56 protein-coding genes and 4 pseudogenes (2 of these 60 running past the window's edge) are annotated in these 55,302 nt (G+C 71.1%); 40 read left to right on the top strand and 20 right to left on the bottom strand.

Features of this window, described 5'->3' with window-relative positions:
• The 5 genes from AC6F7H_RS33485 to AC6F7H_RS33465 form a co-directional block, all read left to right on the top strand.
• Positions 1-1,125, top strand: partial view of a phenylacetate--CoA ligase family protein gene (locus AC6F7H_RS33485; protein WP_500762390.1) — the 3' portion only. It extends 285 nt beyond the left edge of the window; 1,125 of the gene's 1,410 nt are visible here — the last part of the coding sequence; its start codon lies beyond the left edge, outside the window; the stop codon is at positions 1,123-1,125.
• 16 nt (positions 1,126-1,141) lie between these two features.
• Positions 1,142-2,647, top strand: a complete 1,506-nt coding sequence (locus AC6F7H_RS33480) for an anthranilate synthase component I family protein (RefSeq protein ID WP_500762388.1) — start codon at positions 1,142-1,144, stop codon at positions 2,645-2,647.
• Between the two features lie 5 nt (positions 2,648-2,652).
• On the top strand, positions 2,653-3,288 hold the full coding sequence (locus tag AC6F7H_RS33475) for an anthranilate synthase component II (RefSeq protein ID WP_500762558.1): 636 nt from the start codon (positions 2,653-2,655) through the stop codon (positions 3,286-3,288).
• A 101-nt stretch (positions 3,289-3,389) separates the two neighbouring features.
• Entirely contained in the window at positions 3,390-4,700 is a 1,311-nt protein-coding gene (locus AC6F7H_RS33470; protein ID WP_500762386.1) for a phenylacetate--CoA ligase family protein, read from the top strand.
• On the top strand, positions 4,669-4,878 hold the full coding sequence (locus AC6F7H_RS33465; RefSeq protein ID WP_500762384.1) for a DUF6052 family protein: 210 nt from the start codon (positions 4,669-4,671) through the stop codon (positions 4,876-4,878). The genes AC6F7H_RS33470 and AC6F7H_RS33465 overlap by 32 nt, the downstream gene beginning before the upstream one ends.
• A gap of 54 nt (positions 4,879-4,932) precedes the next feature.
• Here the strand turns inward: AC6F7H_RS33465 and AC6F7H_RS33460 are convergent, their stop codons facing one another.
• Positions 4,933-6,336, bottom strand: a complete 1,404-nt coding sequence (locus tag AC6F7H_RS33460) for an extracellular solute-binding protein (protein ID WP_500762382.1) — start codon at positions 6,334-6,336, stop codon at positions 4,933-4,935.
• A 34-nt stretch (positions 6,337-6,370) separates the two neighbouring features.
• A complete protein-coding gene (locus tag AC6F7H_RS33455) occupies positions 6,371-7,546 on the bottom strand; it encodes an epoxide hydrolase family protein (RefSeq protein ID WP_500762380.1) in 1,176 nt (391 codons plus the stop codon).
• Between the two features lie 325 nt (positions 7,547-7,871).
• Between AC6F7H_RS33455 and AC6F7H_RS33450 the strand changes: the two genes are divergently transcribed.
• The 3 genes from AC6F7H_RS33450 to AC6F7H_RS33440 all read left to right on the top strand — a co-directional run bounded on the left by AC6F7H_RS33450 (position 7,872) and on the right by AC6F7H_RS33440 (position 12,413).
• Positions 7,872-9,404, top strand: coding sequence for a methyltransferase domain-containing protein (locus tag AC6F7H_RS33450; protein ID WP_500762378.1), 1,533 nt, complete (start codon positions 7,872-7,874; stop codon positions 9,402-9,404).
• Between the two features lie 36 nt (positions 9,405-9,440).
• Positions 9,441-10,841 carry an FAD-binding protein gene (locus AC6F7H_RS33445; RefSeq protein ID WP_500762376.1) on the top strand — a complete coding sequence of 467 codons (1,401 nt, stop codon included), beginning with the start codon at positions 9,441-9,443 and terminating at the stop codon, positions 10,839-10,841.
• Between the two features lie 645 nt (positions 10,842-11,486).
• On the top strand, positions 11,487-12,413 hold the full coding sequence (locus AC6F7H_RS33440; RefSeq protein WP_500762374.1) for a GNAT family N-acetyltransferase: 927 nt from the start codon (positions 11,487-11,489) through the stop codon (positions 12,411-12,413).
• A gap of 75 nt (positions 12,414-12,488) precedes the next feature.
• Here the strand turns inward: AC6F7H_RS33440 and AC6F7H_RS33435 are convergent, their stop codons facing one another.
• Complete coding sequence (locus AC6F7H_RS33435; RefSeq protein ID WP_500762372.1) at positions 12,489-13,796, bottom strand: MFS transporter; 1,308 nt, start codon at positions 13,794-13,796, stop codon at positions 12,489-12,491.
• A 290-nt stretch (positions 13,797-14,086) separates the two neighbouring features.
• Between AC6F7H_RS33435 and AC6F7H_RS33430 the strand changes: the two genes are divergently transcribed.
• The 3 genes from AC6F7H_RS33430 to AC6F7H_RS33420 are packed head-to-tail and all read left to right on the top strand — an operon-like array spanning position 14,087 to position 15,920.
• Positions 14,087-14,629, top strand: a complete 543-nt coding sequence (locus AC6F7H_RS33430) for a carboxymuconolactone decarboxylase family protein (protein WP_500762370.1) — start codon at positions 14,087-14,089, stop codon at positions 14,627-14,629.
• Between the two features lie 38 nt (positions 14,630-14,667).
• On the top strand, positions 14,668-15,618 hold the full coding sequence (locus AC6F7H_RS33425; protein WP_500762368.1) for an oxidoreductase: 951 nt from the start codon (positions 14,668-14,670) through the stop codon (positions 15,616-15,618).
• Positions 15,615-15,920 carry a hypothetical protein gene (locus AC6F7H_RS33420; protein WP_500762366.1) on the top strand — a complete coding sequence of 102 codons (306 nt, stop codon included), beginning with the start codon at positions 15,615-15,617 and terminating at the stop codon, positions 15,918-15,920. The genes AC6F7H_RS33425 and AC6F7H_RS33420 overlap by 4 nt, the downstream gene beginning before the upstream one ends.
• A gap of 239 nt (positions 15,921-16,159) precedes the next feature.
• Here the strand turns inward: AC6F7H_RS33420 and AC6F7H_RS33415 are convergent, their stop codons facing one another.
• The gene (locus AC6F7H_RS33415) at positions 16,160-16,285 is read right to left on the bottom strand and encodes a hypothetical protein (protein ID WP_500762364.1); all 126 of its coding nucleotides are present in this window, start codon (positions 16,283-16,285) and stop codon (positions 16,160-16,162) included.
• A 301-nt stretch (positions 16,286-16,586) separates the two neighbouring features.
• On the opposite strand from AC6F7H_RS33415, the gene AC6F7H_RS33410 reads away from it, so the two are divergent.
• Positions 16,587-18,203 (top strand): MFS transporter, encoded by a 1,617-nt coding sequence (locus AC6F7H_RS33410; RefSeq protein WP_500762362.1) that lies wholly within the window; start codon positions 16,587-16,589, stop codon positions 18,201-18,203.
• An 83-nt stretch (positions 18,204-18,286) separates the two neighbouring features.
• Here AC6F7H_RS33410 and AC6F7H_RS33405 read toward each other — a convergent pair whose 3' ends face one another.
• From AC6F7H_RS33405 to AC6F7H_RS33385, 5 genes are all read right to left on the bottom strand, one after another.
• Positions 18,287-19,276 carry a hypothetical protein gene (locus tag AC6F7H_RS33405; RefSeq protein WP_500762360.1) on the bottom strand — a complete coding sequence of 330 codons (990 nt, stop codon included), beginning with the start codon at positions 19,274-19,276 and terminating at the stop codon, positions 18,287-18,289.
• A gap of 137 nt (positions 19,277-19,413) precedes the next feature.
• A complete protein-coding gene (gene cmdF / locus AC6F7H_RS33400) occupies positions 19,414-21,024 on the bottom strand; it encodes a tyrosine 2,3-aminomutase (protein WP_500762358.1) in 1,611 nt (536 codons plus the stop codon).
• A gap of 74 nt (positions 21,025-21,098) precedes the next feature.
• Positions 21,099-22,652, bottom strand: coding sequence for a class I adenylate-forming enzyme family protein (locus tag AC6F7H_RS33395; RefSeq protein ID WP_500762356.1), 1,554 nt, complete (start codon positions 22,650-22,652; stop codon positions 21,099-21,101).
• Positions 22,649-23,674 carry an FkbO/Hyg5 family chorismatase gene (locus tag AC6F7H_RS33390; protein WP_500762354.1) on the bottom strand — a complete coding sequence of 342 codons (1,026 nt, stop codon included), beginning with the start codon at positions 23,672-23,674 and terminating at the stop codon, positions 22,649-22,651. Before AC6F7H_RS33390 ends, AC6F7H_RS33395 begins: the two co-directional genes overlap by 4 nt.
• A 47-nt stretch (positions 23,675-23,721) precedes the next feature.
• Entirely contained in the window at positions 23,722-24,969 is a 1,248-nt protein-coding gene (locus tag AC6F7H_RS33385) for a cytochrome P450 (RefSeq protein ID WP_500762352.1), read from the bottom strand.
• Positions 24,970-25,404: 435 nt separating this feature from the next.
• Between AC6F7H_RS33385 and AC6F7H_RS33380 the strand changes: the two genes are divergently transcribed.
• The 3 genes from AC6F7H_RS33380 to AC6F7H_RS33370 all read left to right on the top strand — a co-directional run bounded on the left by AC6F7H_RS33380 (position 25,405) and on the right by AC6F7H_RS33370 (position 28,881).
• Entirely contained in the window at positions 25,405-27,381 is a 1,977-nt protein-coding gene (locus AC6F7H_RS33380) for an acetoacetate--CoA ligase (RefSeq protein WP_500759279.1), read from the top strand.
• Between the two features lie 231 nt (positions 27,382-27,612).
• Positions 27,613-27,861: a transposase domain-containing protein gene (locus AC6F7H_RS33375; protein ID WP_500762350.1), complete on the top strand. Its 249-nt coding sequence runs from the start codon at positions 27,613-27,615 to the stop codon at positions 27,859-27,861.
• 306 nt (positions 27,862-28,167) lie between these two features.
• A complete protein-coding gene (locus AC6F7H_RS33370) occupies positions 28,168-28,881 on the top strand; it encodes a transposase (protein WP_500762348.1) in 714 nt (237 codons plus the stop codon).
• A gap of 480 nt (positions 28,882-29,361) precedes the next feature.
• Here AC6F7H_RS33370 and AC6F7H_RS33365 read toward each other — a convergent pair whose 3' ends face one another.
• Positions 29,362-29,508, bottom strand: a complete 147-nt coding sequence (locus tag AC6F7H_RS33365) for a hypothetical protein (protein WP_500762345.1) — start codon at positions 29,506-29,508, stop codon at positions 29,362-29,364.
• A gap of 275 nt (positions 29,509-29,783) precedes the next feature.
• Here AC6F7H_RS33365 and AC6F7H_RS33360 point away from each other — a divergent pair, with 275 nt between their 5' ends.
• The 4 genes from AC6F7H_RS33360 to AC6F7H_RS33345 all read left to right on the top strand — a co-directional run bounded on the left by AC6F7H_RS33360 (position 29,784) and on the right by AC6F7H_RS33345 (position 32,342).
• Positions 29,784-30,923 carry a type IV secretory system conjugative DNA transfer family protein gene (locus tag AC6F7H_RS33360; protein ID WP_500762343.1) on the top strand — a complete coding sequence of 380 codons (1,140 nt, stop codon included), beginning with the start codon at positions 29,784-29,786 and terminating at the stop codon, positions 30,921-30,923.
• Positions 30,923-31,471, top strand: coding sequence for a hypothetical protein (locus AC6F7H_RS33355; RefSeq protein WP_500762341.1), 549 nt, complete (start codon positions 30,923-30,925; stop codon positions 31,469-31,471). The genes AC6F7H_RS33360 and AC6F7H_RS33355 overlap by 1 nt, the downstream gene beginning before the upstream one ends.
• 111 nt (positions 31,472-31,582) lie before the next feature.
• A complete protein-coding gene (locus AC6F7H_RS33350; RefSeq protein ID WP_500762339.1) occupies positions 31,583-31,771 on the top strand; it encodes a hypothetical protein in 189 nt (62 codons plus the stop codon).
• A 13-nt stretch (positions 31,772-31,784) separates the two neighbouring features.
• Positions 31,785-32,342 carry a DUF6197 family protein gene (locus AC6F7H_RS33345; protein WP_500762337.1) on the top strand — a complete coding sequence of 186 codons (558 nt, stop codon included), beginning with the start codon at positions 31,785-31,787 and terminating at the stop codon, positions 32,340-32,342.
• Positions 32,343-32,354: 12 nt separating this feature from the next.
• Here the strand turns inward: AC6F7H_RS33345 and AC6F7H_RS33340 are convergent, their stop codons facing one another.
• Positions 32,355-32,543, bottom strand: coding sequence for a hypothetical protein (locus AC6F7H_RS33340; RefSeq protein ID WP_500762335.1), 189 nt, complete (start codon positions 32,541-32,543; stop codon positions 32,355-32,357).
• Positions 32,544-33,004: 461 nt separating this feature from the next.
• A complete protein-coding gene (locus tag AC6F7H_RS33335; RefSeq protein ID WP_500762334.1) occupies positions 33,005-33,487 on the bottom strand; it encodes a hypothetical protein in 483 nt (160 codons plus the stop codon).
• A gap of 33 nt (positions 33,488-33,520) precedes the next feature.
• Between AC6F7H_RS33335 and AC6F7H_RS33330 the strand changes: the two genes are divergently transcribed.
• The 7 genes from AC6F7H_RS33330 (at position 33,521) to AC6F7H_RS33300 (ending at position 39,268) form a co-directional block, all read left to right on the top strand.
• Complete coding sequence (locus AC6F7H_RS33330) at positions 33,521-33,985, top strand: RRQRL motif-containing zinc-binding protein (protein WP_500762332.1); 465 nt, start codon at positions 33,521-33,523, stop codon at positions 33,983-33,985.
• Positions 33,986-34,005: 20 nt separating this feature from the next.
• Positions 34,006-34,449 (top strand): ASCH domain-containing protein, encoded by a 444-nt coding sequence (locus AC6F7H_RS33325; RefSeq protein ID WP_500762330.1) that lies wholly within the window; start codon positions 34,006-34,008, stop codon positions 34,447-34,449.
• A complete protein-coding gene (locus AC6F7H_RS33320; protein ID WP_500762328.1) occupies positions 34,446-34,703 on the top strand; it encodes a hypothetical protein in 258 nt (85 codons plus the stop codon). The genes AC6F7H_RS33325 and AC6F7H_RS33320 overlap by 4 nt, the downstream gene beginning before the upstream one ends.
• 25 nt (positions 34,704-34,728) lie before the next feature.
• On the top strand, positions 34,729-35,052 hold the full coding sequence (locus tag AC6F7H_RS33315; RefSeq protein ID WP_500762326.1) for a DUF8839 family protein: 324 nt from the start codon (positions 34,729-34,731) through the stop codon (positions 35,050-35,052).
• Between the two features lie 186 nt (positions 35,053-35,238).
• Positions 35,239-35,499: a RapZ C-terminal domain-containing protein gene (locus AC6F7H_RS33310; RefSeq protein ID WP_500762556.1), complete on the top strand. Its 261-nt coding sequence runs from the start codon at positions 35,239-35,241 to the stop codon at positions 35,497-35,499.
• A gap of 44 nt (positions 35,500-35,543) precedes the next feature.
• Positions 35,544-36,785, top strand: a complete 1,242-nt coding sequence (locus AC6F7H_RS33305; protein WP_500762324.1) for a tyrosine-type recombinase/integrase — start codon at positions 35,544-35,546, stop codon at positions 36,783-36,785.
• Complete coding sequence (locus AC6F7H_RS33300; RefSeq protein ID WP_500762322.1) at positions 36,782-39,268, top strand: tyrosine-type recombinase/integrase; 2,487 nt, start codon at positions 36,782-36,784, stop codon at positions 39,266-39,268. The genes AC6F7H_RS33305 and AC6F7H_RS33300 overlap by 4 nt, the downstream gene beginning before the upstream one ends.
• Before the next feature lie 111 nt (positions 39,269-39,379).
• Here the strand turns inward: AC6F7H_RS33300 and AC6F7H_RS33295 are convergent, their stop codons facing one another.
• The gene (locus AC6F7H_RS33295) at positions 39,380-39,943 is read right to left on the bottom strand and encodes a DinB family protein (protein ID WP_500762320.1); all 564 of its coding nucleotides are present in this window, start codon (positions 39,941-39,943) and stop codon (positions 39,380-39,382) included.
• A 285-nt stretch (positions 39,944-40,228) separates the two neighbouring features.
• Here AC6F7H_RS33295 and AC6F7H_RS33290 point away from each other — a divergent pair, with 285 nt between their 5' ends.
• The 6 genes and pseudogenes from AC6F7H_RS33290 to AC6F7H_RS33265 form a co-directional block, all read left to right on the top strand.
• Positions 40,229-40,915, top strand: a complete 687-nt coding sequence (locus AC6F7H_RS33290; protein ID WP_500762318.1) for a hypothetical protein — start codon at positions 40,229-40,231, stop codon at positions 40,913-40,915.
• A gap of 102 nt (positions 40,916-41,017) precedes the next feature.
• The gene (locus AC6F7H_RS33285) at positions 41,018-42,280 is read left to right on the top strand and encodes a ParA family protein (protein ID WP_500762316.1); all 1,263 of its coding nucleotides are present in this window, start codon (positions 41,018-41,020) and stop codon (positions 42,278-42,280) included.
• Positions 42,277-43,413 (top strand): ParB/RepB/Spo0J family partition protein, encoded by a 1,137-nt coding sequence (locus AC6F7H_RS33280; RefSeq protein ID WP_500762314.1) that lies wholly within the window; start codon positions 42,277-42,279, stop codon positions 43,411-43,413. The genes AC6F7H_RS33285 and AC6F7H_RS33280 overlap by 4 nt, the downstream gene beginning before the upstream one ends.
• A 396-nt stretch (positions 43,414-43,809) precedes the next feature.
• Complete coding sequence (locus AC6F7H_RS33275; protein WP_500762312.1) at positions 43,810-44,259, top strand: hypothetical protein; 450 nt, start codon at positions 43,810-43,812, stop codon at positions 44,257-44,259.
• A gap of 155 nt (positions 44,260-44,414) precedes the next feature.
• Positions 44,415-45,104 (top strand): hypothetical protein, encoded by a 690-nt coding sequence (locus AC6F7H_RS33270; RefSeq protein WP_500762568.1) that lies wholly within the window; start codon positions 44,415-44,417, stop codon positions 45,102-45,104.
• Positions 45,105-45,332: 228 nt separating this feature from the next.
• A pseudogene (locus AC6F7H_RS33265) lies at positions 45,333-45,650 on the top strand (HNH endonuclease family protein); the annotation flags it as partial.
• A 578-nt stretch (positions 45,651-46,228) separates the two neighbouring features.
• Here the strand turns inward: AC6F7H_RS33265 and AC6F7H_RS33260 are convergent.
• Positions 46,229-46,693, bottom strand: a complete 465-nt coding sequence (locus AC6F7H_RS33260) for a pyridoxamine 5'-phosphate oxidase family protein (RefSeq protein ID WP_500762310.1) — start codon at positions 46,691-46,693, stop codon at positions 46,229-46,231.
• Between the two features lie 119 nt (positions 46,694-46,812).
• Between AC6F7H_RS33260 and AC6F7H_RS33255 the strand changes: the two are divergent.
• The 4 genes and pseudogenes from AC6F7H_RS33255 to AC6F7H_RS33240 form a co-directional block, all read left to right on the top strand.
• Positions 46,813-46,887 (top strand): annotated as a pseudogene (locus tag AC6F7H_RS33255) (IS1096 element passenger TnpR family protein); the annotation flags it as partial.
• Positions 46,888-47,008: 121 nt separating this feature from the next.
• Positions 47,009-47,727 (top strand): annotated as a pseudogene (locus AC6F7H_RS33250) (IS6 family transposase).
• A gap of 162 nt (positions 47,728-47,889) precedes the next feature.
• Positions 47,890-48,249 carry a DUF6247 family protein gene (locus AC6F7H_RS33245; protein ID WP_500762308.1) on the top strand — a complete coding sequence of 120 codons (360 nt, stop codon included), beginning with the start codon at positions 47,890-47,892 and terminating at the stop codon, positions 48,247-48,249.
• Entirely contained in the window at positions 48,246-48,506 is a 261-nt protein-coding gene (locus AC6F7H_RS33240; protein WP_109379813.1) for a hypothetical protein, read from the top strand. Before AC6F7H_RS33245 ends, AC6F7H_RS33240 begins: the two co-directional genes overlap by 4 nt.
• Positions 48,507-48,786: 280 nt before the next feature.
• Here AC6F7H_RS33240 and AC6F7H_RS33235 read toward each other — a convergent pair whose 3' ends face one another.
• On the bottom strand, positions 48,787-49,452 hold the full coding sequence (locus AC6F7H_RS33235) for a DNA-binding response regulator (RefSeq protein WP_500762306.1): 666 nt from the start codon (positions 49,450-49,452) through the stop codon (positions 48,787-48,789).
• Between the two features lie 67 nt (positions 49,453-49,519).
• Here AC6F7H_RS33235 and AC6F7H_RS33230 point away from each other — a divergent pair, with 67 nt between their 5' ends.
• Positions 49,520-50,362: an oxidoreductase gene (locus AC6F7H_RS33230; RefSeq protein ID WP_500762304.1), complete on the top strand. Its 843-nt coding sequence runs from the start codon at positions 49,520-49,522 to the stop codon at positions 50,360-50,362.
• Between the two features lie 144 nt (positions 50,363-50,506).
• Positions 50,507-50,638 carry a helix-turn-helix domain-containing protein gene (locus AC6F7H_RS33225; RefSeq protein ID WP_500762302.1) on the top strand — a complete coding sequence of 44 codons (132 nt, stop codon included), beginning with the start codon at positions 50,507-50,509 and terminating at the stop codon, positions 50,636-50,638.
• A gap of 155 nt (positions 50,639-50,793) precedes the next feature.
• Here AC6F7H_RS33225 and AC6F7H_RS33220 read toward each other — a convergent pair.
• The 5 genes and pseudogenes from AC6F7H_RS33220 to AC6F7H_RS33200 all read right to left on the bottom strand — a co-directional run.
• A pseudogene (locus tag AC6F7H_RS33220) lies at positions 50,794-50,970 on the bottom strand (winged helix-turn-helix domain-containing protein); the annotation flags it as partial.
• A 15-nt stretch (positions 50,971-50,985) separates the two neighbouring features.
• Positions 50,986-51,273 carry a helix-turn-helix domain-containing protein gene (locus AC6F7H_RS33215; RefSeq protein ID WP_500762300.1) on the bottom strand — a complete coding sequence of 96 codons (288 nt, stop codon included), beginning with the start codon at positions 51,271-51,273 and terminating at the stop codon, positions 50,986-50,988.
• A 66-nt stretch (positions 51,274-51,339) separates the two neighbouring features.
• Entirely contained in the window at positions 51,340-52,041 is a 702-nt protein-coding gene (locus AC6F7H_RS33210; RefSeq protein ID WP_500762298.1) for a restriction endonuclease, read from the bottom strand.
• On the bottom strand, positions 52,038-52,241 hold the full coding sequence (locus AC6F7H_RS33205) for a hypothetical protein (protein WP_500762296.1): 204 nt from the start codon (positions 52,239-52,241) through the stop codon (positions 52,038-52,040). The genes AC6F7H_RS33210 and AC6F7H_RS33205 overlap by 4 nt, the downstream gene beginning before the upstream one ends.
• 374 nt (positions 52,242-52,615) lie before the next feature.
• On the bottom strand, positions 52,616-53,833 hold the full coding sequence (locus AC6F7H_RS33200; RefSeq protein WP_500762294.1) for an IS110 family RNA-guided transposase: 1,218 nt from the start codon (positions 53,831-53,833) through the stop codon (positions 52,616-52,618).
• Between the two features lie 366 nt (positions 53,834-54,199).
• Between AC6F7H_RS33200 and AC6F7H_RS33195 the strand changes: the two genes are divergently transcribed.
• Positions 54,200-55,030: an IS5 family transposase gene (locus AC6F7H_RS33195; protein ID WP_500754654.1), complete on the top strand. Its 831-nt coding sequence runs from the start codon at positions 54,200-54,202 to the stop codon at positions 55,028-55,030.
• Positions 55,027-55,302: the 5' portion of a hypothetical protein gene (locus AC6F7H_RS33190; RefSeq protein WP_500754652.1), read on the top strand. The gene runs 147 nt beyond the window's last position; the window shows 276 of its 423 coding nt (coding positions 1-276); the start codon lies at positions 55,027-55,029; the stop codon falls past the right edge of the window. Before AC6F7H_RS33195 ends, AC6F7H_RS33190 begins: the two co-directional genes overlap by 4 nt.

Raw genomic sequence — 55,302 nt, 5'->3', positions numbered from 1 at the left:
CGGATCTACTACGAGACCAACGGCACCACCGGGGCCGCCACCCCCTGCCCGCGCGACGCCCGCGACATCGCCGCCTCCAACACCGCCGTGGAGCAGTCCTGGCGCCACCTGCTGCGCACCCGCTTCGGCGACCGCAAACCCGTCGTCGGCCTCATGGGGCCGTCCGAACTGTACGCGTTCGGCGACGTGTTCACCGACGTGGCCGCCACCCTCGACCTCTGCCACGTCAAGATCTGGCCCGAGTCGCCGCGCGTCGGCTTCAAGAAGGCGCTGCGCCTCATCGAGGAACTCGGCGTCGAGGTCATCGTGTGCGCGCCCGCGCTGTGCCTGAGCCTGGCCAAGGCCGCCCTGCACCACGGCTACGACCCGGCCGCGCTGCCGGTGAAGCTGTTCCTCGTCCTCGGCGAGATCTGCACCCCGCAGTTCGCGGCGAACGTCTCCACCGTCTGGCCGCAGGCCGTCGTACGGCCCGCCCTGTACGGCTCCCAGGAGGCCCTGTGCATCGCCTCCGGCGCCGACAGCGGAGTCCTGCACCTGTCCTCGCCCAACTACCTGGCCGAACTGGTCGACCCGGACACCGGCGCCCCGCTCAGCCCGTACGGCACCGGCGAACTGGTGCTGACCATGCTGGTCGACGGCATCAAACCGCTGATCCGCTACCGCACCGGGGACCTGGTCCGGCTCACCCCCGCCCCGCCCGGCTCCGCCCTGCCCGGCCCGGTCGTCGAGGTCGTCGGACGCGCCGGCGACCGCATCCCGCTCGGCGACGGCCTGCTGTGGCCGGCCGAACTGGAGGCGGCGGTGCTCACCGACGTCCGCGGCTGCCTGGGCTACCAGGTCGTCGTCGACAGCGCGCCGGACGGCGGCGACCGGGTCACCGTCCGCATGGACCTCCTCCCCGGCACCGCACGGCCCGACCGGGTCGCCGCGGCCGTCACCGCCCGGCTGCGCGAACGCACCGGCGCGCACAGCACCGTCGTGGTCGACACCGACATCGACCCCGTGACCCACACCGGTTCGTTCGTCAGCTGGAAGGCGGCCCGGGTCCTGGACCGCCGCTCCGGGCCCGACGGCGCGGCGCGCACCGCCCGACAGGTCGCGCACCGCTACGCGATCACCACGTGAACCGTAAGGACCTGCCATGACCGATCCGCACCCGGCGGCACCCGCCCCGGTCCGCGTGACGACACACGCGCGGGCCATGCCCCAGCCGGCGATGCTCCCCGCCTACCGTGCCCTCGCCGAACGCTTCGGGCCCGACCAGGTGTACCTCCTGGAGTCCGCCGCCGGCCCGCTGCGCGACCGCCGCTACCAGTTCGCCGGCTTCGGCACCCTCCTGTCGCTGTCCGTCACCGACGGGACGGTGCGCGTCACGGGCCGCCCCGGCCTCGTCCGGCTGCTGCTGGAACGCGCCCGGCCGCTGCTCGCGCACGACGGGGCGCAGGAGGGCGGCGGCGCGGGGCACGCCACCGTGCGGCTGCGCTCCTTCGAGGACCTGTGGGCGCTGCTGCGCACCGCCCAGCGGATGTTCGACGCCGAGGGCTCGGCCACCCGTTTCCGCTTCGGCTTCCTCGCCTACTTCGGCTACGACGCCGTCCGCTACATCGAGGACCTCCCCCACCTCATCGAGGAGCGCCCCGAGCTGCCCGACGTCCACCTCGTCCTGCACCAGGGCTGCGTCGTCGCCGACCTCGAGGGCGGTGAGGCCGAACTGCTGCTGCACGAGTCGGCGCACTGGGACCCCCTCGACCAGGACGGCGTCCTGGACCTGCTCACCCGGGCCCGGGACACCCATCCCGAGCCCGCCGCCGACACCTTCCCCGAAGCCGTCGTCACCGACGACAGCGAGCCCGGCCGGTTCGCCGCCGACGTCGAACGCTGCCTGAAGCACATCGCGGTCGGCGACATCTACCAGGTGCAGATCGGGCACGAGTTGACCATGCGCTCCCCGGCCCGCCCGGCCGACGTCTACCAGCGGCTGCGCCGGCGCAACGCCTCGCCCTACATGTACCTCGCGAGCCTGGCGGGACAGTGCGTCATCGGCGCGAGCCCCGAACTGTTCGTGCGGATCGAGGACGGCACCGTCACCATGCGTCCCATCGCCGGCACCCTGCCGCGCACCGGGGACGACGAGGCCGGCGCCCGGCGGCTGTCCTCGGACCCCAAGGAGATCGCCGAGCACACCATGCTCGTCGACCTGTGCCGCAACGACATCGGCCGGATCTGCCGCGCCGACACCCTCCAGGTCCCCGACCGGCTCGCCGTCGAGCGCTACTCGCACGTACTGCACCTGGTGTCCACCGTGCTGGGCCGGGCCGAGGACGACAAGGACGCCTTCGACACGATCGCCGCCCTGTTCCCGGCCGGCACCATGACCGGCACCCCCCGGATCCGGGCCATGGAGATCATCGAGTCCGTCGAGCGCAGCCGCCGCGGCCTGTACGCGGGCGCCCTCGGCGTCCTCGACGTCGGCGGCTACACCAACCTCGCCCTGTGCATCCGCACCCTGTTCCACCGCGACGGCGTGTACCGCACCCGCGCCTCGGCGGGCATCGTCGCCGACTCCGACCCCCGCGCCGAATGGCGCGAGACGCTGGCCAAGATGAGCGCCGCCCACTGGGCGGTCACCGGAAAGGAATTGCTGTGACCCGGATGTTCCCCCTCCGGCCCGCCTTCGCCCCGCGGATCCTGGTGGTCGACGCGTTCGACAGCTTCGTCGACATCCTGCGCCAGTACCTGATGTCGGCGGGTGCCGTCCCCCTCATGGTGCGCTCCAACGCGCTCTCCCCGGCCGACGTGCCCACCATGGGGCTCAACGGCATCCTCCTCGGCCCCGGGCCCGGGCACCCGGACGATTCGGGGCACGTGGAGCTCGTACGGGCCTTCGCAGGGCGCCTGCCGCTGCTCGGGGTGTGCCTGGGGCACCAGGCCATCGGCCGCGCCTACGGCGCGAGCGTGGTGCCCGCCGAGCACCTCATGCACGGCAAGACCAGCCGGATCCACCACGACGGACGCGGTCTGTTCACCGACCTGCCCGACCGGTTCGAGGCGACCCGCTACCACTCGCTCATCGTGCCCGAGGAAACCGTTCCCGACTGTCTGGAGGTCACCGCCCGGTCGGCGGACGACGGCTACGTGATGGGGCTGCGTCACCGCACCCTGCCCGTGGAGTCGGTCCAGTTCCACCCCGAGAGCTTCCGCACCGACCACGGTATGGACGTCATGACCAACTACCTGCGCGTCGTGCGGGACTTCGCCACCTGGGCGATCCCCGTCCCCGCCGCCTGAGGCCGCCAGCCGCGGACCGCACGCGCAAAGATGCGCCGCCGGGCCGGCGAGCGCCAGGATTCCCGGTGCCACCAGTTGCCGGGCGTACATCGGAGACACACGTGGACTACTGGAACAGCACAGCGGAGACCATGCCGCGCGAACGGCTGGAGTCCTGGCGGTGGCAGCGCCTCAGCCGCGCCCTCGACCACGCCCGGCGTTCCTCACCGTTCTGGAACGCCCGCATACCCGAGGGCATCACCTCGCTCGCCGACTACACCGCCCGGATGCCGCTGCTGTACAAGGCGGACCTGCTCGCCGCCGAGGAGCAGGCACCGCCGTACGGCACCTGGCCCTCGCTCGACCCTTCGCTGGGCGTGCGCCACCACCAGACGAGCGGCACCAGCGGCAACCCGCCGGTGCGCACCTTCGACACCGAGCGGGACTGGGTGTGGTGCGTGGACACCTTCTGCACCGCGCTGCACGCCAACGGGGTGCGCCCGCACCACAAGGGCATGGTGTGCTTCGGCTACGGCCTGCTCGCCGGCTTCTGGGGGATGCACTACGCGCTGGAGCGCATGGGCTGCACCGTCTTCCCCTCCGGCGGCCTGGACTCCCGCACCCGTGTCCGTCTGCTGGTGGAGCAGCGCATCGAGGTCCTCGGCCTGACCCCCAGCTACGCCATGCGGCTGATCGAGACGGCCCGCGAGATGGGCGTCGACCTCGCCCGCGAGGCGAACGTACGGATCATCCTCGCCGGGGCCGAGCCGCGCTCCGACTTCACCACCCGCACCATCGAGGAGGCCTTCGGCGCCCGCGTCTTCAACGCGGCCGGCACCACCGAGTTCGGCGGCGTCTTCATGTTCGAGTGCCCCTCGCGGCGCAACGCCTGCCACATCAACGAACAGTCCTGCTACGACGAGGTGCTCCACCCCGAGACGAAGCAGCCCGTCGGCTACGGCGAGGAGGGCGTCCGCGTCACCACGGGACTCTCCCGCGAGGGCGTCCAGCTCTTCCGCCACTGGACCGAGGACATCGTCGTCAGGCGCCCGCACACCGAGTGCGGCTGCGGCCGCACCTGGGACTTCTACGACGGCGGCATCCTGCGGCGCGTCGACGACATGCGCAAGATCCGCGGAGTGTCCGTCACCCCGGTGATGATCGAGGACGTCGTCCGCTCCTTCGACGAGGTCAACGAGTTCCAGTCGTCCCTCCGCACCGTACGCGGGCTCGACACCGTCCACGTCAGGGTCGACGCGGGCGAACTCGCCGGCCGGGCCGCCGACGCGCTGTGCGGCCGTATCGCGGAGGAGTTCAAGCGCGAGATCGGCATCCGACCCGTGGTGGAGCTCGCCCCCGCCGGCAGCCTGCCCCGATCACAATGGAAGGCGGCACGACTCCATGACGAACGCGTCCTCATCCCTCACCGCTGAGCAGGAGCTCCACCTCATCGAGAGCTACCGCACCCTGACCCACCTCGCGGACACCGTCCAGGTGCCCGCGGTACTCGCCTCGCTACGGACCTGCCTGGCCGAACTGCGCCTGGCCCTCGACGGCCAGGCCGTCGAATTCGACTACTACCGCGAGCCCGCCCGCACCCTGGTGGCCTGACGGCACACGGAAGGGGCGCCCCCACCCGGGGCGCCCCTTCAAGCGTGTCCGGCGTCAGCCGTTGCTGCCGCGCACCGCGTTCTCCAGCTGCGCGCCCGTGTAGGCCTCGGCGCCGGTGAAGTACTCCACCCGCAGGCTCTCGGGGCTGCGCACGCCGTTGTCGGCGCGGTCGCGCTCATAGGCGTCGAGCAGCTCCTGGGCCTCCGCGGTCGCCTCGGCGAACCGGGACGCCGGGTCCGCGCCCTGCAGCAGGACGTCGCCCATTGCGCGGGTCATCACGTCCTGCGCGCCGGCGAAGTCGCCGAACAGCGCGCCCCGGCACGGCGGCACGCCCTCACCCTCGGTGTAGCTGCCGAGCTGGGCGCTGGCCAGCCGGTGGAAGGGGTTCGCCTCGAACCAGCCCTCGTCCTCCAGCAGCCGGTAGGAGGAGCGGGTCACCGGCACGAAGCTGCTCGCGATGTGGCGGTCGGCCGCGTTGCGCGGGTTGTTCAGGAACTGCATGAACGCCAGCGCGCCGTCCTGCGTCACCTCGTCGAGACCGGCGGTCAGCCACAGCGAGGTACCGGCGATGATGTTCCCGCCGTACGGCTCGCCCGCCCGGCCGGGGAAGCGGCCGACCGTCATGCCGAACCCGGCGTGCTCGGCCGCCTGGGCCATGTAGTTGAGGTCGTTGGACGAGGTGATGCGCAGTGCCACGTCCTGGTCGGCGAAGGCCTTGAGGTTGCCCTCCCAGTCCGGGATCTTGCCGGTGTACAGGTAGTGGCCCTCCTGGTGCAGCCGCTGCCAGTACTCGACGAAGGTGAGCATCTCCTTGGACGACAGGTCCAGGCGGGAGGCCCGGCCCGAGCGGCCGTTGTCGTGGTCGGCCAGGTGCCCGCCCTGGACGGCGAGCGCCTGCTGGAAGAACAGGCCGTGGTTGGCCCAGGTCACCGCGTGGCTCGGGCCGTCCGGGAGCGCCGCGACCGCCTCGCAGGCCGCCTCCAGCTCCTCCCAGGTGGTGGGCAGGTGTTCGACACCGGCGGCGCGCAGCAGGTCCTGGTTGCCGTAGATCAGCATCGCCGTCACCACGGCGGGCATCGAGACCAGGTCGCCGTCGCGGGAGTAGTGCTCGCGCACGGCCGGCAGCAGGTCGTCGACGACGACCGGCTCGCCGAGGATCTCGGTGCGGCCGGCGATCGCCTGCTGCACCGACGTGAACAGCGGTGCGCCGTCACGGGTGCGCATGTCGTACGCGGCCTGGGTGACGGCGAAGTAGAACTCGCCGATCGCCGGCGGACGGCCCGCGTCGGCCGCCTCCGCTATCTCCCGGGACAGGTTGCGGAAGTCCCGGCCCTCGATGTTGATCCGGTACTCCGGGTGGGCCTTCTCGAACTCGGCGCCCAGCCGGTGCAGCCGGTCCATGTAGCCGGGGAAGGTCAGGTCGCCCAGCCAGACGTCGATCACGGTCGGGGTGGTCATCTACGGCCTCATCTCTGTCTGAACGGGTGCCGTCTCAGGCGGCGGTGGCGGTGGCGGACGTGAGGGAGCGGGCGAAGGCGCGGATGTCGCCGGTCAGGGCGGCCGGCTGTTCCATCGCGGCGAAGTGCCCACCGTGTTCGAATTCGGTCCAGTGCGTGAGGTTGGGCAGGTCGCGCTCGGCGAGGCTCCGGATGGGCACGAAGATGTCGTCGGGGAAGACGGCGACGCCCACCGGCACCGTCAGCGGCGGCGGGACCGCGCCGGCGGCGGCGGCCCGTACCCCCTCGGCGCCCTCGAAGTAGAACTGGGCCGACGAACCGGCCGTGGCGGTCAGCCAGTAGATCGACACGACGGTCAGCAGCAGGTCGCGGTCGACCGCCTCCTCGGGCCGCTGCTCGGCCGAGGTCCAGTCCAGGAACCTCTCCACGATCCAGGCGAGCTGGCCCACCGGCGAGTCGGTCAGCGCGTAGGCCAGTGTCTGCGGGCGGGTCTGCTGGACCTTCATGTAGCCCGACAGCTCCGCGTCGAAGCGGGCCAGCTTGCCCAGGCGGAGCTGGTCGGCCGGACCGAGCCCGGCGAGCTCGGCCGGATCGCCCGAGGGGAAGGTCATCAGCATGTTCACGTGAACGCCGATGACGTGCTCGGGGTCGATCCGCCCGAGCTCCAGGGAGATCACCGCGCCGGCGTCACCGCCCTGCGCCAGGTACCGGTCGTACCCCAGACGCTCCATCAGCGTGGCCCAGGCGCGGGCGATACGGCCCGTGTCCCAGCCCTTCTCCGGCAGCGGACGGGAGAACCCGTAGCCCGGGATCGACGGGATGACCAGGTGGAACGCCTGCGCCGGGTCGCCGCCGTGGGACCTCGGGTCGGACAGCGGACCGATCACGTCGAGGAACTCGGCGACCGAACCCGGCCAGCCGTGCGTGAGCAGCAGCGGCGTCGCGTCCGGCTCGGGCGAGATGACGTGCAGGAAGTGCACCGGCGCGCCGTCGATCTCGGTGACGAACTGCGGGTGCGCGTTCAGGCGCGCCTCGGCCGCGCGCCAGTCGAACGACGTGCGCCAGTACTCGGCGAGTTCCTTCAGGTAACCGAGCGGCACTCCGCGGCTCCAGCCCACGCCGGGCAGCTCGTCGGGCCAGCGGGTCGCCTCCAGCCGCCGGCCCAGGTCGTCCAGCTGGTCCTGCGGGATGTCGATACGGAAGGGATGCATGAAGCGCTCCGAGGAGAGTCGGTCCGCGCGTGAAGGCCGCGGCTCGCTGAAGGAGGTCACAGGGCTCGCCCGGCGGGATCGGTCCCGAAACACGTGCGTCGAGCCGTATCGTGCGCCGCTGTCCGACGGCCCCGCATCTTGCGGATTGCTCCGTGCCCACCGGCCCGGCACCGGACCGAAGGAGGGCAGCCCAGAAGATGCACCGGCCGGGGCGGCAGTGACAGCATCCCCCACGACCGGCCCCTTCGCCGCAGGTCAGCGCGCCGGTCGCGCAGGGCGCCGGGTGACGCCGGGTGACGCCGCACCTCAGCAGGAAGGACGCCCCATGAACGCTGCCACCGCCCACGCCACCGACACCCTGGTCGACGCCTTCGTGGACGCCGCGCCGGAGCGGGCCGCGCACCACTACCGCCTGCTGGTGGAGACGGTGTGGGACGACGGCGAGCCCACCGCGTCGGCACTCGACGCCGTGCCCGCCCTGGTCGCGGCGCTCGAGAGGGCCGGCCGGGAGCGCCGCGGGCACCTGGTGATCCTGCTCGGCCTGCTCGCGGAGTCCGAGCATCCCACCGCGGCCGGGCCGGTGACCCGGGCGGTCCGCGCCCACCTGGACCGCTACCTGCGGCTGCTGCGCACCGACGGCATCGGCGTCCCGCTGACGCTCGCCCTGTTCTACCTGCTGTCGCACTTCCCGGCCGACCGGGACGAGATCCTCGCCGCCGCGTCCGGCCGGGAACCGGACCCGGCCGACCTCTCCCGCCTCGACCGCGCCCTGAGCGAACTCGACCCCGGCCGGCCCGGGCTGGGCCGGGTGTGGCCCTCCCCGTCCGCGTGGACCCTCGACGAGGACGAACGCGCCTTCGACGAGAGCTGGGTGAAGGCCCTGAGCCCGCAGCAGCTCCTGACCGCCTGGGACAACGACACCCGCACGGTGCTCGGCTGCACCGGAGCCCGCGCCTACTGGGCGGTGTGCCACGGCGACCCGTCCGACGCCCCGGCCGCCGCCGTCCCCGACCGGGCCCACGCGACCGCCCCCGCGGCCGGCTCCGAGCTCTTCGCCGCGCACACCGACGCCCTGCGCTGCCCCCTGTGCCACAAGGAGCTCGAGCCCGGCGACGGGCGCTTCACCTGCACCGGCTGCGCCTGCGACTACCCGGTCGCGGGCGGCATCCTCGACCTGACCGCCCCGGCCGGCGAGGAAACGGGGGTGGACGACTTCCTGGAGAAGCTCTCCCAAGTGCCCAGCATGGGGCTGTTCTACGAGGCCGTCGCCCGCCCCTCGTTCCTGCGCGTCGCCGGCGCGAACTGGGGCGGCACCGTCACCCCCGCGGACGAGGACCGCTACATCGCCGAACAGGTCGCTCCCGTCGACGGACCCGTCGTCGACCTCGCCGCCGGCGCCGGCCGGTGGACCGCCGTCGTCGCCGGGGCCGTCGGTGCCGACCGCCTCGTCGCGGTCGACAGCTCGCTGCCCATGCTCAACGTGCTGCGCGGCCGGCTGCCCGACGTGCCCGCGGTGCTGGCCGGCGCCGCCGACCTGCCCTTCGCCGACGCCTCCGTCGGCGCGGTCGTGTGCTGGAACGCCCTGCAGGCCTTCTACGACGAGGCGCCGGCCGCCATCGCCGAGGTGGGCCGGATCCTGCGCCCCGGCGGCACCTTCACCGCGATGACGTTCCGCCGCTCCGAGGACCCCGTCTACCGCTACTTCCAGGCGGCCCACCGCTTCCCGCAGCACGAGGGCGGACTGCGGCTGTTCGAACCGCAGGACCTCGGGCGCTGGCTCACCGAGGCGGGCCTGACGGTCCGCGAGGAGAGCGGCCCGGGCACCTTCGTGTTCCTCACCGCCGTCAAGGACGCCTGACGGCCCGCCGGCCGCCGCCACGGAAGGAGCCCGTTCATGTCCCTCTCCGACGTCCGGGAGACGGCCCTCGCCCGGCCCGGGAGCCCCGAGTACGAGCGGGCGACTGCCGCGTTCAACCTCGCCGCCCCGCCCCGCCCGGCGGCCGCCGTCACCGCCCGCACCGCCGCTCAGGTCCGGGCCGCCGTGCGCACCGCGGTCCGGGCGGGGCTGCCGGTGCGCGTGCACACCACCGGGCACGCCTCCGGCGCCGTACGTCCCGCCGACGGCGCCCTGCTCATCCGCACCGAGCCGGCCGGCGGCGTCGAGATCGACCCCGTCCGCCGCACCGCCCGCGTCCCGGCCGGCACCACCTGGGGCGAGGTCGTCAGGGCCGCGGCCCCGCACGGGCTCGCCGCCGCCCACGGCTCGGCCGCGGGCGTCGGCGTCGTCGGCTACCTGCTGGGCGGCGGCGTCAGCTTCTACGGCCGCAGCACCGGCCTCGCCGCCAACACCGTCCGCGCGATCGAACTGGTCACCGCCGACGGGGAGTCGGTGCGCGCCGACGCCGACCACGAACCCGAGCTGTTCTGGGCGCTGCGCGGCGGGGGCGGCGGGTTCGGCGTCGTCACCGGTGTGGAGATCGGCCTGTTCCCCGTCGCGAAGGTCGTCACCGGCGCGAGCTACTGGTCCGCCGCCCACGCCCGCCCGCTGCTGGACCGCTGGCGGGCCTGGACCCGGCACGCTCCGCGCGAGGCGACCACCTCCTTGCGCCTCATGAACCTGCCGCCGGTGCCCGGCGTCCCGCCGCAGCTCGCCGCCGGGCCGGTGCTCTGCGTCGACGGTGCCGTCCTCGCGCGCCGGGAGGAGGACACCGCGGCGGCCCGCGAGACGGCCGCCGGGCTCCTCGGCCCGCTGCGCGAGATCGCCGAGCCGCTGCTGGACACCTGGGCCGAGACCGGGCCCGCCGGGGTGCTGGACGCCCACATGGACCCCGCCGACCCGGTCCCCTTCATCGGCGACCACCTGCTGCTGCGCGAACTGGACGACGCCGGCGCCGCGGCCTTCCTGGGTGCCGTCGGCGAAGGCTCGGGCTCACCGCTGGCCGTGGCCACGCTGCGCCAGCTCGGCGGGGCGTTCGCCGAGGCCCACCCGGAGGGCGGCGCGTTGTCGGAGGTGGACGCGGCCTACGCGTACATGGGGTCGGGTCCGCCGTTCGGACCGGTCACCGCCTCGGCCCTGCACGACCACTGCGCCACAGTGCGGGAGGCGCTCGCCCCCTGGGACACGGGGTACACCCTGCCGTCCCTGGTCGAGGGACACGAGCGTCCGCAGCGGCACCTCGACGAGGAGCGCGCGGCGGCCGTCGGCCGGGTGCGTGCCCGCGTCGACCCGCGGGGCGTGTTCGCCGGGGACGTCGCCCCCGGCGCGCTCGGGCCGGTCCGGCGTGAACCGCGGTAGACGGGCCCGCGGCCCGGTGCCCGTGAAAGCACCGAAGCACATCGTTTCGCCGGGGGACGGATTCCCCCGGCGCGACGGACACGGCACCCTCCACCGGCGCCCGGCCGGCGGGCGGTGCCGCTTTCCGCACGTCACGACGGCGGAGAGCAATTTGGAAGAACACCCGGCCCCACTTGGCCAAGTAGCATCCGACTACGCCGAGGGATCTTGGCCGGAGCGAAGGGCGGTGAGGGGGCGTGGTGTGCGACGGACGCCGCTTCGGCGCCCCCTGCCGCACGGCGGCGGACTCCGGGCGCCCGGGCGAACGGCCCCCGCGGCTCCGGCCGTCCCCCGCGGGCCGGACCCGCGCCGCGCGGTGCCCGTACACCGGCCCCCGTCCGTTACTGTGCCGGCCGCCCGCCGGGCTCCGGCCCTCCGGCGGATCGGCCCACACCCGCACCCACACCGGCCGCCGCAGACGCTGACGGTGCCCGTGCGGCTCGCGGCACGTCCGGCGAACGCCCGCTGCCCGCCCCGCTGCCCGCCCCGAGGCCGGGACCGCTGCCGCCGCCCCGGCCGTGGCGCCGTCCCTTCCTCGGTCGGCCGCCCCGGGTGCCGACCCGCCGACCCACGACCGATCCCCCAGGAAAGGGGGCACGAACTTCCATGACCCTGCCCGGAGAATTCGTCCTCAGACGCTCCGCCGACGTCCCCGTGGACACACTGGTGCGCCTGGTCAGGGCGTACGAGGAGGGCAGCACGGGCACGGCCGCCTGCACCCGCGAGGACATCCTGCTGACGATCTCGCACCCTCACTACGAGGACCACAGCTGGTGCCTGACCGGGCCCGGCCACGAACTGCTGGCATGGGCCTCGCTGGCCCTGGGCGGAGGCACCGACGCCGACGCGGCGCTCACCGTCCGGCCCGGCCCGCGCAGCGCCGCGGCCGCCCGGTTCATGATCCTGCACCTGCTGGACCGCACCGACGCGCTCGCGCTGGCGCGCGGCACCGCGTTCGGCCTCGATGTCGGCGGGGTCCTCGGCGGCGACACCGTGCTCCCCCAGGTCCTGGAGGAGACCGGGTTCGAACGCGGTGCCACGATCACCCAGTACGACGTCGACCTGTCGCGCGGGATGCCGCCGACGGCCCTGCCCCGGGACGGGCACATCCGGCCGGCCGTGCCGGCCGAGGACGCCGACGTGCTGCACGACCTGCACCTGCGCAGCCGCGCCAGGGGCCCCAAGACGCACGATCCGGCCCTGTTCCGCGCCCGGATCCGGCGGCTGAGCGAGCTCTCGGGTTTCGCACTGCTCATGGAGATCGCCGGGCACCCCGTCGGCCATGTCCTGGCGCAGGCGGCGAGTGGCCAGGGCCGCATCCTGGAAGCCGCCGTCGCCCCCGCCTCGCGCGGACTCGGCGTCGGCCTCTCCCTGATGGCCGCCGCACTCGCGGAACTGCGCCGGCGGCAGTGCGCACAGGCCCTCATCGCCGTCGACACGGCCCAACTCCTCGACCCCGAGGCCCTGCACCGGGCCCTCGGCGTCCGGGGCGAACGGACGGTGACGTACTTCCACCGGGAACCGGAACTGTGATCCTCTCCCGCCGCCGCGCCCCGGCACGCACGGGGTTCCGGGCCGGGACGTCCCCGACGTCCCGGCCCGGACCCGTCACTTGGTGAGCGTCAGCCCGGTCTGTTCCAGCACGGGGCGCACGGCCCGCGGACGACGGGAGAGCACCGCCGCCGGCAGCGACAGCAGGACGGCCGCCATCACCGCGGCGATGAACCAGCCGGAGGCGTCCCGCTCGGCGGCGAAGGCGGCCGACACCGGCATCACCGCGCCGAGCACGGCACTGGTCACGGCGTTGGGCAGCCCGATGCCCAGGGCACGCACCTGCGGGGGGAAGATCTCCGTCAGGAGCTTGGGCAGGACCGTGGTCGCGCACGTCAGGTAGAGCACGCCGGAACCGTAGGCGAGCAGCAGGCTGGCGAAGGTGCCCCGCATCGTCAGGTACGACCAGGAGCCCGCCACGGCGAAGACCACGCTCGCCACGACCAGGAAGCGGGCGGCCCCGATCCGGTCGGCGAGCAGACCGAGCGGGACGTTGACCACCATGAGGAACGCGGTGGCGGTCACGGCGACCCACATCACCGTGCCGGGTTCGGCCAGCCGCCCGCCCAGGGCGGGGACGACCGCGGTCCAGGTGCCGCCGACGGTGCCCGTGCCGGCCACGAACAGGACGGCGAGCAGCACCTGGTGCCGGTACGTGCCCAGGACCCGGCGCACCGATCCGCGGCCCGCCCGGCTGCTCACCTCGCGCCGGAACACGTCGGTCTCGGTCAGCCGGGTGCGCAGCGCCAGCAGCACCAGGCCGAGGACACCCCCGACCAGGAACGGCACCCGCCACCCCCACGCCGCCATGGCCTCGGAGCCGACCGCGGCGGTCAGCCCGCCGCCCAGCAGGGAGGCGGTGAACGCGCCGGCGCAGGTGGTCACCGAGAACAGACTGCCGTACGTGCACTTGCGCCGTTCCGGCGCGACCTCCATCAGATAGGTGGCCGCGGCCGGCCACTCGCCGCCGTGCGAGATGCCCTGGGCCATCCGCGCGAGGAGCAGCACGAGCGGGGCGAGCAGCCCGATGTGCTCGTACGTCGGCGTGACCCCGATGAGGAACGAGCCGCCCGCCATGAGGGAGACGGCCAGCATCAGCGCCGGCCGCCGGCCGCGCCGGTCGGCGAACCGGCCCAGCAGGAGGCCGCCGAGCGGCCGCATGAGGACACCGACACCGAGGACCGCGAACGCCCCCAGCACGGAGGTCAGGGTGTTGTCGGAGGGGAAGAACCGGGCGGCGAACAGCGGCGCGAACAGTCCGTACGCCAGCCAGTCGAAGGACTCGACGAAATTACCGACGACCGTCGCGGCGACCGAGCGCCGGTGGGCCTTCTCACGCGCGGGCGCGGACACGGACACGGGCATGGGACTCCTTCGGACCGCGTCGGCGCGGCCGCGGGACGTGACCCGCCGGCCGGCCTCGTCGTGCGGGCCGGGGCGGACGGTGGACGGGGGAGGGCCGGCCGCCGCTGTCGCGGGCGGCCGGTCGGTGCCCATCGTGGGAAGCGGCAGGGGCTCCGGCCAACTCCCGGCGTGCTCACCTGTCGACCGCACGCCGCGTCCCCGCGCGGGTGCGCACGCTCGGAGTTGGCCGCCCCGCACCCCGCTGCCGACGATGGGCACCGACCGAGCCCGCCCGAGCGAAGGGTGCCGCGATGACGCACATCGCGATCGACAACGACCTGCCCGGCATCAGCGGCCTGATGGCCCAGCGTCCCGACACCGGTGCCCCCCTGAACCGGCTCGCGGAGACGCTGCTGCGCAGCGGCGACTCGCCGCTGACCCGCGGAGAGCGCGAGCTGATCGCCGCCTACGTCTCGCACCTCAACAGCACGCCGTTCTGCGCCCGTTCCCACAGTGCGTTCGCCGCCGCCCAGTTGGAGGGCGGTGCCGATGTGGTGGGGGCGGTCCTCGCCGACCCGGCGGGTGCTCCTGTGTCCGCACTGCTGAAGAGCCTGCTGCGGATCGCCGCCGAGGTGCAGGCCCAGGCGCGTCCCGTCTCCGACGAGGCGGTCCGCGCCGCACGCGCCGAGGGCGCCACCGACGGCCACCTCCACGACACGGTGCTGATCGCGGCGGCCTTCTGCATGTACAACCGCTATGTCAGCGGCCTGGCCACCGACGCGCCCTCCGACCCGGCCTACTACGCGGTCGCGGCGGACGCCATCGTCCGTCACGGCTACGGAGCCGCGCTCTGACACTTCCGTGGCGCGCACCACCACCGAGGAGGACTCACGTGGACTGGTCCCCGGCCGGGGTCCCCGGCCAGAACGGCAGGACGGCCCTGGTCACCGGCGGCAGCGGCGGCCTGGGACTGGAGGTCGCCCGGGTGCTCGCCGAGCGCGGCGCGCACGTCGTTCTGGCCTGCCGCAGCACCGCACGGGGCCGGACGGCCGCCGCCCGCATCGGCGGGCGCACCGAGGTCGTCCACCTCGACCTCGCCTCGCTGGACTCGGTGCGCCGGGCCGCGGACGAGGTACGGCGCCGGCACGGACGGCTCGACGTGCTGGTGAACAACGCGGGGGTGATGTTCCCCTCCCGTGCGAGCACCGAGGACGGCTTCGAGCCCCACTTCGGCGTCAACCACCTGGGGCACTTCGCCCTGACCGGGCTGTTGCTGGACCTGATGGGCCGGGTCCCGGGGTCCCGCGTGGTGACGGTGTCCAGCCTCGCCCACCGGGCCGGCCGGGGTGCGACGGACGAAGCGGGAGCCCGGAGCACGACTGGGCACCGCTCGTTGACCGCCTACGGGCGGTCGAAGCTGGCGAACCTGATGTTCGCCCGGGAGCTGCAGCGGCGGCTGGCGGGCAGCGGTGCCGTGACCCTCTCCGTCACCGCGCATCCGGGCCTGTCGGCGACCGCCCTGTGGCAGGGGGAGGCGCCGGGGTGGCTGCGTCCGGTGAGCCGGGTCGCGCTGCGGCTGCTGGCGCAGCCGCCCGAGCGGGCGGCCTGGCCGGTGCTGCGGGCCGCCACCGATCCTCTGCTGCCGGGAGGTGTGTACCTCGGACCGGGTGAACGGTTCGAGAGCCGGGGCACGCCGGCCCCCGCGGCCTCCAGCCGTGCGTCGCGCGACGCCCTGGCGCAGGTCCGCCTGTGGGAGCTGTCGGAGGCGCTGACCGGTGTCCGCTACGGTCCTCCGGCGTCCCGCACCGGAACCGACGGCCCGCCGGCGAAGGCCGGAGGATGACCGTGCCGCCCGTCGCCCGTCCCGACGACGGCCCCGACGGACCCTTCCTGCGGGCCGCGGCCTGGGCCTGGGTCTGGCGCAGTTTCGACATCGGCCTGCCGGACGCCCAGGAGCCCCCGGAGGCCACTGTTCCCGCGCCGCCCGCCGGGCCCGGCACGCCCCCGCTCCCCGCCGGGCCCGGCACGCCCGTGCCGCCCGCACCCCTGCCCGCCGAGGCGGTCCGGCCCTGCCCCGTACGGGGCAGGCCCCGTCCCGCACGGCGCCGGCGCGGCTGTCGTCCCGGTACCGAACCGCGCGGATGAAGCGGCCCTCCGCCCCTCCCCGCCCCGGCCCGGAGGGGATGGGCGGCGCGGAGAGGAACGCAGAGCGGGGCGACGGTGGTGAACCGACCGGGCCGCAGAGGGTGGTCGTGCGTCAGGAGAAGGTGATCGCCTGGCCGCCGTCGACGAAGGCGCACTGCCCACGGGACAGAGGGTCCCCGGCGTCAGCCCCGTGGCTCTGAGGGCGACCGTGGCACTGTCGGCGAGGTCCGTGGCCGACGTCACCGTGACGACCGGGGCCGCGGCCGTGGCCGACGTGCTCGGGACGACGGGGCGCCCAGCCCGACCGCGAGGACCGCGGTGGCGCCGACACGGGTGATGAGGCCGAGCTTGTTCTCGACGGTCATGTCCTGACTCCCTGCGGGTCATGAAGTGAGCCGGGCGTTCCGGCTGCTGTGTCCATGGCGTTACGGCCCCCGCTTCGGCCTGGGCACCTTCCAAGTCGCTCGGTGGAACCCGCGGATTCCGCATGCGATTCGGCACGCAGGGAGATGCGGGCGCGCCAGGCTCCGGGGGACGGTGGCGGGTGGGCCCGACGGCAGGCATGCGCACGGGCACGCGCAGGGGCGGGCGCACACCCGTGCCTCCCGCACCGGCACCACCACACCCACCCGCGCACGACCCACGACGAGGGGAAGTAACAGGCACATGACTGCAGGCGGGGCTCCCAAAGCCGGGCGGAAGGAATGGATCGGGCTGGGCGTCCTCGCCCTGCCCACCCTCCTCGTGGCCCTCGACGTCTTCGTACTCCTCCTGGCGCTGCCGCACCTGAGCAGGGATCTCGGCGCCGACTCCACCCAACAGCTGTGGATCATGGACATCTACGGCTTCATGGTCGCCGGTTTCCTGGTCACCATGGGCACCCTCGGCGACCGCATCGGCCGCCGCAAGCTGCTGCTGATCGGCTCGGCCGCGTTCGGCGCCGCCTCCCTGATGGCCGCCTTCGCCACCAGCCCGGGCATGCTCATCACCGCCCGCGTGCTTCTGGGCATCGCCGGCGCCGCCCTGACGCCGTCCACCCTGGCGCTCATCACCACCATGTTCCAGGACGCCAAGCAGCGCACGGTCGCCATCAGCCTGTGGGCCAGCTGCTTCACCATCGGCGCGATCATCGGCCCGCTGCTCGGCGGTGTGATGCTGGAGTACTTCTGGTGGGGTTCGCTGTTCCTGATCGGCGTCCCGGTCATGGCGCTCATCCTGATCGTCGGCCCGCGCGTCCTGCCCGAGTTCAAGAACCCCGGGGCCGACCGCCTCGACCCGGCGAGCGTCCTGCTGAGCCTGGGCAGCACGGTCCCGGTCATCTACGGCATCAAGGAGATCGCCCGCAACGGTCTCGAGGCCCTGCCCGTCACCGTGCTGATCACGGGCCTCGTCGTGGGCGTGCTGTTCGTGCAGCGCCAGCGCCGTCTGAGCAGCCCGCTCCTCGACGTCACGCTGTTCACCCACGGCCGGTTCACCGCCGCGCTGCTCAGCCTGCTCGCGTACAGCCTCATCGGCGGTGTGGTCATGCTCTTCATGACCCAGTACTTCCAGGCCGCACAGGGCATGACCCCGTTCGAGACGGGACTGGGGATGCTGCCCGGCATGGCCGCGGCGACCGTCTCCTTCGCGGTGTGCCCGATCATCGCCCGCAAGATCCGTCCCGCGTACGTCATCGGCGTCGGCATCGCGGGCGTGACCGCCGTCCTGCTCACCTTCACCCAGCTCGAACCCGGTTCCGGCACGGCCGTACTGATCGCCGGGTTCGCCGTCTTCTCCTTCTGTGGCGCCCCGATCGTGGCGCTGGGCACGAACATGGTCGTGGGAACCGTTCCCGCGGAGAAGGCCGGTTCGGCCGGGGCCCTGTCCCAGATGAGCAACGAGTTCGGTGCCGCCTTCGGTGTGGCGACCCTGGGCACCCTGGGCCTGGCCGTCTACCGGGACGACATCGCCGGCACCCTTCCGGCGGGTGTGCCCGAGAGCGCCGCCGACGCCGCCCGCGACAGCGTCGCCGGTGCCGCGGCCGCCGCCGACACGCTGCCCGCACCGCTCGCCGAGACGCTGCTGGAGCCCGTGCGGGTGGCCTTCACCGGCGGCCTGCACACGGTGGCCGCGGTCAGCGCGGTCCTCATCGCCGTCGTCGGCGCCTTCTTCGTCGTCCTGATGCGGCACGTCCCGCCGGTCGGCCAGGAGGAGACCGCGGCCGACGCCGAGGCCGAGGGCGAGGACGTGTCCGAGACCGGGAGCGCGGCCGAAGCCGAGCCGGCGCAGAAGGCCGGGGTCTGACCCGAAGCCCGCGAACCGTCTCCGGTACACGCGTCGGCCGGGTGCGCACCACGCGCACCCGGCCGACGAGTGTCCCGTATGCCTCAGTGGACCCAGGGGGCCATGGGGTACCAGATCAGGTCGCGGTAGGCCAGGAGGCGCACGTCCCAGTACAGGATCATGAAGACGCCAGCGGCGATGAACGCCGCCGCCATCAGCGCCGACGCGCGGCTCGGCCGGGCCGTCAGCCAGCGGTGCAGCCGGTCTCCGAAGACGACGGTCACCAGCAGGAACAGCACCGCCACGACGACGAGGTTGCCGAGCGTCTGCAGCACGAACGCCGTCGCCCCGTAGAGCGGGTTGCCGCTCTCGGCCGCGTCCCGGAACAGCTGCCGGAACAACGGGAACGGGCGCCCGATGAGGAACGCCCCGATCAGGGCGCCCATGAACAGCATCGGCGCGCCGGGAAAGCGCCGCGACAGCCGCGCCAGCGGGTCCTTCACCACGCCCAGCGAGGACAGCCCGAGAACCAGCATGACCAGGCCGATGAGCCCGTACACCACCATCGCCTGGACCAGCCGGCCGGACAGCCCGCTGCCCGGCGCGCTCTCGTCGAACTGCGGCATACCGGCGCCGACCAGCGCCACGACCGCCCCGTACAGCGCCGACACGGTGACGGCACCCGCGGCGAGCCTGCTCAGCGGCTGGAGGGCGGCGGTCAGCCGCCGCAGCGGGGAGGACGGCCCGCCCGTCAGCGGGGCCAGCGCGCTGAACACGGCGACGTTGCACGCCGTGAACGTGCCCGCGACCCCGGTCGCCACGGCGAACGCCAGACCGGCCAGGACACCGGCGATGGGGGTGTCCTTGGCGTGGTGGCCGAGCAGGGTGTCCGCGACGTTGTCGCCGATGGTCCGGTCGACGAACTCCGCCGACCACACCACCGTCAGGGCGAAGCCGAACAGGGCGCTGACCACGGCGACCAGCATCCGCCGCCGCGGAGCGTGGCCGTTGAAGAAGAACGAGGGCTCACGCGAGGTGCGCGTGCGCCGCGGGTCCGAGGCGTCCAGGGGAGGACGCTGCGTCAGTTGTGTCATGAGCATGCCTTTCCTTGAGGAGTGAGTGCGGAAGGAAGACGTGCGGTGTCTCCGGGACCGGGAAGAGGCCCCGAACGCGGTGTGGGGGGCGGTGCACCGGTCCGTGCACCGCCCCCCACACGCCTCGTCGCGCCGGGTCAGCGCAGAGCGATTCCCTCCCGGAGCAGGGACCGCAGGAACTCGCCCCGCGACAGCGCCGCGGCGATCAGCTCGATGTCGTCGGCCATGTAACGGTCCACGCCCAGGGCGGGCACCAGGGACCGCACCGCGTCGTACGTGGCCCGGCTCGCCGGGCTCAGGTCCTCGTACCGCCGCGACACGTCCACGGCCTGCGCCGCGGCGAGGAACTCCACCGCGAGGATGCGGTTGTTGTTCTGCAACACCCGGCGGGCGTTGCGAGCCGCGATCAGGCCCATGCTGACGACGTCCTGGTTGTCGCCGTTGGACGGCACGCTCTGCGTGCTGGCGGGTCCGATGGTCCGGTTCTCCGCCACCAGGGCCGTCGCCGGGTAGTTCGCGCCGGCGAAACCGCAGTGCAGGCCCGGGTCGGCGGCGACGAGGAACTCCGGCAGACCGTAGCTGAGATGCCGGTTGAGCAGCCGGTTGACCTGCCGTTCGGCCAGCACCCCGAGCTGCGTGAGCGCAATCGTGGTGAAGTCCATGACGAACGCGATCGGCTGGCCGTGGAAGTTCGCTCCGTGGAAGATCTCCTCGCCCTCGAAGAACAGCGGATTGTCGTTCGCGGAGTTGAGCTCGATCTCCAGCCGCTCCCGCGCGTGCCCGAGCGTGTCCCGGACCGCCCCGAGGATCTGCGGCACGGCACGCAGCGTGTACGCCTTCTGGAGATACACGTCGGTGCGCTGGACGTCACCGCCGCCCTCCCTGGCCTTCTCCAGTTCACGGCGCAGGTCCGCGTGGTCCAGGGCCAGGCGGCTGCCCGCGAGCAGGGTCCGCATGTTGGCCGCCGAGTCGATCTGCCCCCGGTGCGGCCGGGCGATGTTGTGGCCCTCGGCCAGGAACGGGCTCCTGGACCCGCGCAGTACGTCGTTGAGCAGGCCCGAGACCACCTCCGCCTGGCGAACCTGAGTGAACGCCCGCTCCACCACAAGCGAGCCCAAACCCGTCATGGCGGAGGTCCCGTTGATCAGCGCCAGGCCCTCCTTGAAGCGCAGCTGAAGCGGGGCGATCCCCAGCTCGCCGAGCACCTTGCCCGTCTCACGGCGCTTGCCGTCGCGCAGCACCTGGCCCTCGCCGATGAGCGTGCCGGCGAGGTGGGAGAGCGGAACGAGGTCACCGCTGGCGCCGAGGGAGCCGATCTCCGGTATCGCCGGTGTGATGCCCTCGTTCAGATACAGCGCCAAGCGGTCCAGGATCTCAGGCCGGACCGCGGAGTACCCTTTGGCAAGCGTGTTCAGACGCGCCGCCACGATGGCCCGGGCCTCGTCTTCGGCGAACAGCGGACCCACGCCGGCGCTGTGGCTGCGCACCAGGTTCGTTTGCAGTTCGATCTCTTTCGACTTGTCGATCTGCATGTAGATCATCTCGCCGTAGCCCGTGGTCACGCCGTAGATGGGGATGTTCTGTTCCGCCAGGTCCTCGAGCATCGCGCGGCTCTTGAGTGCCTTGGCCACGGCATCCGGGCACACCCCCACCGGCGTTCCTGGTTCCGCGACACGGCTCACCGCGTCGGTGGTGAGGCTCTCGCCGTCGAAGACGACCGTGGCGGTGCCGGTGTCAGCTGTTGTCAACGCTCTCACTCCAGGTGGACGAAGCCGGACTCGACGAGGAAGCCGGCGGACAGGTCGGGGCAGGGCGGCAGGTGTCAGGGCTGGAACGAACCGCTGGCCGCCCGCGCACGGACCGTGCGGCGCAGCAGCTTGCCGGTGTGATTGCGGGGCAGGGACGCGACGAAGACGACATCCTCGGGGACCTTGTACCAGGTCAGCGTTGTGCGAGCGGTGGTGAGCAGCGCCTGCCGTACTCCCTGTGCGGCGGCGTCGACGCCCGCCCGCAGGACGACGAAGGCACGCAGCACCGAGACCCCGTTGTCGTGCCGCACCGCGCACACCGCCGCCTCCTTCACGGCCGGGTGCTCCATGAGGCGGTCCTCGATCTCGGCGGGATGCACGTTGATGCCCCCGACGATCTCCACGTCGTCCAGACGCCCGTGCACGGTGACGAACCCGTCGGAGTCGACCGTCGCGGCGTCGCTGGTGGCGTACCACTCCTCCGGCGCCGTCCGCAGCGGGACGTCGCTTCCCCGGGCGACGCCCGGGCCGATGGTGGGCCCGGCCAGTTCGAGCCGGCCCTCGGTGCCGGCGGCCACCGACCGCCCCCGCTCGTCGACGATCCGCAGCCGGTAGGGCGCCAGTACCCTGCCGAGGGTGAACTCGCGGTACGCCCCGGCCCCGTTGACCAGCAGGGCGTGCCCGATCTCGGTCGTGCCGTACACGTTGAGCAGCCGCTCGCCCAGGATGTGGCGCAGCCGTCGCTCCAGTGCCCGGGGCAGCACCTCCCCGGCGACCACCGCCACCCGCAGGCGGCCGAGGATCTCCTCGGCGCCGGGGTGGGCGAGCATGTGCGCGAAGAAAGTGGGCTGGCTGTAGTGGACGGTCACCCCGTGCCGTGCGAGGAGGGCCAGGCAGTCGGCCGGAGCGAGCCGCCGGGTGGTGAGCACGGTGGCGGCTCCCCGCAACAGGGGGAAGAGCAGCGAATTCCCCAGCCCGTAGGCGAAGTTCATCCGCGGCACCGAGTAGCAGACGTCGTCCTCGGTGACACCGACGGCCCGGCCGGCCGCCTGGTCGAGGACCTCCGCGTCGGCGTGCGTGTGGAAGCAGAGCTTGGGGTCACCGGTCGTGCCCGAGGTGAACGCGGCGTACGCCGGTGTCCGCGGCGTGCAGTCGGCGTACGGCGGCGCCGCGCCGCCGCCCCGCGACAACAGGTCCGCGGTCAGTACCGGGGCGGTGAACAGCCCTACGAGGTCGGGCGTGGCCACCACGGCCGCGGGCTCGGCGATGCGCCCCGCCCGCGCCATCTCGTCCGGGTGGAAGGTCGAGTTGACGGCGATTGCCACCGCGCCGATGCGTACGGCGCCCAGGAACGCCCGGACGAAGTCGAGGCCGTCGGGCAGGGCGATGAGGACGCGTGAGCCGGGACCCAGACCGTGCGCCGCGAACACCGCCGCGGCCCGGCCCGCTCCCTCGTACACCGAGCGGAAGGAGTGCTCGCCGCTCTCGTCGATGTAGGCGGTACGGTCCAGCCTGCCGTGCGCGCGTGCGGACTCCTCCAACAGTTCGGCCAGATTGCCGCTGCGGGTGTCGCGGACGGAGACCAGCGCGATCGCGTCGCCTGCGGGGCGCGGCGGGGCGGTGGTCATCGGCAGATCCCCTCTATCTCGACCAGCAGGTCCGGTCGGCAGATACCGACGTTGAAGAACACGGCGTCGGCCCCGCTGGAGAACACCTCGGCGCACCGGGCCCGCACCGCCGGCAGGTGCTCCGCGTCACGGACGTACACCTTGACCGAGTCCAGTTCCGTCAGCCCATACCCAGCGTCGACGGCGTGCTGGCGCAGGTTCTCCCCGCTCACCAGCGTCTCGATGTTGGCCAGGGTGACGTCCAGCTGGCGCTCGATGTCGTCGGGGTGCACCGTGTCGTCGCCGAGGATGCTGGCCGTGCCCGATACGAAGAGGGCCCCCGCTCCGTGCCCCTCGGAGGCCAGATGGGTACCGCGCGCGAAACTCGGCGGCCTGGCCCCGTACCGCTCGGGATACCGGTGGGCCGGAGTCTGCCGCGGGTTCTCCAGATGGGTCGTGCGCCCGGGACGGCAGGCCAGGAAGTACAGGTCGATGCCCGTCCCCAGGGTGCCGATGCCGGTCGCGGCGGGCATACCCTCGAAGTGCTCGGACCACTCCTTGAAGGCCAGTGCCCGGCCGGCGCAGAAGTCCTGGTAGATCTCCGTGCCCTCGGCGTTGGTACCCGTGATGTCCCCGACGAGGTTCCACATGCGGAACAGGTCGGTGTACCCCTGCTGCCGGGCCAGCCGGAACGCGGCGTCGTAGGCGGTGTGCACCGCGTCGCGGTACACACCGCTCTCCTCGATGCGCACCGCGCAGAAGAAGTGCTCGCCGTCCTCCGCGTACACCAGGTTGTCCTGCAGCCCGCAGCGCACCGGACGGTCGGTGACCCAGACCTCCGTGAACGGGACGGCGTCCGCGGCGGTCATATGGACGTCGAGCCGGGGGGATCCCCGGTACAGCGTCGGCCGCCCGCCGTGGTGCCCGTACACGATACGGGCCAGGACGTTCCGGCCGGCCAGGACGTCCCCGTCCCCGCCGGAGGTCGTGTCGAACACGCAGTCGAGCAACTGTGTGCGCGCGAAGGTGCGTAGGGCTGTCACGAGTTTGCTCCCAGGGGTGAGCGCTGCGAAGCGAAGCGGTGAGTGCGTCAGGCGGGCGGCCACGGCAGGCCGCGGTCGCCGAAGCCGTCGGAATCGACCCACAGCGCCCGCAGGCCGCGCAGGGTGACGTTCGGTCGGTAGGACGGGGTCCCGGTGGCGAAGCGGGCGCCGGTGACCCGCTGGGCGAACCGGACGAGAACCGTTTCGGCGATCAGCCGGGCCACCGGCTCGCCCGGGCACGCGTGCGGACCCAGCCCGAAGGCGGCGTGCGGCGCGGTGGTTCCGTCCGGTGAGAAGACCTCGGGGCTGTCCCGCACCTCGGGGTCCCGGTGGGCCGCGGCCAGCAGAAGCAGCATGGTGGTCCCGGCGGGCACCCGCGTGCCGCAGATGGCGAGATCGGCGGCAGCATGACGGTGGAGCAGCTGGACCGGTGGATCCAGGCGCAGCACCTCCTCCACCACCTGGCCCGCGTACTGCGGCTCGCGGCGCACCGTCCTCAGTACGTGCGGGGCGCGCAGCAGCGCCAGGATGCCGCCCGAGACCAAGTCGACGCTCGTCTCGTGCCCCCCGACGAGCAGAGCCCGGTACGCGGCGGCGAGTTGCTCCGCGTCCGCCTCCGGTGCGCCGTCGCCGGTCCGGGCGCCACGCGAGCGCACCAGCTCGCCGAGGTACGTCTCCAGCTCCTCCTCCGCCCGCCGGCGGGCCTCGCCCCCGGGCGGGGCGGCACCGGTCAGCAGCTGGTGTGGGTCCAGGGCGGGGGAGAGCAGCAGAGCCCGCTGGTGCAGCCAGGACGCGTCCTCCCGTGGCAGGTCCAGCAGCTGGCAGAGCACAGCCGCCGGCAGCGGATACGCCAGATCCGTGACCGCTTCGAGCCGTCCACGTGCCGCCACCCCGTCGAGGCGGTCGTCGACGAGATCGCGCACGAAGGGGACGAGGTCACGCATCCGCCGCGGTGTGAGCAGCCGCGCCACCAGCCGGCGCAGCCACACGTGCTCCGGTGAGCCCACGACGGCCATGGCGAGTGCCTCCGGCCGGCCGCCGTGGCGGGCAGGACATACATCGGCCTCTCGGGCGACGGCTTCCGGCGCCCGCAGGACGGCCGAGCAATGGCGCCACGAGGAGAAGACGACGGTCGACCCGTCCCACCACAGGGGCCCCGTCTCACGTATCCGGTTGAACACCGGATACGGGTCGGAACGCAGGGAGCCGTCCAGGATGCGCAGCAACAGCGAGCGGGCTTCCTCCTGCCGGTCCCTCTTTCCGGAGAGGAGGGACGCCGAGCGATGGCTTTCCATGGCACAGCCTTCCTGAAAGGGGACGCTGCCAGGGGGAAGGATGTTGGCGCCCGTCCGGCGCTGTCCATGCGGAGTTGCACAAGCCGCCGCGAACAGCGGCGGTTGCGAAGACTTCGCCAAGTCCGCTTGTGAGTGCACCAGTCCATGCGGCAGATTCCAGCTAGATGGGCCGCGCCCGCCGAACCGACAGCCAACACCGAACGCACCAGGTCACGAACGTCCGTGTCGTTCCCTTGCTATTGACCGCCCTACACGCGCGTGCCGTCCAACTGCCGTTCACCCATGATCGGACCACATCTTCACGACACGGACTGTGAGGGGCACACCCTGGTTAGGAAGTCGATCACCTCTCATCGTTCCTGTCAGCCGCGTCCTGCGCACACCCCAGCCCGTGCGCGCAGGACGCACACGACGCGCACAGTCCGGGAGCCGCCCATGTCGACCCAGAACCCCCAGCCGCTCTGGCAGCCTGATCCGCAGCGCATCGCCCAGGCCCGGATCACCACGTTCCAGGCATGGGCCGCCGAACGGCACGGCGCCCCCGCCGAGGGCGGTTACGCGGCACTGCACCGCTGGTCCGTGGACGAGCCGGAAACCTTCTGGAAGGCCGTCACGGAGTGGTTCGACGTCCGCTTCTCGACCCCCTACGCGCGTGTGCTGGGCGACCGTTCGATGCCCGGCGCCCAGTGGTTCCCCGGTGCCACCCTCAACTACGCCGAACACGCCCTTCGCGCGGCGGCGACCCGCGCGGACGAGCCGGCGCTCCTGTACGTCGACGAGACCCATGACCCCAGGCCCGTCACCTGGGCCGAACTGCGCCGCCTGGTCGGCTCCCTCGCCGCCGAGCTGCGCGCCCTGGGCGTACGTCCCGGAGACCGCGTCAGCGGCTACCTCCCCAATATCCCGCAGGCCGTCGTCGCCTTCCTGGCCACCGCGGCGGTGGGCGGCGTGTGGACCTCCTGCGCGCCCGATTTCGGCGCCCGCAGCGTGCTCGACCGCTTCCAGCAGGTCGAACCGGTCGTCCTGTTCACCGTCGACGGATACCGCTACGGCGGAAAGGAGCACGACCGCCGCGACGTCGTCGCCGAACTGCGCCGTGAACTGCCCACCCTGCGTGCGGTCGTGCACGTCCCCCTGCTCGGGACCGACACCCCCGACGGGGCGCTGGACTGGTCGGCCCTGACCTCCGCGGACATCGAACCGGCATTCGAGCAGGTGCCTTTCGAGCATCCGTTGTGGGTGCTCTACTCGTCCGGCACCACCGGACTGCCGAAGGCGATCGTCCAGTCACAGGGCGGCATCCTGGTCGAACACCTCAAGCAGCTCGGACTGCACTGCGACCTGGGGCCGGAAGACCGTTTCTTCTGGTACACGTCGACCGGCTGGATGATGTGGAACTTCCTCGTCTCCGGCCTCCTCACCGGAACGACGATCGTCCTGTACGACGGCAGTCCCGGCTATCCGGACACGGGCGCCCAGTGGCGGATCACCGAACGCACCGGCACCACCTTCTACGGCACCTCCGCCGCGTACGTCATGGCCTGCCGCAAGGCCGACGTGCACCCCTCCCGCGACTTCGACCTCTCCGCGGTGCAGTGCGTCGCCACCACCGGCTCCCCCCTGCCGCCCGACGGCTTCCGCTGGCTGCACGATGAATTCGCCGAGAGCGGGGCCGACCTGTGGATCGCCTCCGTCAGCGGCGGCACGGACGTCTGCTCCTGCTTCGCCGGCGGAGTACCCACCCTCCCCGTGTACATCGGCGAGCTGCAGGCCCCCGGTCTGGGCACCGACCTGCAGTCCTGGGACCCGAGCGGCAAACCCCTGACCGACGAGGTCGGCGAGCTCGTGGTCACCAATCCGATGCCGTCCATGCCGATCCACTTCTGGAACGACCCCGACGGCAGCCGCTACCACGACAGCTACTTCGACACCTATCCCGGCGTCTGGCGGCACGGCGACTGGATCACCCTCACCTCGCGCGGTTCCGTCGTCATCCACGGCCGCTCCGACTCCACGCTCAACCGCCAGGGCGTCCGCATGGGATCGGCGGACGTCTATGAGGCCGTCGAACGCCTTCCCCAGATCAAGGAATCCCTCGTCATCGGCGTCGAACAGCCCGGCGGCGGCTACTGGATGCCCCTGTTCGTGCACCTGGTACCGGGCGCCGTGCTCGACGAGGAACTGAAGGAGCTCATCCAGCGGACCATCCGTGAACAACTGTCGCCACGCCATGTCCCGGACGAGATCATCGAGGTGCCCGGGGTGCCGCACACCCTGACCGGCAAGCGCATCGAGGTGCCGGTCAAACGCCTTCTCCAGGGCACGCCGCTGGAGAAGGCGGTCAACCCGGGGTCCGTCGACAACCTGGACCTGCTCACGTTCTACGAGGACCTGGCCCGCCAACGCACCTGACCCCCAGTAACCGGTCCCCCTCCGTGATCAGCCAGTTCAGCGCGACCTGCGCGAAACTCAAGCCGTGGGCTCTCGCGATCGTACCCAGTTCCTTGATCAGGGGTGTGATCCGGGACCAACACCGTTGCATTTGGCTTCTGAGCTGTACGTCAAGTCCTGTTGAACAGCGCAACGGGACCACCTGATAGATCAACGATCGGCGAAGAAAGTCGATCAAGGTCAGGGGTCCCGTTGCGGGAGAAGGCTGTCATCACGTCCACGATCGAGACAGCGCGGGGTGTGTTCACTCCGGGTCATCTGGGGGAGTTGACCCAGATCGTGGACTTCGCGCTGGTGGACGCGGTGCTGGAGGAGACCGGCCGGCGGGAGAAGCGCCTGCGGCTGCTGCCGTCGCGGGTGGTGGTGTACTTCGTGCTCGCTCTCGCGTTGTTCGAGCACTGCTCGTACCGCATGGTGTGGTCCAAACTGACCCCACCCTGACCTCGCTGCCCCTGGTGCGTCCGGCGGTTTCCTCGCTGACGCGGGCCAGACGCAGGGTGGGGCCGCACCTCTGCAGCGTCTGTTCGAGACGCTAGCCGGGCCCGTCGCCCGCCCCGGGCAGGCCGGGTCCTTCTACCGGGGCCTGCGCACGGTCGCCGTCGACGGGACCCTGCTGCAGCCCCCGACGACGAATCGGTCACCTGGCGCTACCCCAAGCGGGCGAGGGAGACCCTGGAGTTCGGCTATCTGCGGCTGCGGCTGCGGCTGCGGCTGCTGGTGCTGGCCGAGTGCGGCACCCGCGCGCTCATGGCCGCCGCCCTCGGGCCGGAGTCCGAGGGCGAACTCCCCTATGCCAAGCGGATTCTGCCCGTCCTGGACGAGACGATGCTCCTGTTGGCCGACGCGGCCTTCGACGGCAACGAGTTCCTGGATGCCGTTCATCGGAGCGGGGCGCGGTTCTTGGTGCGCTCCGGAGCCCGCCGCGTCCCCACCCCCACCGAGCAGCTGGGCGACGGTTCCTACCTCTCCCGCATCGGCTACGGCGTCCTGCGGGTACCGCTGCCGGTGCGGGTGATCGAGGCGGCCCTCACCGTCACCCTGGCCGACGGCACGGTCCGCACCGAGCAGTGGCGGCTGATCACCAACCTGCTGGACCCTGCCCGGTATCCGGCTGCCGAGCTCTACCACCGCAGGTGGCAGGCGGAAACGACGTACTTTTCGATCAAGGCCACGATGCTCGACGGCCGCGTCCTGCGCTCCCGCAGCATCGACGACCTCGACCAGGAGGTCTATGCCCTGCTCACCGCCTACCAAGCCCTGATCCGCGCCGGCAACGACGCCCTGACCGGACGTCCGGAAGTACCCATGGAACGGATCAGTTTCACCATCCTGCCGGCCGCCGCAGCCGGCACCGTCACCGCCGGCCATGGAATCTTCCCCAGCACCTCATCGACCTGGTCGGCACGATCGGACACGCTGCCCTGGGCGATCTCCTGCCCGCCCACCGGCGGCAACGGGTAAAGGCCCGCACCCGCAAAAACCCCACCAGCAAGTGGCCCGAACGCCGGACAACGTGGTCTCACTGCCCCGGATCGGCTCCCCGCCGCCTCCGCCCGTCCCCACCGGTACTCAACGACGACCAGGCGGCCTTGGCCGACGCCTCCGGGATCGTTCGAATCAGTGCCTTCGACGCCCTCGATGTCCCGCATGAACCGCCCCCACCGGACGCCGTTCCGGCGGCCCTGCGCAGCGAGGGTCTGGGAGACCGGCAGGACCCGGCCGATGCCGGGCCGCCGCGCACCGGGGCGCTCTCCCTGGCCGCCGTCCTCGCCATCGCCCTGACCGCGTTCGAGGGCCTGCAGACCTGGATTAAGGAGTCCGGGCCGCACCGGGCGGAGGCTGGCAGCGTATCAGCGGGAGCTGGAGCTGCTGGCCGCGAAGGCGACCGCGGACGCCACCCGGCACCACGCGGAAGCCGACCGCGAGCACGCCCGCCCTCGCCTACGTCCCCTCCATGGAGTTGCTGCCCGCCCACGCCACCGCCGCCGCGATCAGCGGCGGCTGCGTGTGGTGGCTGTACCGCAAGGTCAAGACGAAGGACTTCCGGCGCACGATCCGCACCACCCAGCGCGTCCTGGGACCGGTCACCGGCGGTACCGTCTACGCGGCCGCCGCGATCGTGCCCGGCCACTCCTGGTGGGAGCCGGTCGCCGCACTGGCATGGGGCGGCCTCATGGCCGCCGCCCTGCCCATCACCCGCTCCACCTGGACCCCGCCGACTACCGAGACGGCTGTCTACCCGCCCGGTTTCCCCGGCCTGGTCATGCAGATGTGGGACACCGCCGACGTCGCCCCCGGCACCCGGCTGGAGAACATCCAGCAGACCGTGTCCCCCCCAGCACCCCCACTTCACCGCCCACGTCGTGGCATCGGCCGGCAAGCCGGTGCCACGCATCGACCTGGTCGACGTCGCCGCCTGCTTCGGCTACCCCGTCGGCCGCGTCAGCCTGGACGAGATCCCCCACACCGGCCCGGGCCGCATGCGCCTGACCGTCGCCCCCACCGCCCGCCCCACCGGCGGCACCTTCGAAGACCTCTGGGCACAGAAAGTCGCCCGGCCCGGCGGCGCCATCCCCGACAGTGAGATCGTCCGCGTCGAGCAGCTGCCCGCCCGCGGCGACCTGCCCGCCCGCGGCATGGTCCTCGCCCAGGTCGACGCGGGCGAGCTCGCCCGCATCAACCACGCCCAGCTCTGTTCCGCGTTCGGCGTCGAGCCCGAAGAGTTGCGCCTGGTCGCCGAATCCCGCGGCCGCGAGGCCCTGGTGACGCTGTACGAGTCGGCACCGCTGAAGGGCGCCCGCCGCGCCACCCGCGAGCTGCTCACCCTGGACGCCCACGGCCGCTACACCATCGGCACCGCCCACGACGGATCCGACGCCACGGTGCACATGCAGTCCGCGGCCGGCACCCTGCACGGCTTCCTGGTCGGCGTCACCGGCTCCGGCAAAACCGTGGCGCTGGCGCTGATGTGCGCGGCATGGGCGCTGGCCGGCCTGACGAACTGGGTGACCTCCGCCCGCCCCGACGCGCAGATGAGCGCGGTCGGCCGGCACATCGACCGCCAGAACGCGGGCCCGGTCTTCACCTGGTGGATGCTCAAGGCCGCCATCGCCCTGATGGACATCCGCGGCGAGATCAACGCCGAAGCCGGCCACGACTTCTCCGCCCACTCCCCCTACCCGGGCCTGGTCCTGGTCCTGGACGAATTCAACTCCCTCGTCGGCGACGACGCCCTGGGCGACGAGATCGCCCACATGACCGACGTCCTGGCCCGCGAGGGCCGCAAGTTCGGCATCGGCATCGTCTTCGCCGGCCAGTCCCTCAACCTGTCCAAACTCGGCGGCGAGGCCTCCCTGCGCGACCAGGTCCAGGGCGGCATCGGCGTCGTGCTGCGCATCGCAGGCTCCTCCGGCGGCATCGCCGCCCGGCAGGCCACCGGCGGACTCGCCGGGGACGTCGACCTGGCCGGTATCCCCGACCGGTTCACGCCTCCACCTCGCTGATGGACCGGATGCACGGCATCACCGACGACGTACCCGGCGAGACCACCCAGGGCGTGGGCCACACCGTCACCGGCTCCGGCGCGACCATGATGCGCACCCTGTACGTCCACCTGCCCAAGGACGGCTCCCCCGACGAACTGGGCGACATCTTCCCCGAGGACGGCTCCATCAACTGCCTCACCGGCCGGGAGACCGACGCCCTGACCGCGCTGGGCCTGTGGCACGACTGGACCATGCCGCCACCCTCCGGCAAGGACAACGACGGCCAGGACGACGGCGCCGGCCACGACTTCAGCGGCGTCGGATCGTTCCCGCCGCCCCCGCTCCCCACCCAGAAGAAGCCGAAGACCACGGTCAAGGACAAGGTGCTGGCCGCCGTCGACCGGCAGATGACGGCCAAGGAGATCCGCGCCGAAGTCGACGCCGCCGCCGGCACCGTCCGCAACGCGCTCAGCGACCTCGTCGCCGAAGGACGCCTGCACCAGGTCGACCACGGCGTGTACGCGCCCCTCCCGGCCCCCGCCGGCACCGGGCCGCAGGACGACTGACCTCGCCCGTCCCACGCCGTGGCCCCCGGCCACCACCGGGGGCCACGGCATCTCCGCCCGGCATCCGTCCGGGCTACCCCACCCCGCCCCGCCCCATGGAAGGAATCCCCCGTGATCGTCTCTGTGTCCGCCGTACTGCTCCTGGCCGTCGTCGTGCTCGTGCTGCTGCGCCGGCGCACCGTCGGCGTCGGGTCGGCCCTCGCCTGCGGTGCGTTCGGGTTCTGCCTCGCCTCCACCGGCATCGCCCCCGCCCTCACCGAGGCCCTGGCCGCCGTGGCCGGCCTCGTGTCGCTGGGCTGACGGGAGCCCCGTGATGGCCGCCTCGCTGCACACCGCGCCCGCCGCCCCGCCCGGCCGGACGCCCCCGGCAGCGGCACCCGCCGACGCAGGCTGTCTCAGCCTGGACGCCCGGCTGGCCGCCGCAGAGGCGGCCATGACCGTCCGACTCGACGAAGCCTCCGTGGCCCACGAGGTGCGCACCGCGCACCTCGACACCGCCCCGGTCGACCTGGACGACGTCATCACCGTCCCGCTCACCCCGACCCCGCAGGCACCACCCCAGACCTACGCGACGCCGGTCGCCGCGCTCCTCGAGCGGGCCCGGCACCGGATGGAAACCGGCGGCTGGTGTGCCGGCGTCGCGGTCGACGACGACGGCGCGGTCTGCCTCATCGGAGCGATCCGCGCGGAGGCCGGCGGCAACCGCGGCCTGGAAGCCGACGCCGCCGCCGTCGTCCTGGACGCGATCCGACGCCGCTTCGGCGACCACCTCGACTCCGTGCCCGAATTCAACGACCGCTTCGGCAGCGGACACACCCCGGCACGGATGCTGGGCGAGGCCGCCTCGATGGCCGACGCACAGGGACGGTGACCCCGCAGGCGGTCAGTCCAACTCGATGAACAGCCGCCCGTCGTCGTCCACCCACGCCGGATAGACGACCCCGCCCACCACCGCGCGGTTCACCCACACCTCGACGTCCGCGTCGGTGTCGATGACCAGCACGCCGTCCTCGTCCGTGAACGCCTGCCACGTCACGCCGTCCGTGTCGATCACCGCATCGAAATCGACCACCGGCACATCCCTGCGCAGCCAGCCCATCACACCCCCCTGTCCGCGTATGCGGCCACCAGCCTGACCCACTCCACCCTGCCCGCACCAGCCACAGGAGATTCCCCCATGCTCGTGCCCCGCCCCCGCCGCCGGACCGGCCGGCCCCGCCCGCAGCGTCCCGGCCCCCGCTACCCGCACCGCCCTTACCGGTTGCCCGACACCTGGAGCCGGTGATGCCCGGCCAGGACGAGGACCTGGTCGACGTCGATCTGCACGACGACGGGTCATTCCCAATTGGAGTTCGCGCGGGTTCCGTGAGGGCTTTGGGGCAGTAGAGAGCGCAAGTGAGCAGGTGAGAGCCCTCGTTCTACCTGCCACTCGTGCATGTCAACTTCTCCGAGCTATTGGCAGATTCTGCGAGTTCGGCCAGCAACTTGCGAGGCCATGCGGGATCCCGGAAGTCGCCGCCGTTGGGCGCGAGCTCAAGAGGTGCTGGAAGAGATCCAGTCGTCGTTGTTTCGATGGCGGTCCAGTCCCACGGCCTCAAATTCATCCTCACCGAGGCTCCTCCTCACGCCGAACTGCCGAAGAGCCTGCGAGATCGGGCTGACTGCTCGCGAGAACCACTTCTTCGCCGGCGCATCCAATGGCCCCACTGCCAGCGCCCCGTCAGCCCAGACGGCGGCCCGTTGCTCGCCGACGCCACCGAAGTACTCGGCCTCGACATAGGCGACGGGCCCTGCAGCGGACCACTGGGCGAGTAACCTCTCGAAGCCTCCCGGAAGCTTCCAGAATCCCAGAGCCCCCCCGGTGCTGCCGTCCGTGACGGCGTCGAAGACCTCATCCGTCATCGGCATCAGCAACAGGCCCTGCCGGAGAGGCACCACCCGGGCACCAGGAACGCCCCGCGCCGCGGCTCGCAGCAACTCGTCTTCCGCGATCACCGCCTGCAACTCGTAACCCACCGAGGCCCTCCCCCACCGATTGGAGACCTCATCATGCCCCAGCCACCCCGGACGAACCCGCGTGCCTCATCACGCCACAACACACCCTCCGCCAGCGCGTTCCCGGCCAGGCGACCTTCAGATCCTGCGAACCCGCTGGTTTCCGAGTTCCGGTGGAAGCAGGCACCCAAGGAACTCGCGACCCGCAGGCAGCTGCGCGCCATGGGGTTACGACCCGGCGAGCACGACCCCGTCGCGCAGATCACCTGCCGGGGCGGCAAGCGTGTCGCCTACCTCTACCGCATCGACCTGGCCAAGCCCATACGGCCCATGACCCTCGCCAAGGAACTCGCGCTCGACAAGGCGATGGCAGCGAGGCAGACGTGCCCGAAATGCCTGCGGAGATATCACGCGTGCCTACCCCTGCGCACCCTTGGCTCCTGCTTGGAGTGCCACGACGGCACCCCCGCCGACCCGACCACGTACATCCCGCCGACCGAACACCGGCTCGCCGCCTGACCACGAGAGGGAAACCACCCATGAGCACCGCCACCTTGCCCGAGGGCGACTGGATCCGCGGCATCAGCATCAAGCAGCCGCACGCCACCTGTGTGCTGACCGGTGACAAGACGATCGAGAACCGTCCGAAGCACTGGAGTTGGCGAGGCTGGCTACTCCTGCACGCGGGCCAGCGGATCGACCGGACCGCCCTGTGCCTGCCGCTGGTCGCCCACACGATCCACGGCCGTGACCTGCCGACCGGTGCCGTGATCGGCGTCGCCCGCCTGACCGGCTGCCACCAGGACCCGGACGGCTCCCCGCCCTGCGGGCCATGGGCGGCGCCCGGCTGGTGGCACTTGGAGCTGACGGACGTCCAGAAGCTCGCCCTGCCGCTCCCCGCGCGCGGGCAGCTCGGGCCCTGGAAGCCCACCGAGGACCTGGTGGCTCAGGTACATCAGCAGTTGCCCGACCTGCGACCGTGAGCACCTGCCGTCGCCCCGCACCCGCACCGCCCGAGCCGCCCGCGGTGCCGGTCCATCTCCTGGACTGGCACGACGGGGCGCACTTCGCCTGGCCCGAGCAGTGCGTGCGGTGCCGGAAGACCACTCCGCTGAGGTCCTACGCCGGAGAGGCCGTGCACAAGACGTGTGCGGAGCTCTGGAACGCGCGGAATCCCGGCAAGACCCGGTTCGTCTCCGCCCCGCCCAAGGGCGGCAAGGGCGAGGACCACGCCTGACCTCTACCTCCAGATGGAGGCCCCCATGAGCAGCACCAACCGCGACGTCGACCACGCCCTCGCCTACCCCGAGCCACCCGCCTCCTCGCTCTGGCACCGGCACGGCGCGAAGGCCCGCCCGCTCACCGACGCCCAGAAGCGAAGCAACCGCGAGCTGCTGGTCCTCGCACAGCGCACCACCCGACCCCGCCGCGCACCGTTCTGGAGCGGTTCCCCGCCGGAGGCCCCGCGGATCCTGGCCGGCCGAAGGTTCGCCGCCGCCCAGCGTGCCCAGGGCACCAACGCTCAGGTCGTCATGGACCTGCACACCGACCAGTTCCTTGTGGTCACCGACACCTCAACCGAGTAGCGCCACCCCGGAGCGCCGCGCACTGCCCTTCCCGGCCAGGCGCGGCGCTCCGCACGTTCCCGCCCTTCACCCCGAGCAGGAGGCTCCCTCGCACCCGATCCGTCTGATCTCGTTCGGCTACCTGCACCTGCACCTGCACCTGCCCACCGCCCGGACGGCTCCCTCGTCCCGCCCGCCGCCGACCGGATCGAGGACGTCCGCGACCGGCTCCGCGACCCGGCCGCCGCCCGCGACATCCTCGACCTCGACGGCCTCGACCCCCGCGTCCAGGACGTCGTCCTGAACACCCCCGGCGCCCGCGAGCTGCTCGCCAACCTTGCCGATTACGCGATCCTGCCCGCCGGCCCCCGTCGCATCGCCATCGGCTGTGCAGGCGGGAGGCACAGAGTCGTTGACCGGACTACGCGAGGACACGCCGGGCGGGAGTGCGTCTGCCGCTTGGCCTAGTCGGTAGACGTTGCGCATCCGAACGGCGAAGGAGCGCAACGGAGTTGAACGAGCAATCCCGAGATGTCCGCGCCATCCAGCTCCCACAGTGGGGGCGGGTGGCCATGGACCCAGGTGTCGTGCCCTGGCTGGTCTTCGATGAGGAGGGGAAGGTCGTGCAGCCGGTCCGCAGGTTCCTCATCGACTTCATCGCCCGGGACAACCGGACCGGCAGCGTGCGCAGTTACGCCTATGACATGCTGCGCTGGTGGCGGTGGCTGCGGGTGGTCGATGTCGAGTGGAACCGTGCGACCTCGGTGGAGGTGCGGGACTTCGTCCTGTGGCTCCGGTCCGCGACGAAGCCGCGCAGGTCGGCACGTACACATTCCGCCGTGACCGCGGGCACCACGAATCCGATCACGAAGAAGACGTACCTGGACGACCGCTACAAGCCGCGGACGATCCGGCACAGCAACGCGGTGCTGCGCAGCTTCTACGACTTCTGGATCGAGACCGGCGGCGGCCCGCTGGTCAACCCGGTGCCGCTGGCGCGGTCCGACCGGCGCCGGCCGTACGCCCACCACAACCCCCTGGAGCCCTACCGGGGCGAGGGGAGGCTGCGCTACAACCCGAAGGTCCCCAAGCGGCGCCCGCGGGAGATGCCGGACGAGCGGTGGAACGAGCTGTTCGGGGCCCTGCGCTCGAACCGGGACCGGGCGATCCTGGCCCTGGCCGTCAGCAACGGCGCCCGCGCCTCGGAGCTGCTGGGTGTGCGCGGGGTCGATCTCGACTGGGGCGACCAGCTCGTGAAGGTCGTACGCAAGGGCACGCTCGCCGAGCAGTGGCTGCCGTCCAGTCCGGAGGCATTCATCTGGATTCGCCTCTACCTGGCCGAGGGCCCGCCGTTGGACCCGCAGGCCCCGCTGTGGTGGACCCTGCGCCGCCGTGACCACGGCGAGGGGCTGGCCTACCAGACCATGAACTACGAGGCGCTTCGGGCGGTGTTCCGCCGGGTCAACGCGCTGCTGGGCACGAACTGGTCGATGCACGACCTGCGTCATACGGCCGCCCTGCGCATGGCCCGCGATGAGAGCCTGTCGCTGCGGGACGTGCAGACCATCCTCGGTCACGCCCACCTTTCCACCACCGCCGACGTCTACCTCGTCGAGGAGGAGGCCCAGGTCATCCGCCGTGTCCAGGAGCATCTGGCCGAGGTGAAGGACCGGGCGAAAGTCCCGCCGCCGGCAGTGGCGGGCGGCTACGAAGCCAGCGATCTGGACGTGCTGTTCGGGGGTGGTGCGGCATGAGCCGCCGCGCCAACCGCGTGATGCTCGCGGGCACCGGCCCCGCCCCCGAGCGGCGCCTGTCCGTCGCTCACGACGTGAAGGCGGACGAGAAGCGCGTCGGCCCCCACGAGCATCTGGGATGCGACGACGTCCTGGCCCTGTTGCCGCTCTCCCCGGTCTGGCCGGCGCAGGACTACACCAACGGCCGGACGCTGGGCCGAAACCGCCTGATCGGGGTGGGGCAGATCCTCGACTGGCTTCTGACGCACGCCGGGGACGGCTGGCAGGCCCGCTGGAGGGCGGCCGGCGCCGACCGCGGCAAGGACTGGATCGAGCAGGTGCTCGCCCAGACCGACAACGGCCACAGCTACCAGGGGCGCCGATCGACGCTGCTGAGTGGTCTGAACAGCCTGTTCATCAGCCGCATCGTGCTGCCCGACTACGAGTTCATGCGCAACTACAAGGCCATGGCGCTGCTCAAGGACGTCCAGCGCATGTTCCCGTCCGGGACGCTGGATCAGATGCGCTGCCACGGCAGCGAGCTGGGCATGACCGGCCGGCACGTCGACGAGGGCCTGCGCGTGCTCTCCAAGATGATCCTGCATACCGGCCGCGACCTTGACCAGCTCACTGCCGAGGACGTCTTCGAGGCGCGGGCCTGGGGGCGGCGGGCCATCGGCTACTCCTACGACGGCACTCACAGCGCCTGGGACCTGCTGCGCGGAGCCGGGGTGATCCACTCCAAGGACACCCTCAAGGACGCGCTGCGGCACGGCCAGCGGCCCACCGCCGAACTGGTCGACTTCTACAACCTTCAGAGCACACCCGTGCGCAACCTGCTGGTCCGCTACCTCGAAGAGCGCCGGCCCGGCGTCGACTACGGCACCTTCGTCGGACTGGCCCGCGAGCTGGCGGGCGTGTTCTGGGCCGACATCGAGGCCCACCACCCTGGCATCGACACCCTCCGCCTGCCCGAGGAAGTGGTCGACGGCTGGAAGCAGTGGCTGCTCACCTACGTCAACAAGAGCGGTGAGGTGGTGGAGCGTCGCTCCCGCTACGACGTCATGATGCGCATCCGCGGCTTCTACCTCGACATCCAGGAATGGGCGCACGAAGATCCGTTCTGGGCTGAGCGGGCCTGCCCCAGCCCGATCCGCCGCGGCGACGGCGCGGGCAACCTCAAGGCCGTGGCCCAGACCCAGGCCCGCATGCACCAGCGGGTCCGCGAGCGGCTCCCCCACCTCGGGCACCTGGTCGAAGCCGCCGAGCGAGAGCGGGACGAGACCGCCGCGCTGCTGGAGGCCGCGAGGGCCACTCTGTTTGACGAGTACTTCGACCATGAGGGCACCCGCTACCTGCGGGTCCTGCCCGCCGCCCACAAGGTCACCAGCCGCCCCGACCACGTCACCCCGCACGTCTACATCCAGGTCGAGGGCAGCACCAAGCGGATCAACCAGAGCATGGCCGAGGACGAAGCGTTCTGGGCCTGGGCCGTCATCGAGACCCTGCGGCACACCGGGGTACGCGTCGAGGAGCTCACCGAGATCACGCGCCTCGCGCTGGTCTCCTACAAGCTCCCGGACACCGGGGAGATCGTCCCGCTGTTGCAGATCGTGCCGTCCAAGAGCAACGAGGAACGGCTCCTGCTGGTCAGCCCGGAACTGGCGAGCGTCCTGGCCACGATCATCAAACGCCTGCGGGACGCCAACGGCGGCAAGATCCCGCTCGTCGCCCGCTACGACGACCACGAACGCGTCACCGGGCCGCTGCTGCCGCACCTCTTCCAGCGCCGCCACTACTGGCAGGCGCAGGTCATGGGCCAGAACACGGTCTCCCGCCTGCTCCGCAAAACCCTGGAACGGATGGGACTGCGCGACCAGGCCGGCAACCCGATGCGCTACACACCCCACGACTTCCGCAGGATGTTCGCGACCGAGGCCGTCACCGGCGGACTGCCCGTCCACATCGCCGCCCGCATCCTCGGACACAAGACCCTGACAACCACTCAGGCATACCTCGCGGTCTTCCAGGACGACCTGATCCGCACCTACCGCGGCTTCCTCGACCGCCGCCGGGCCGAACGTCCCGACGAAGAGTACCGGGAGCCCACCGAGCAAGAGTGGAGCGACTTTCAGCAGCACTTCGAGCTGCGCAAGGTCTCCCTGGGCACCTGCGGGCGCCCCTACGGAACCCCCTGCAAGCACGAACACGCCTGCATCCGCTGCCCAGTTCTCCAGATCGACCCACGGCAGCGATCCCGGCTCATCGAGATCATCCAGAACCTCCGCGAACGCGTCCGCGAGGCCCGCGCCAACGGCTGGCTGGGAGAAGTCGAAGGACTCCAGGTCAGCCTCGCCGCCGCCACCGCCAAGCTGCACAGCCTCAAGCGCACCCCCGCCGACGGCCGGCCACAGCTGGTCGACCTGGGCATGCCCATCTTCACCGACAACGCACCGCCGCCCCAACCGGATGCGGGAAGACCCGGCCTCAAGGCTGACCACTGAAGCAACTACCGGCCCCGCCCCGGGCGGGGCCGTACTCAATGAAGCTCGCAGCCACGGAGCGTTACGGATTCCGCGTAGGTTTCCGAAGCTCGATCGCCGGTTACCGGAAAGTCATATTCGGCGCGGTACGGCTCCGTCCTGCCAGCGGTAGAGGTCGCGCAGCAGGGAAATCTCGGCGCCGTGATGGATCAGCTCCCTGTTGACGTGCAGGACCCTGTTCTCCATAGGAAACCGCTCGGGACCCACTGTGGGCGGATTCTCCAGGTCAGTGTCCGAGAGTCCGCGGACCCCCGCGTTCCATCTTCCATACACCTCATCGAGCTGCTTTAGCGCCTCGTCAGCGGTCCCCGCGTAGGCGAATGTCTCGGAGTCGACGTCCTGGCCGCCGAAGTACCATCCGACCCGATAGCCCAGGCACGAGACGATGATGTGCGCCAGCCGCCAAGCAACCGTGGTCACCGGCGCAGGCTCCGGCCCCGGGGATGCGAAGTCCATCGTCCATTCCCCCGAACCTGCCGACATCGGTACGGCCGACGTGCCACGTGGGCGGATACTCCAGCAGCCGCGCACCGGCTCCCAGAAGTACTCCTCATCGGTAAGACCGTCCAGCCGCGGCCGTAGGTTCTTGTGCCAGTACCAGTCCAGCTGGTCCGCGAGTCGCTCGCTTCTTGTCATTTCCGCACACTACATACAAACGGAGACCTGGCCGTGACCCTCGCGGACGCCGTCGCCGGCCCGCAATCCTCCGTCTGCTGACGATCCCGTGTTTGACACAGTGGACGCCACGGCGAGCCACTGCAAGATCGCGACTTCAACGCTAGTCCGGAAAAGGGCATCCGGACTCACCGAACTCCTTGCCCACGAACTGCGCGCCCGCGGCCGCCAGGTCGACGTCGAACACCTCCACGTCCATCTCCCGCGCGTCCTCAAGGCGGCCGACACCAGCACTGGAGCGAGCGCATGACCACCATGGACCTGTACAAGATCGTGACCAGCGAGGGCGACGACGGCACGATGCGCGCAGTCGAACAGCTCTGGACGCCCGGCGAGGACGCGGTGGAGAACGGCTTCATCGTCCATCGCGGCCTGTGCGTCACCGGGATCGACGACCCCACTGACGACCACCTCTACCCGGTCTGCTTCGTCGTCCTCGGACACCGGCGGTGGATCGACATCGTCGAGGCCGCCGCCGCGTACATGGCCCGCGTTCACGGCTGGCGCAACCTCCACCTCTACCCCGGCGACGACCCGGCGGTGCTCATCCCCCGCATCCCGCGCGCCGTGCTCACCCACGGCGTCTTCTTACGGCACCCGCACCCGCACCCGGACCACGGCTGCGGCTGCGGCTGCGAGTGGGACGACAACTGGCGCATGGTCTGGGCACCCAGCATTGAGCCCGGCGCCGTCCCAATCACCGCCATGCGGCACCCGGCCGCCCTGGTGACCGCCGCCAGCATCCCCAACCCCGATGAAGGTGCACCCGCGACCTGGGCTGCCTGGCAGCCAAAGGCCCGGCTCCCCCGCAGACGATCGTGTGTGTGGGGCCTTCTCACGTTTCGCTCACCTTCCCCTGCGCCCGGGCCGGGCTATTACGACGTAATAGCGTGCGGCGGTCTCGGTGAGGCGACGTCAGCTATTACGACGTAATAGCCCGGAGTGGCCGGGGTGCCCACTTCGATACACCAACAAGCACCTCTAGCTAACGTGTCGATGCTCCAAAGGGTCATGAACGTTAGTAAGGTGTCCCTCATGAGTTCGTCAGCCGCTTCCAGCGACCGCGAGAAGGTCGTCTCCAAACTGCCGGGATGGCTCCGGCAGAACCTCAAAATCAGAGCAGCCCAACACGGCATCGAGATCCAGGCCGCCGTGGAACAGGGGATCAGGGACTGGTGCAGCCTGGCTTCCACCACTGCAACCGTCGACACCTCCGGCGCCGACTCCTTCTCGACCTTCCTACCGCCCAGCCAGTGGGAAGAGTTCCGCCAAGTCGCCGCAGACCGCCGTGTCTCCCTCATCCAGGGCATGGCCCAGTCCGTCCAGCTGTGGCTCGACTCCAACCCCACACCAGACGTTGAACGGCCCGAGATCACTCGCCGCATCATCGTCTGCAACCAGAAGGGAGGAGTCGGCAAAACAGCGATCACCGCCGGCCTCGGCGAAGCACTCGCCGAAGACCCCAACACGCTGCACGCTGCCCAGGTCGCCAAGGCACTCTCCAAAGCCCTGCGCGCGAGTGACACCCAAACCGACCACGAGCCAGCCAACGACCCCCTCGACATCGAGAACCTGCCCGGCCTCGGGATGAGAGTCCTCCTGGTCGACTTCGACCCGCAGTGCCACCTCACCAACCAACTCGGTGCCGAACGCCTGCCGATGAACGGCGACAGCCTCACCAACCACATGGCAGGCGACCCCAAGGGCGACCTCCGCGACCTCATCGTCCCCATCGACAACAACACCTTCGGCGGCCGACTCCACCTTCTGCCCGCCTGCAACGACGCCTTCCTCCTCGACGTCCGCCTCTCAGCCGTGCGAGCCCGGGAAGCCGCGCTCGAGCGGGCACTGGCCCCGCTCGAAGCCGACTACGACGTGATCCTTGTCGACTGCCCGCCCAGCCTCGGCCTCAGCATGGACGCCGCCGCCTACTACGGCCGCCGCCGCGACGGCGAAAAACCCGGCCAGTCCGGCGCCCTGATCGTCGTCCAGGCCGAAGACAGCTCAGCCGACGCCTACGAACTGCTCACCACACAGATCGACGATCTGCGCAGCGACCTACAAGTCGACATCGACTACCTCGGCATCGTCGTCAACCTCTACGACTCCCGCCGCGGGTTCATCGCCACCTCATCACTGCAGGGGTGGGTCGACATAAAGGATCCACGAGTCGTCGGCCTCATCGGTGACCTCAAGGAACAGAAAGAAGCAGTCCGGATGAAGCAGCCCCTGCTGGCGTACGCACCCAAATCACAACAGGCAATCGGCATGCGCGCACTGGCCCGGGAGATCGCATGAGCAAGGCCGACCAGCTCGGCGCCGGCCGCTTCGGCGGAGGAGCCCGCACCATCAGCGCACGCCGACAGGCCGTCGCCGCCGCCACAGGAGTCCCCACCGACGGCATCGCCCCACCGACCGAACTCCCCACACACCGCATCAGCCTCAACCCCGACAATCCCCGCTCCAGCCTCGGTGACCTCACCGACCTAGCAGGCAGCCTCAAAACCCATGGCCAGAAGCAGGCGATCACGGTCATGAACCGAGACGCCTACATTCAGGCCAACCCAGAGCGCGAAGCCGACCTCCAGCCCGACACCACCCACGTCGTCATCGACGGCAGCAGCCGCCTCGCCGCCGCCCGCGAAGCCAACATCGCCACGGTCAAGGTCATGGTCAGCGACGACCAGGGCACCACCTCCGAAGAACTCCTCGAATCGGCCCTCGTCGCCAACATCCACCGTCAAGACCTCGAAGAGCTCGACGAAGCCCGCGCCCTCCAACGTCTCCTGGCCATCCACGGCAGCCAGACCGCCCTGGCCAAAAGACTCCACCGCTCCCAGGGGTGGGTGTCACAACGCCTGGCCCTGCTCAATCTCACCCCAGAACTACAGGCCCGGATCGGCGAAGAGCCCATCGACCTGCTGCGCGCCGTGGGCAACAAGCCAGCTGAGCAGCAGGAGACGGCACTCAAGGAACTCAAGGAAGAGCGAACCCGCAAGGAGACGGAGAAGCGGGAACGCAACCGGAAGAAACCGGGGAAGAGCGCCGGGTCTGTCGCTCAGGACGCCGGGAAGCCCGACGGCTATTACGGCGTAATAGGAAACGGCGAGACGAACGCATCGCCCTCCAGCGCTCCGTCAGAAGACACCCCTGGCGATCGAGCACTCCAGCAAGCAGTGCCGGAACCGCGGTTTGACACGGCCTCTCCAAGCACGAGTGAGGATGCCGCAGGCGAAGAACGGCCAGCCCGCAAGGTGCCGTACGACGAGCCAGGTTCCCTCGCCATGCTCCTTGACCGGAAGATCCCTGCCGAAGACGTCTTCTTCGACCTACTCCAGTTCCTCAGCACGAAGGCATTGGAACGCAACCCGAGCCGACTCGGTGAACTGGCACGGTCACTCGCTGAAAAGGCAGCCGCACGGGTCGACTGACCCCACGCGTCTCGGTCCTCCACTGGAAAGGCGGGGGAGCGAGACCAAGCAGCTTCAGGAGGCCGCTATTCGCCGTTTCGCGGTCGGGGGCCACGCCTCCGACTGACCACTTCCGAACAACGACGTGAGCTGGCACGGCGTCAATTCCGCGCGCCAGTAAGCGACGACCAGAGGACGCGGTCCTCCACGGCAGGCTGCACAGCCGACCTCGGTGGACCGTGTCCTCTCCTACAAGCCCGGTCTCGGCGGTCAACTCGTGGAGAAGAGACGGGGTGAGGCAGGCGGGCGGCTGCGGCTGAAGAGGTCTACAGCCAGTACATATGACCTCCTGTCACCTCTCACGGCCGGCCTGGGAGTATGAGGGGCTACCGCTGCCTTGCCTCCAGGAGCACGACCGTGAACCGTCGCCATCTCATACCGCTTGCCACCGCGCTCCTGGGCGTCTTGCTGGTGGGCTGCACCCCGCAAGTCATCGAAGACGACGCGAAGCCCGGCTCACCGGATCCCAACTCATCGGCTGCGGACGCCGTACCCTCCGGTGCGCCGGGCGGCGGGCCTGCCGACGGCGGCCTGTCGCTCGCGGAGGCCATCGCGAAGATCCCGGACGGGGTCGAGCAGCGGGACGGCTACGAATGCGACAGCTTCAAGCACTGGGTCGACGAGGACGGCGACGGCTGCCCCACCCGGGCCGAGGTCCTGATCGAGGAGGCCACCGCAAAGCCGGAGCAGGGGGAGCGGTGCGCGCTGAGCGGCGGGGTGTGGAGGTCGTACTACGACGAGGTCGAGGTCACCGACGCGGGCAGGCTGGACATCGACCACATGGTATCCGTAGCCGCGACGATCTGAATCGATATTTCCGCAGTTCAAGGCGTCAGCGGCATACCGCCGACGATTCACTCGGAACACAGCTTCGCAGGCACTTGCTCTGCCTGGCGTGACCTCGGGAATCGTTGGCGATTCCTGTTTGAGGGCCCGGAAGGCGACTACGGGATGATCAGCGCATGAGCTTCCGTGTGTACGCCGGGCACGTTCGTGACCGTGATCTTCCTTTCGGTAGACGCTATCGAGCCATGAGGGACGCTGTGGGCTGCTACTGCCCGCTTGGATTCCGCGGAACCTGGTCGTATCTGAGCACGGCAGGTGACCTGAGGACCGACGAGACCGCACTGCTGCATGCCCTGGAGAAGCTGGAGGCCAGCCGGACGGTATGGCTGAGGGAAATGGAGTCGTTCGCAGATCGCCGCCGCACCGAGAAGGCCCGGCACCAGCGGACTCCGCGGCAGGCGGAGGTGAGCTACCTGCTCGGGTGGAGATGGCCCGGTCCCGACGGGAAGCAGGTGGTACTCGGCGAGGTCCGGCGGCTGTGGGCCATACACACGCGAGCTCCCTTTCCCGACGTCCCGGCCGCCGACAAGGGAGCCCTGGCCGAGCTGGACACGTGGCTGGCCGGCTGTGTCTCGACCTACCTCGCGAACAACGCAGAGCTTGATGCCAGCCGACAGGACGTCATCGCAAAGTGCCTGCCGGAGCTGCGTCGGCACGTTGCCCAGCTGGGCTATCCGTGGACCTTTCCCGGGGCGTTTGAGTACTTCCGCCTTCTACTGAAGACGACCGAGCTGATCCACAACGACAGCACCCGAGAGACTCGGGGGCGACCTGCGCTCCGCACCAAGATCTGTCCGTGTCCGTAGCTGCCAGGACGGCGAGTCGTCGGGCCCCCGGGGCGACGGAGACCAGCCCTATGTCCCACGCCACGCCCTCACCCGTGACCACCCGCTGCGTACTTGCCACCGCGCCCCTATGTCATCACTGTCAGCGGCACCTCACGCTGTACCGGATAACGCGCCGCTCATAGAGAGGACACGGTGCACACTGCTCTGTCACAGACGTCAGCGACACCGGAAACAAGGTGCGGATAACACCTGGTGCCGCTCGCCGAGGCGTGGGACAGCGGCGCCCACGCCTGGACGCCCGAGCGCCGCCAGGCCTACGCCAACGACCTCGGCGCGCAACGCTCGCTGGTCGCGGTCACCGCGAAGACCAACCGCTCCAAGGCCGACAGGGACCCGGCCGCCTGGCTCCCGCCGGCCGAGAGCGCGCACTGCACCTACGCCGCGGACTGGACCGGAACCAAGCTGCGGTGGCAGCTGACCGCCGGCGACAAGGAACGCGCCGCGCTGGTCAAGCTCGCCGACGCCTGCCCGGACACGGTCGTGGAGTACGAGGTCGCCCCGTAACCGCTGACCATCAGACACTCCGGTACCACGATGCGACACCGACCGCCGTTCCTGGACGGGACCGGGCACACATCGACGGCTCATCGTCTCTGGCCGGCGGGACGGCAAGCCTGGGGACCGCTCTACCGGGCAGCTACACCCTTGAAGCCCGGACCGAGTCCGCGCCGTCGACCGCGTGACGCGGCGGCCGACCGGGAAGCCAGCTGTCGACGTACACGTGAACGTCCCCACCCGCGTACGGATGAACGTGGTCAGTTCCTGATGCGCTGAGGTACGTGTGTCGGCACTCTGCTGCTGGTCGGTATGGGGTGGCAGAGGGGCGGTCGACGATGGTCTTGGACCCGCATCGCTGGCTGGAACTGCGGCGTTTCCGTGGCCTGTTGGAGTCTGGGGCGATGAGCCTGTCGGAGATCGCCAGGGAGACGGGGCTGGACCGCAAGACGGTCCGCAAGTACCTCTCGGAGCCGGGCCCGGCTCAAACGCATGCAGTACCGTCCCGGCCTTCTGGACGGCTTCATCGCCGAGACCGGCCTGATCCTGACGCCGCAACAGGCATGAGTCACCCTGAACCGAAAGCCTCAGTAGTCATGTGCCACGCCGTAGGTGTCGGCCCAGGCACGCTTTAGGTCGGCTTCGCTCCAGTGCCCGAAGGTGTAGGCGGGCGAATCCACCGGCAGCGCCCGCTCCACGCGGATTAGAACCGCTTCGTGACACGGGTAGGCGGGGCCGTGTGTGTCCAGCACCCATTGCCGGGACCAGGCGTACACGGGGTCGCCCTCGCCGCGGAGCTCGGCGGTTCCCTTGAAGCGGAAGCCACGCCGCAGGAGGAAGTCGATCACGTTCACCTCCAGACGGGGGTCCCGCCGAAGGTTCGCCACCGTCGTGGGGGAGGCCATGTTCATGAATACCAGGTGGTCGTCGTCGTAGATGAGCAGCGACCCCTTCGGGGACAGGTTCGGGGAGCCGTCCTCGCAGACCGTCGCCACGAACGCGAGCTTCGCGCTGTCGACGATCCTGCGCATGTCCTGGGTGATGATTCCCATCGTGTCCTTCGCCGGAGTGTGACCGCACGTGCCGACGGGCCGAGCTTTGACGCCGCCGGGTACCAGTGTCAGCGTCACTTCCCTGGTGCGTGTTGGCGACGGGCGAAGGTGTCCGCCGAATGGCGGTCAACTACGACTTCGGCGACCAGTGGATCCACCACATCACCGTGGAGAAGATCCACCGCCCCGCGCCGAACACTCTCTACCCGCGCTGCAGCGCCGTCCGCCGGGCCTGTCCGCCCGAGGGCGTTGTCACGTTGGCTGACCGGCCTGAGATGATCTTGTGGTTGATCGTGCCGGATAGGGGGATCGCTCGTGTCGTCCGCGCCGCCGTCGTATTAGGGGGCCGGTACCCGGTCGAGGTCATCTCCCGCTGTGTGTGGCTGTACCACCGCTTCCCGCTGTCGTTCCGCGAGGTCGAGGAGCTGATGCTCGAGCGCGTGTGATCGTCTCCCACGAGACGGTCCGCCGCTGGTGCGCGAAGTCCGGGCAGACCTACGGCCAACGGCCTGCGCCGCCGGCGACCCCGGCCCGGGGGCACGTGGCACCTGGACGAGGTCTTCATCAAGATCAACGGCGTGCAGCGGTACCTGTGGCGGGCCGTGGACGCCGACGGCACCGTGCTCGACATCCTGGTCCAGGGTCGAAGGGGCAAGGCCGTGGCCCGGCGCTTCTTCCGCCGCCTGCTGAAGACGACCCGCTCGGTGCCGCGGGTGATCGTCACGGACCAGCTCCGCTCCTACGGCGCGGCGCACCGCGAGGTCATGCCCTCCGTGGAACACCGTTCCCACCAGGGCCTGAACAACCGGGCCGAGAACAGCCATCAGCCCACCCGGCGGCGCGAACGCGCCATGAAGGGCTTCCGCAGCGTCGGCGGAGCCCAGCGGTTCCTGGCCGCGTTCAGCGGCATCTCGCCCCACTTCCGGCCCCGCCGCCACCTGATGACCGCCACCGGATACCGCGCCGAGATGACCACCCGCTTCGCGATCCGGGACCAGATCACCGGCGCCACCGCCCCGCCCACCACAGTGTGATCCAGGCCCCCGCCCGCCCCTGACGCGCCCTCAACCGATCAACACCCCACCGACGTGGCAACGCCTGCGCGAGGCCGTCGGAGAGATCCTCGACGACTACACCGACGACGTCTTCGACTACAGCGTCGACTGACACCCGCCAGCAAGGGAAGGGATCACCGCATGTCCGTCCCCACCGCCCCGCACCGCGCGTACGGTGGCGATACGACCCGCCAGGAGGTGCCGATGAGCGCGCAGCCCGAGGAATCCCCCGCCCCGCCGGCCCCGGCCGCCGCCGCGCAGCTGCTCGCTCAGCTGCGCGCCGACCGCCGCGCCGACATGTGGGTGCCGGCCTTCGAGCGGGACTGGGCCAAGGCCCTGGAGGACTCCCGCCACACCTACAGTCTCACGCCCCTGCACGACGTCGTGCGCACCTGGCAGCTGCGCGTCGCCGCGGCCCCGGCCGTCGACGCGTACATGGACTCCGGCCGTGACGAGTCCGGCTTCGTGGACCTGGACGACGTCCTCGGGACCCGCTGGTGACCGGTGAGCCGTGGGCGGTGCGCCTGTCCCAGCAGGCCGCGAAGACGCTCACCGAGATTCCCGCACCCGCCAAGGAGATGGTCCGCGATGTCCTCGACATCGCGGTGCGCTCCCCGTGGGGCTGGCCCCAGTGGAACGCCGGCGACCCGGAAGGCGAAGACGTCCGCGCCGCCTCCATCGGGCAGCTGTCCGTCGTCTACGTGATCAACCGCCTCACCCGGCGCCTGTCCGTCCTGGACATCGTCTGGCTCGGCTGACGCCCGTACGCGGAGTGCGACAGCCGCAGGTCCGTGGCGTGCAGACCCGTTTATTTCGTGATCTGTGTCACGCATTCGCCGTAGGGGCAGGCGCTCCCAGCCTGGGCGTGGCCGACCTCCGTGGGCGTGCCAGTCACGATTTCCGCTGATCACCAAGCGCGCCTGAGCGGTAGCTCAGTGGTCGGCTCCGGAAGTTTTTCGGGGGTTGACGCGACGGTTGGTAGCGCGGCCCGAGGCGTTCAGGTGTGCAGACCGCTGCAGGGATGCGATCACTACGGTCTCAGCGGGGTAGCCCCAGCTCGCCCGCACGCAGCCCGGCCTGGAAGCGGGAGTTGGCCTCCAGCTTGACCATCAGCTCGGCCACGCGCCGCCGGTAGGTGCGTAGCGAAAGGCCGAGTTGTTTGGCCGCTGATTCGTCGGTGAGTCCCGAACCGAGGGCTTTGAGGATCACGCGGCCGTCAGCATCGAGATGGGGGATGTTACTGCGCAGATAGGTGTCGGGATCGATGGCGGTGTCCCAGATCGCCTGGAACAGCGAGTGGACGCCGTCGACCAGGATCTGCGACGTCGTCACGGTGTATTCGCGGCCGGTAGGGGTCTCTGCGCCGGCGAGGATCATCACCCGCCGGTCGATGATGACGGTCTCGTGCGGCAGCCGCGAGCCGCTGATCCGGACGAGAGCCCCCTGGTTCTGCACCAGCCGCAGATGCACGCGGGCCTCTTCGTCGGCGAGCGCGACCGGGCTGAGCAGCTTGCGGGGGACAAAGTCCGGGAAGCGAGCAGCGCGCATCCGGTTGCGGATCGCGGCCCTGGCCTGTGGCTGCGAGAAGGTCTTGAGGTCTCGGGCGGCGCACAGGAACTCGGTCTGCGCGGACTCGAAGAGATGGCCGGCACGCACGATCAACTCTGTGTCCCCTCGGACGGAGAACACCTGCTCGTTCCGCATCCCTCAAGTCTGGCAGCAAGCTGCCACAAGCTCGCGGGGCGTCGTGGCGGTGAACACCATGAGCCTTATGGCGATCAAGACGTTCTCCCTCGGTGGAGACCTGACCATCAACCGGCTCGGCTTCGGCGCGATGCGCCTGGCGGCAGGCAGCTTTGACGGCCCGCCGCGAGACCCTGACAACGGCCTTGCGGTGCTCCGGCGCGCCGTGGAGTTGGGCGTGAACCACATCGACACGGCCGGCTTCTACCGCCGGGGTGCGGTGCGAGCCAACGAGCTGATCCGTAGGGCGCTGTCCCCGTACCGTGATGACCTGGTGATCGCGACGAAGGTTGGGCCGCTGCCCACGCCAGACGGTATGCCGAGGGGGCAGGCGACGCCTGATCAGCTGCGCGGCCTGGTCGAGGCGGATCTGCGCTCCCTTGGGCTGGACCGGCTCGACCTGGTCTATCTGCGAGTGGGCGGAATGACCGGGCCGGGTGGCGAGTCGATCGCCGAACGGTTCGCGGTGCTGGCTGAGCTCCGCGCGGCGGGGCTGATCCGGCACCTGGGCGTCAGTAACGTCGACGCCGTCCAGTTCGCCGAGGCCCGGGAGATCGCGCCTGTCGCGGCGGTGCAGAACCGGTACACCGGTGACATGGGGCTGCTGGCAGCATGCGAGGAAGGGGGCATCGCGTACGTGCCGTACTTCCCGCTCGGCGGTGGTGTCAGTCCGCTGGGCGCCGCACGGCTCGACAAGGTCGCAGCTCACCTGGGCGCGACCGCCACGCAGGTGCACCTCGCCTCGCTGCTGGCGACATCGCCGTCGCTGCTGGCGATTCCGGGCACCGGTTCACTCGGTCACCTGGAGGAGAACCTCGCGGCGAACGACCTCAGTCTCAGTGACGAGGACCTGTCTGACCTGCGAGGCTAACGGGGTAACTCCGGACGGAAGTCGGCTTGCCTGCCATGCCCGTTGCCGCCCGTCCGGTATCCCCGACCGTCACCGAGCTGCACCGGTTGAAGAAGGCGGCCTGGGGCCACAAGACCGAGCACCGGCTTCGGGGGCGCGCAGATCGTGCTGCACGCGGCCCGCGGGCTGCCGAACGCGCGGATCGCCGAGCGGGCTGGCGTGCACATGGACACCGTGCGCACCTGGCGGAGCCGCTTCGTCGAGCAGGGCATGCCCGGCTTGGCTGACCGCAACTGAGGTTTTCGCGTCGGGGTGCGTTGCTCCTGTCATAGCGTCAGGACGAGGCCGGACTCGTCGGGGAAGCACAGCCAGGCGCCCTGCTCCCTCACCGTCGTTCCACCACCGGCCAGACTCCCCCGCAAGCGGGGGCGCCCCCACCTTGACCCAGGTGGCTACCGCCTGCTCGTCGCGTTCGGCGGCCCGGTGCACTGGGGGTACCTCCTGGCCGAAGGCTGGGGGAGCACCTGCGCCGTGAAGCCCATCTGCCGCAGCAGCCGCCAGGTCTGCGGCCCGCTGAGCCAGACGTGCCGACGGCGGCCGATGACGGTGGCCACCCGGGCCGGCGTCCGGCGCTGGTCCTCGACCTAGCCGTGCGCCGTGGGGCCCTGCTCCGGCAGGGCGGCCGACTCCGGGCGCCCCTGCGGCCTGAACCGGCTGGGCCGACTGCTGGGCCCCTTCGAACGCAGCGCCTCGATCCCGCCCGCGCGCCATTGGGCGTGCCAGGCCCGGGCCGACTTCTGCGAGACACGCAGCCGCTCGGCAACCTGCGGCGGCCGCATCCCCTGCGCGAACATCTCGGCGGCCTGGAAGCGGACCTGCTCTTGCTGGTCACGCTGGGGCGCGGTCAGGCCGCCACCATCGGGATACCTCATGCCTTCCGGCCTACACCCGACCGCGAGCCCCGCACCCCGACGCGAAAACCTCAGAAGCGGCTCTTTTCAGCTCAAAGGCGTTGAACGGCGCGGGGGCGGCATCGCCCGCAACAGCTCCCACAGCGGACGCGAGCCCGCCGCCCACACGCCGAGCGTCTGACGGTCCACGACGTGCAGCCGCTGCTGCTTGGCGAAGACTACGGCCGGACCGGTCACCCGGCCGTTCGTGACGATCACCGCGACGTCCGCGCCGTGCACCTGCCGGGCCGTCCCGTTGAGCACCTGCAGATCCGGCGTGCCCACCGCCGAGCCCTGGGCGCCGTTGCGGCGGTGCTTGCACTGGATCACCCAGCGCCGCCCGAACGGATCCGTGGCCTTCACGTCCGCGCCCAGGTCACCGCGGCCGCCGACCCGCTGGGCATCCCGGCAGCCGTCCCGCTGCATCAGGTCCCGTATCGCGTCCTCGAACCGGGTGTAATGCAGTCCGTCCAGCTGGGGCAGCCCGTAGCGCAGGCCCTGCGCCCGAACCGCCTCCCACTGCGCTTGCTGCTGCCGGTTGTAGAGCCATTCGGCGCCCGCCAGCACGGCGAGTACCAGGACGACGACGAGCACCCACCAGTGCGCCAGCAGCCAGTTGACCACCATCACCACCAGGCCGACGACCGCAGCCGCCACCCCGGCGAAGACGATCAGCTGAGCGTCCCTCTGCTGCTGGCGCCTGCTGGGTCGCCGCGTACGCCGCCGCGCCGGCGGCCGCCGCCGGGTCACCGGTCACCGCCCTGGGACGAGAACCGGACCGGGTACGACACCGTGGGCTGCGGCTTCTCGATTCGCAGCGCCGGAGCGTTGTCGAACCGGATCGGGTAGCGCACCGTCGACTCCGGCCGTGGCACCGTCCCGTCGCCCGCCGAGGCACTGCTGTTCCCCAACCCGACCACAGCCAACGCGAACAAGGCGAGGATCGTCATTTCCCGGCGTGCGCCCGGAGCCCACCGGGAATGTCCCCGGACCGGTGTCCCATCAGAGCGCACGTACGGCCGTACCCAAGGCATACAAGCCTCCCCCTCGTAGCAAATCCCCGCGCAGCCGCCCATGGTGACAGCAGACACTGACAACCGGTCAGAAGAGCACCACACAACGTGATCAAGGAAGGTGCGAACAGGACAGGTCAAAACATGCGAGGGCTCCGCCTTCACGCCCCCGGCCCTCTCTCGGAGGGGGCCGGGGGGGAGCGTGTGATCTTGCGGTGAGTGGGTGGGGGCTGGTGGGTGGGTCGGGGGGTGCCTCTATGTCTTTCGTCAAGGCGCCCAGGTTCGGTTTGGGGTGGTTTGACTTGCTGGGGTCATGCGGCGAGTTCGACGCCCTTGGGGACGCGGGGTTCGTAGAAGGTGCCGTCGCGGAGCATGGCGAACAGGACGCTGATGCGCTGGCGGGCCAGGCGGAGGAGGGCCTGGGTGTGGGTCTTGCCGCGGGCTCGCTGGCGGTCGTAGTAGGTGCGGGAGGCCGGGTCGGCGTTCATGCAGGCGAAGGCGGAGAGGAACATGGCGCGTTTGAGCTGCCGGTTTCCGCCTCGGGGTGCGTGCTCGCCGTGGATCGAGGACCCGGACTGTCTGGTGGCCGGGGCCAAGCCGGCGTAGGAGGCGAGGTGGGCGGCGGTGGGGAAGCCGGTGCCGTCGCCGACGGTGACCAGCAGGACGGCGGCGGTCCTGACGCCGACGCCGGGCATCGACGTCAGGACCGGGGAAAGAGGGTGGGCCTCCAGCAGGGCGCTGATCTGAGCTTCCAGGGCCCGGCGCTGGGTGTGGACGGCAGCCAGCGAGCGGGCCAGGGACGGGATCACGATGTCGAGGGTGCCGGTGCCCGGGACGACGACGGTCTGTTCGTCCAGTGCGTCGAAGACTTCGTCGATCAGCCGCTGGGCCATGCGTGGGGCCTTGGGCCGGATCAGTTCGACGAGTCTGCGGCGGCCGGCCTTGCGCAGGGCGGCCGGGGAGCCGTGGCGCTCCAGCAGCCAGGTGACGGCCTGGTGGTCGAGGCGGGGGCCCAGGACGCGTTCCAGGCTGGGGTGGAACTGGGTGAGCAGGCCGCGTATTCGGTTGCTGGTGCGGGTGGCCTCGGCGGCGAGGTCCTGGTCGAAGCCGACCAGGACGGTGAGCTCGGCGGTGATCTCGTCGGTCGGCTCCAGCGAGCGCAGGGTGTGCGGCATGGTGCGGGCCGCGTCCGCGATCACGGCCGCGTCCTTGGCGTCGGTCTTCGCCTCGCCCGGGTAGAGGTCGGCGATCCGGCGCATCGCGAGTCCGGGCAGGTAGGCGACCTGGCAGCCCGCGTCCCGGGCCACGGTCAGCGGCAGGGCGCCGATGGAGGCGGGCTGGTCCACGACCACCAGCACGGTGCCGAACTTCGCGGCCAGCTTGTCGAACACGGCCCGCAGTTTCGGCTCGCTGTTGGGCAGTGGCTTGTCGAAGACCTTCTTGCCGGCCGGGGTGAGTCCGTGGCCGTGATGGGCGCTCTTGCCGACGTCCAGGCCGAGGAACACGCCCACGTCTTCGGTGTCGAACATAGCGCCCTTCCAGGGGTGTTGACGGTGCCGGCCTCGGCGTCGGTGTCGTACGCGCGCATCCACGTTATGCAGACCTGCCATCCGCGAGCTGTCCGGCATTGCGCCGGACCGGGTGGCGGCCGGACCTCTCATCAGCGTCTCCGACGGCACCTTCCGAGCCCGGTGACACCACCCCCCAGGTCATCCGTTCGACAGGGGGACACAGTCATGCCGGGCCCGGAGGCCAGCGGCCCTCTTGCAGGACCGCGGAAAACATAACTGTGAGAGGGCGGTATGTGAGTGCATAGGTGTTTTGTCGTCACCTGAACGTGTGGCAGGACGCTGTTCCGGCCGGTCGGCGGGCGTGGGCGTGCTGGGCTGGTCGCCGTGAGCGAGCGCAAGCCCTACAAGACCGACCTGTCCGACGAGCAGTGGTCGCTGGTCGAGCCGGTGATCACCGCCTGGAAGGCCGCGCATCCCTCGGTCAGTGGCCATCAGAGCCGGTACGCGATGCGGGAGATCGTCAACGCGCTCCTCTACCAGGGCCGCACCGGCTGCCAGTGGGACCTGCTCCCGCACGACTTCCCGCCGCCCGGCGCAGTGAAGTACTACTTCTACACCTGGCGCGACGACGGCACCGACCAGACCATCCACGACCTGCTGCGCTGGCAGGTGCGGGAGAAGGCGCGCCGGAAGGCGGACCCGAGCCTGGTGGTGCTCGACACCCAGAGCGTGCACGCCGCGGCCGGGGTGCCCGCACAGTCGACGGGGCGTGATGCGGCAAAAAAAGTACCGGGCCGCAAGCGCGGCCTGGCCGTTGACGTCCTGGGGCTGGTGATCGCGGTGGTCGTGGTGGCCGCGTCCGTGCACGACAACGCCGTCGGCATCACGCTGCTGGACAAGGTCGCCGCCGACACCGGCACCGTGGAGAAGGCCCTGGTCGACCAGGGCTTCAAGAACGCCGTCGTCGCGCACGGGCAGAAGGTGGGCATCGAGGTAGAGGTCGTCGAGCGCAACCCCGCGCAGACCGGGTTCGTTCCGATCCCCAAACGGTGGATCGTGGAGCGCGCCTACGGGATCTTGATGCTGCACCGCAGGCTGGTGCGCGACTACGAGCACCAGCCCCGCACCTGCGAGTCGCGGGTGTACTGGGCCATGACCGCGGTGATACTGCGCCGGCTGACCGGGGCGACCGCGCCGGCCTGGCGCACCGCATGACTGGCGGGGAGCTGACGCTCGGTGCGGTGCTGGCACGGCTGGAGGAGCGGGAACGGGAGATCGCCGCGCAGGCCGAGACGACGCGGGAGCAGATCGCGCAGCTGACCGTGCGGCTGGACGAACTCGACCGGGCCGCCGAGGAGGTCCGGATCACTCGCAAGACACTGCTGGAGCTGCCCGATCCGCAGCCGCCCGCGCCGCCGCCTTCGAAGCTGCCGGACCATCCGGCCTACCAGCAGATCATGGCGGTGTTCGCCGCGGCCGAGGCCCCG

Source organism: Streptomyces sp. MMS24-W38 (assembly GCF_059889265.1).
Note: the sequence above shows the minus strand (reverse complement) of the source record. Positions and strands in the feature narration are given on the sequence as shown.

Excerpts from the sequence above, each read along its gene's own strand:
- AC6F7H_RS33450 (WP_500762378.1), top strand. The coding sequence starts at position 7,872 with ATGAACGCTGCCACCGCCCACGCCACCGACACCCTGGTCGACGCCTTC.
- AC6F7H_RS33380 (WP_500759279.1), top strand. The coding sequence starts at position 25,405 with ATGTCGACCCAGAACCCCCAGCCGCTCTGGCAGCCTGATCCGCAGCGC.
- AC6F7H_RS33465 (WP_500762384.1), top strand. The coding sequence starts at position 4,669 with ATGACGAACGCGTCCTCATCCCTCACCGCTGAGCAGGAGCTCCACCTC.
- AC6F7H_RS33445 (WP_500762376.1), top strand. The coding sequence starts at position 9,441 with ATGTCCCTCTCCGACGTCCGGGAGACGGCCCTCGCCCGGCCCGGGAGC.
- AC6F7H_RS33405 (WP_500762360.1), bottom strand. The coding sequence starts at position 19,276 with ATGACACAACTGACGCAGCGTCCTCCCCTGGACGCCTCGGACCCGCGG.
- AC6F7H_RS33235 (WP_500762306.1), bottom strand. The coding sequence starts at position 49,452 with ATGCGGAACGAGCAGGTGTTCTCCGTCCGAGGGGACACAGAGTTGATC.
- AC6F7H_RS33285 (WP_500762316.1), top strand. The coding sequence starts at position 41,018 with ATGAGTTCGTCAGCCGCTTCCAGCGACCGCGAGAAGGTCGTCTCCAAA.
- AC6F7H_RS33290 (WP_500762318.1), top strand. The coding sequence starts at position 40,229 with ATGACCACCATGGACCTGTACAAGATCGTGACCAGCGAGGGCGACGAC.
- AC6F7H_RS33415 (WP_500762364.1), bottom strand. The coding sequence starts at position 16,285 with ATGACCGTCGAGAACAAGCTCGGCCTCATCACCCGTGTCGGCGCCACC.
- AC6F7H_RS33325 (WP_500762330.1), top strand. The coding sequence starts at position 34,006 with ATGAGCACCGCCACCTTGCCCGAGGGCGACTGGATCCGCGGCATCAGC.
- AC6F7H_RS33440 (WP_500762374.1), top strand. The coding sequence starts at position 11,487 with ATGACCCTGCCCGGAGAATTCGTCCTCAGACGCTCCGCCGACGTCCCC.
- AC6F7H_RS33215 (WP_500762300.1), bottom strand. The coding sequence starts at position 51,273 with ATGAGGTATCCCGATGGTGGCGGCCTGACCGCGCCCCAGCGTGACCAG.
- AC6F7H_RS33245 (WP_500762308.1), top strand. The coding sequence starts at position 47,890 with ATGTCCGTCCCCACCGCCCCGCACCGCGCGTACGGTGGCGATACGACC.
- AC6F7H_RS33260 (WP_500762310.1), bottom strand. The coding sequence starts at position 46,693 with ATGGGAATCATCACCCAGGACATGCGCAGGATCGTCGACAGCGCGAAG.
- AC6F7H_RS33330 (WP_500762332.1), top strand. The coding sequence starts at position 33,521 with ATGCCCCAGCCACCCCGGACGAACCCGCGTGCCTCATCACGCCACAAC.
- AC6F7H_RS33370 (WP_500762348.1), top strand. The coding sequence starts at position 28,168 with ATGGCCGCCGCCCTCGGGCCGGAGTCCGAGGGCGAACTCCCCTATGCC.
- AC6F7H_RS33200 (WP_500762294.1), bottom strand. The coding sequence starts at position 53,833 with ATGTTCGACACCGAAGACGTGGGCGTGTTCCTCGGCCTGGACGTCGGC.
- AC6F7H_RS33280 (WP_500762314.1), top strand. The coding sequence starts at position 42,277 with ATGAGCAAGGCCGACCAGCTCGGCGCCGGCCGCTTCGGCGGAGGAGCC.
- AC6F7H_RS33295 (WP_500762320.1), bottom strand. The coding sequence starts at position 39,943 with ATGACAAGAAGCGAGCGACTCGCGGACCAGCTGGACTGGTACTGGCAC.
- AC6F7H_RS33355 (WP_500762341.1), top strand. The coding sequence starts at position 30,923 with ATGGACCGGATGCACGGCATCACCGACGACGTACCCGGCGAGACCACC.
- AC6F7H_RS33395 (WP_500762356.1), bottom strand. The coding sequence starts at position 22,652 with ATGACCACCGCCCCGCCGCGCCCCGCAGGCGACGCGATCGCGCTGGTC.
- AC6F7H_RS33230 (WP_500762304.1), top strand. The coding sequence starts at position 49,520 with ATGGCGATCAAGACGTTCTCCCTCGGTGGAGACCTGACCATCAACCGG.
- AC6F7H_RS33420 (WP_500762366.1), top strand. The coding sequence starts at position 15,615 with ATGACCGTGCCGCCCGTCGCCCGTCCCGACGACGGCCCCGACGGACCC.
- AC6F7H_RS33460 (WP_500762382.1), bottom strand. The coding sequence starts at position 6,336 with ATGACCACCCCGACCGTGATCGACGTCTGGCTGGGCGACCTGACCTTC.
- AC6F7H_RS33205 (WP_500762296.1), bottom strand. The coding sequence starts at position 52,241 with ATGACGATCCTCGCCTTGTTCGCGTTGGCTGTGGTCGGGTTGGGGAAC.
- AC6F7H_RS33315 (WP_500762326.1), top strand. The coding sequence starts at position 34,729 with ATGAGCAGCACCAACCGCGACGTCGACCACGCCCTCGCCTACCCCGAG.
- AC6F7H_RS33345 (WP_500762337.1), top strand. The coding sequence starts at position 31,785 with ATGGCCGCCTCGCTGCACACCGCGCCCGCCGCCCCGCCCGGCCGGACG.
- AC6F7H_RS33455 (WP_500762380.1), bottom strand. The coding sequence starts at position 7,546 with ATGCATCCCTTCCGTATCGACATCCCGCAGGACCAGCTGGACGACCTG.
- AC6F7H_RS33480 (WP_500762388.1), top strand. The coding sequence starts at position 1,142 with ATGACCGATCCGCACCCGGCGGCACCCGCCCCGGTCCGCGTGACGACA.
- AC6F7H_RS33475 (WP_500762558.1), top strand. The coding sequence starts at position 2,653 with ATGTTCCCCCTCCGGCCCGCCTTCGCCCCGCGGATCCTGGTGGTCGAC.
- AC6F7H_RS33435 (WP_500762372.1), bottom strand. The coding sequence starts at position 13,796 with ATGCCCGTGTCCGTGTCCGCGCCCGCGCGTGAGAAGGCCCACCGGCGC.
- AC6F7H_RS33410 (WP_500762362.1), top strand. The coding sequence starts at position 16,587 with ATGACTGCAGGCGGGGCTCCCAAAGCCGGGCGGAAGGAATGGATCGGG.
- AC6F7H_RS33430 (WP_500762370.1), top strand. The coding sequence starts at position 14,087 with ATGACGCACATCGCGATCGACAACGACCTGCCCGGCATCAGCGGCCTG.
- AC6F7H_RS33270 (WP_500762568.1), top strand. The coding sequence starts at position 44,415 with ATGAGCTTCCGTGTGTACGCCGGGCACGTTCGTGACCGTGATCTTCCT.
- AC6F7H_RS33385 (WP_500762352.1), bottom strand. The coding sequence starts at position 24,969 with ATGGAAAGCCATCGCTCGGCGTCCCTCCTCTCCGGAAAGAGGGACCGG.
- AC6F7H_RS33300 (WP_500762322.1), top strand. The coding sequence starts at position 36,782 with ATGAGCCGCCGCGCCAACCGCGTGATGCTCGCGGGCACCGGCCCCGCC.